The organism is Corallococcus sp. CA049B (genome assembly GCF_003611685.1).
Classification (GTDB): Bacteria; Myxococcota; Myxococcia; order Myxococcales; family Myxococcaceae; genus Corallococcus; species Corallococcus coralloides.
The window spans coordinates 1-48,206 of record NZ_RAWC01000048.1 but is presented as its reverse complement, the minus strand read 5'-3'; the positions used below and the strand labels follow the sequence as shown (position 1 = coordinate 48,206).

The 48,206-nt window shown below is 70.4% G+C and carries 37 protein-coding genes and 1 pseudogene; 11 read left to right on the top strand and 27 right to left on the bottom strand.

What is annotated here, in order from left to right:
* A pseudogene (locus D7W82_RS40510) lies at positions 1-244 on the top strand (hypothetical protein); the annotation flags it as partial.
* Here the strand turns inward: D7W82_RS40510 and D7W82_RS13810 are convergent.
* From D7W82_RS13810 to D7W82_RS13800, 3 genes are all read right to left on the bottom strand, one after another.
* Positions 245-598 (bottom strand): hypothetical protein, encoded by a 354-nt coding sequence (locus tag D7W82_RS13810; protein WP_233587521.1) that lies wholly within the window; start codon positions 596-598, stop codon positions 245-247.
* A gap of 377 nt (positions 599-975) precedes the next feature.
* A complete protein-coding gene (locus D7W82_RS13805) occupies positions 976-1,401 on the bottom strand; it encodes a hypothetical protein (RefSeq protein ID WP_120618795.1) in 426 nt (141 codons plus the stop codon).
* A 143-nt stretch (positions 1,402-1,544) separates the two neighbouring features.
* Positions 1,545-4,457 (bottom strand): serine/threonine-protein kinase, encoded by a 2,913-nt coding sequence (locus D7W82_RS13800; protein WP_158617655.1) that lies wholly within the window; start codon positions 4,455-4,457, stop codon positions 1,545-1,547.
* Positions 4,458-4,604: 147 nt separating this feature from the next.
* Between D7W82_RS13800 and D7W82_RS13795 the strand changes: the two genes are divergently transcribed.
* On the top strand, positions 4,605-5,567 hold the full coding sequence (locus D7W82_RS13795) for an ornithine cyclodeaminase family protein (RefSeq protein WP_120618799.1): 963 nt from the start codon (positions 4,605-4,607) through the stop codon (positions 5,565-5,567).
* A gap of 548 nt (positions 5,568-6,115) precedes the next feature.
* Here the strand turns inward: D7W82_RS13795 and D7W82_RS13790 are convergent.
* From D7W82_RS13790 to D7W82_RS13770, 5 genes are all read right to left on the bottom strand, one after another.
* Positions 6,116-7,270 carry a glycosyltransferase gene (locus tag D7W82_RS13790; protein ID WP_120618793.1) on the bottom strand — a complete coding sequence of 385 codons (1,155 nt, stop codon included), beginning with the start codon at positions 7,268-7,270 and terminating at the stop codon, positions 6,116-6,118.
* Entirely contained in the window at positions 7,260-8,543 is a 1,284-nt protein-coding gene (locus D7W82_RS13785; protein WP_120618798.1) for an O-antigen ligase, read from the bottom strand. The genes D7W82_RS13790 and D7W82_RS13785 overlap by 11 nt, the downstream gene beginning before the upstream one ends.
* 214 nt (positions 8,544-8,757) lie before the next feature.
* The gene (locus D7W82_RS13780) at positions 8,758-10,419 is read right to left on the bottom strand and encodes a DUF6178 family protein (RefSeq protein ID WP_120618792.1); all 1,662 of its coding nucleotides are present in this window, start codon (positions 10,417-10,419) and stop codon (positions 8,758-8,760) included.
* 39 nt (positions 10,420-10,458) lie between these two features.
* Positions 10,459-11,079 carry a ribosome biogenesis GTP-binding protein YihA/YsxC gene (yihA, locus tag D7W82_RS13775; protein ID WP_120618791.1) on the bottom strand — a complete coding sequence of 207 codons (621 nt, stop codon included), beginning with the start codon at positions 11,077-11,079 and terminating at the stop codon, positions 10,459-10,461.
* An 11-nt stretch (positions 11,080-11,090) separates the two neighbouring features.
* Positions 11,091-11,600, bottom strand: a complete 510-nt coding sequence (locus D7W82_RS13770) for a multiheme c-type cytochrome (protein ID WP_120618790.1) — start codon at positions 11,598-11,600, stop codon at positions 11,091-11,093.
* Between the two features lie 135 nt (positions 11,601-11,735).
* Here D7W82_RS13770 and D7W82_RS13765 point away from each other — a divergent pair, with 135 nt between their 5' ends.
* The 6 genes from D7W82_RS13765 (at position 11,736) to D7W82_RS13740 (ending at position 21,268) form a co-directional block, all read left to right on the top strand.
* Positions 11,736-12,218 (top strand): hypothetical protein, encoded by a 483-nt coding sequence (locus D7W82_RS13765; protein ID WP_120591283.1) that lies wholly within the window; start codon positions 11,736-11,738, stop codon positions 12,216-12,218.
* A 3-nt stretch (positions 12,219-12,221) separates the two neighbouring features.
* Positions 12,222-12,818 (top strand): dephospho-CoA kinase, encoded by a 597-nt coding sequence (gene coaE / locus D7W82_RS13760; protein WP_120618789.1) that lies wholly within the window; start codon positions 12,222-12,224, stop codon positions 12,816-12,818.
* Positions 12,819-12,841: 23 nt separating this feature from the next.
* Complete coding sequence (locus tag D7W82_RS13755; RefSeq protein ID WP_171424037.1) at positions 12,842-14,011, top strand: SDR family oxidoreductase; 1,170 nt, start codon at positions 12,842-12,844, stop codon at positions 14,009-14,011.
* 545 nt (positions 14,012-14,556) lie between these two features.
* The gene (locus tag D7W82_RS13750; protein ID WP_147439326.1) at positions 14,557-20,262 is read left to right on the top strand and encodes a myxosortase-dependent M36 family metallopeptidase; all 5,706 of its coding nucleotides are present in this window, start codon (positions 14,557-14,559) and stop codon (positions 20,260-20,262) included.
* Between the two features lie 125 nt (positions 20,263-20,387).
* Entirely contained in the window at positions 20,388-20,783 is a 396-nt protein-coding gene (locus tag D7W82_RS13745) for a MaoC/PaaZ C-terminal domain-containing protein (RefSeq protein ID WP_014397831.1), read from the top strand.
* A 2-nt stretch (positions 20,784-20,785) separates the two neighbouring features.
* On the top strand, positions 20,786-21,268 hold the full coding sequence (locus tag D7W82_RS13740) for a MaoC family dehydratase N-terminal domain-containing protein (protein ID WP_120618786.1): 483 nt from the start codon (positions 20,786-20,788) through the stop codon (positions 21,266-21,268).
* Between the two features lie 18 nt (positions 21,269-21,286).
* Here the strand turns inward: D7W82_RS13740 and D7W82_RS13735 are convergent, their stop codons facing one another.
* The 7 genes from D7W82_RS13735 to D7W82_RS13705 all read right to left on the bottom strand — a co-directional run bounded on the left by D7W82_RS13735 (position 21,287) and on the right by D7W82_RS13705 (position 29,025).
* Complete coding sequence (locus D7W82_RS13735) at positions 21,287-22,063, bottom strand: tetratricopeptide repeat protein (RefSeq protein WP_120618785.1); 777 nt, start codon at positions 22,061-22,063, stop codon at positions 21,287-21,289.
* 3 nt (positions 22,064-22,066) lie between these two features.
* Positions 22,067-23,914, bottom strand: a complete 1,848-nt coding sequence (gene dnaK / locus D7W82_RS13730) for a molecular chaperone DnaK (protein WP_120618784.1) — start codon at positions 23,912-23,914, stop codon at positions 22,067-22,069.
* An 18-nt stretch (positions 23,915-23,932) separates the two neighbouring features.
* A complete protein-coding gene (locus D7W82_RS13725; protein ID WP_120618783.1) occupies positions 23,933-25,249 on the bottom strand; it encodes a tetratricopeptide repeat protein in 1,317 nt (438 codons plus the stop codon).
* 92 nt (positions 25,250-25,341) lie between these two features.
* Entirely contained in the window at positions 25,342-26,565 is a 1,224-nt protein-coding gene (locus tag D7W82_RS13720) for an aspartate aminotransferase family protein (RefSeq protein ID WP_120618782.1), read from the bottom strand.
* Positions 26,566-26,623: 58 nt separating this feature from the next.
* On the bottom strand, positions 26,624-28,021 hold the full coding sequence (hslU, locus tag D7W82_RS13715; protein ID WP_120618781.1) for an ATP-dependent protease ATPase subunit HslU: 1,398 nt from the start codon (positions 28,019-28,021) through the stop codon (positions 26,624-26,626).
* A 12-nt stretch (positions 28,022-28,033) separates the two neighbouring features.
* The gene (gene hslV, locus D7W82_RS13710; RefSeq protein ID WP_120565992.1) at positions 28,034-28,561 is read right to left on the bottom strand and encodes an ATP-dependent protease subunit HslV; all 528 of its coding nucleotides are present in this window, start codon (positions 28,559-28,561) and stop codon (positions 28,034-28,036) included.
* 74 nt (positions 28,562-28,635) lie between these two features.
* Positions 28,636-29,025, bottom strand: coding sequence for a DUF1801 domain-containing protein (locus D7W82_RS13705; protein WP_233587518.1), 390 nt, complete (start codon positions 29,023-29,025; stop codon positions 28,636-28,638).
* Positions 29,026-29,185: 160 nt separating this feature from the next.
* Here D7W82_RS13705 and D7W82_RS13700 point away from each other — a divergent pair, with 160 nt between their 5' ends.
* The gene (locus D7W82_RS13700) at positions 29,186-30,448 is read left to right on the top strand and encodes a hypothetical protein (protein ID WP_147439325.1); all 1,263 of its coding nucleotides are present in this window, start codon (positions 29,186-29,188) and stop codon (positions 30,446-30,448) included.
* A gap of 84 nt (positions 30,449-30,532) precedes the next feature.
* On the opposite strand, the gene D7W82_RS13695 is transcribed toward D7W82_RS13700, so the two are convergent.
* The 3 genes from D7W82_RS13695 to trmFO all read right to left on the bottom strand — a co-directional run bounded on the left by D7W82_RS13695 (position 30,533) and on the right by trmFO (position 35,890).
* Positions 30,533-32,806: a kinesin gene (locus D7W82_RS13695; protein WP_120618779.1), complete on the bottom strand. Its 2,274-nt coding sequence runs from the start codon at positions 32,804-32,806 to the stop codon at positions 30,533-30,535.
* A 103-nt stretch (positions 32,807-32,909) separates the two neighbouring features.
* Positions 32,910-34,529: a PD40 domain-containing protein gene (locus D7W82_RS13690; protein ID WP_120618778.1), complete on the bottom strand. Its 1,620-nt coding sequence runs from the start codon at positions 34,527-34,529 to the stop codon at positions 32,910-32,912.
* The gene (gene trmFO, locus D7W82_RS13685) at positions 34,526-35,890 is read right to left on the bottom strand and encodes a methylenetetrahydrofolate--tRNA-(uracil(54)-C(5))-methyltransferase (FADH(2)-oxidizing) TrmFO (protein ID WP_120618777.1); all 1,365 of its coding nucleotides are present in this window, start codon (positions 35,888-35,890) and stop codon (positions 34,526-34,528) included. The genes D7W82_RS13690 and trmFO overlap by 4 nt, the downstream gene beginning before the upstream one ends.
* Positions 35,891-36,118: 228 nt before the next feature.
* On the opposite strand from trmFO, the gene D7W82_RS13680 reads away from it, so the two are divergent.
* Positions 36,119-36,511, top strand: coding sequence for a TraR/DksA C4-type zinc finger protein (locus D7W82_RS13680; RefSeq protein ID WP_120618776.1), 393 nt, complete (start codon positions 36,119-36,121; stop codon positions 36,509-36,511).
* Between the two features lie 62 nt (positions 36,512-36,573).
* On the opposite strand, the gene D7W82_RS13675 is transcribed toward D7W82_RS13680, so the two are convergent.
* The 8 genes from D7W82_RS13675 to pgeF form a co-directional block, all read right to left on the bottom strand.
* Positions 36,574-37,152, bottom strand: a complete 579-nt coding sequence (locus D7W82_RS13675; RefSeq protein WP_120618775.1) for a biopolymer transporter ExbD — start codon at positions 37,150-37,152, stop codon at positions 36,574-36,576.
* A gap of 2 nt (positions 37,153-37,154) precedes the next feature.
* A complete protein-coding gene (locus D7W82_RS13670; RefSeq protein WP_120618774.1) occupies positions 37,155-37,679 on the bottom strand; it encodes a biopolymer transporter ExbD in 525 nt (174 codons plus the stop codon).
* A 26-nt stretch (positions 37,680-37,705) separates the two neighbouring features.
* Complete coding sequence (locus tag D7W82_RS13665) at positions 37,706-38,461, bottom strand: MotA/TolQ/ExbB proton channel family protein (RefSeq protein WP_120618773.1); 756 nt, start codon at positions 38,459-38,461, stop codon at positions 37,706-37,708.
* 163 nt (positions 38,462-38,624) lie between these two features.
* Entirely contained in the window at positions 38,625-41,219 is a 2,595-nt protein-coding gene (gene topA, locus D7W82_RS13660) for a type I DNA topoisomerase (protein ID WP_120618772.1), read from the bottom strand.
* Between the two features lie 23 nt (positions 41,220-41,242).
* A complete protein-coding gene (locus D7W82_RS13655; protein ID WP_120618771.1) occupies positions 41,243-42,373 on the bottom strand; it encodes a DNA-processing protein DprA in 1,131 nt (376 codons plus the stop codon).
* Between the two features lie 141 nt (positions 42,374-42,514).
* On the bottom strand, positions 42,515-43,729 hold the full coding sequence (locus D7W82_RS13650; RefSeq protein WP_120618770.1) for a LysM peptidoglycan-binding domain-containing protein: 1,215 nt from the start codon (positions 43,727-43,729) through the stop codon (positions 42,515-42,517).
* 26 nt (positions 43,730-43,755) lie between these two features.
* Positions 43,756-44,631 carry a tol-pal system YbgF family protein gene (locus tag D7W82_RS13645; RefSeq protein ID WP_120618769.1) on the bottom strand — a complete coding sequence of 292 codons (876 nt, stop codon included), beginning with the start codon at positions 44,629-44,631 and terminating at the stop codon, positions 43,756-43,758.
* A gap of 82 nt (positions 44,632-44,713) precedes the next feature.
* Positions 44,714-45,472, bottom strand: coding sequence for a peptidoglycan editing factor PgeF (pgeF, locus tag D7W82_RS13640; RefSeq protein WP_120618768.1), 759 nt, complete (start codon positions 45,470-45,472; stop codon positions 44,714-44,716).
* 216 nt (positions 45,473-45,688) lie between these two features.
* Here pgeF and D7W82_RS13635 point away from each other — a divergent pair, with 216 nt between their 5' ends.
* Positions 45,689-47,614, top strand: a complete 1,926-nt coding sequence (locus D7W82_RS13635) for a diguanylate cyclase (RefSeq protein WP_120618767.1) — start codon at positions 45,689-45,691, stop codon at positions 47,612-47,614.
* A 47-nt stretch (positions 47,615-47,661) separates the two neighbouring features.
* Here the strand turns inward: D7W82_RS13635 and D7W82_RS13630 are convergent.
* On the bottom strand, positions 47,662-48,206 hold a 545-nt coding region (locus D7W82_RS13630), incomplete at its 5' end, for an SGNH/GDSL hydrolase family protein (RefSeq protein ID WP_147439324.1).

Sequence of the window (48,206 nt, the reverse complement as noted above, 5' to 3'; positions counted from 1 at the left end):
GCCCCTGGAGCCCGCGCCCCCACAACATTCGGAGGCGCCGACCCAGGCGCTGAGGCCGCGGCGCCCCGTGTCCCAGCCGCCGGAGCCCGCCCCCGTGAAGGAGCAGGCCCGGCTCCCGGAACCCGTGAAGCGGTTCCGGCCTTCCGAGGAGCCGCCACCGTCCTCACAGGCGCCGTGGCTCAAGTGGGTGGCCGTGTCCGTGGCGGGGAGCCTGCTCGCCGCGGCGGCCTGGTGGTGGAGCTGATCAGCAGCCGCAGGTCCCGCTGAAGGCGTACTGGTATTGATATTCCGTGTGCGTGTAGGTGCCGGACGCGTCGAAGCACACGCGATAGCTGGACTGCAGGTTGGACAGGCCCGGCTTGCCGCGCTGGTAGGGATAGCTGCCATCGTCACACGGCGGAGGGAGGGTCTCGGGCCCGCCCCCACCCGCGAGGGAACGGGTATCACCCGCCATCAGATCGCCCTCGCAATACCAGTAGTAGCCACAGGTGCGGTTGTCCGTACAAATCTGCCCGCCCGTGTTGCTCCACTCGGACCAGGTCCCGCACGAGCCGAGCGCGGCCTCCGCCGTGGCGAGCGACGCCTCCTCGGCCGTCATGGGCCCCCCACACGCAGTCAACGCCAGACCCGTGCAGACGCCTACGACGCGCAGCAATGAAAATCCAGACATGATGGGGACTCCTTGTCCGAGGGGGCACCGTCATGGCGCCCGGCCATCCGACAGGAATTCACTTTAGACAATCCCGGCCTGCCAGACCAGCACAGGCCTTTCAACGACCCTCCGACAAGACCCATCCGTTCAAAAAGCGGCAAACCTATCGACCTTCAATCCATTGCTTCATCACCACATGCTTGCACCGCGTCGATTTGCCGCCCTGCACAATGCCTTTCCTGACGCTGTCCGCCAGCGTCAGCAGAGGGCACGCAGAAGACATCCAGCGCGGTGATGAGGGAGGGGAGCCTCAGTGGAGCTGATCAGCAACTGATGCAGCTGCTCGCGTAGTTCCGGTATTGATATTCCGTGTGCGTGTAGTTGCCGGCCTCGTCGTAGCAAGCCCGGTACTGGAACTGATAACGCATCTTGCCCGAGTTGACGTACGGGACGGCCACCTGGCCCGCGGGGCACACCGGCGGCCTCTGCTGGGGTCCATCATCAAGGGACGGAGCGTCGTCCGCCTTCAACCTCGGCTCACAAACCCAGTTGGTCCCACAGTCTGGATTCGACAAACACCTGACCACGCCGGTGTCACTCCATCCAACCCAATCGCCACACGTGATCAGCGCGGCCTCCGATGTGGCCAGCGGCGTCTCCTCGGCGGCGGCCTCCTCGGGCGTCATCGCTCCACCGCACGCCGTCAATGCCAGACCCGTGCACAGCAGCAACGCGATTCCAGGCTTCATGGATGACTCCTTGTCCGAGGGGACGCCGGCATGGCGCCCAGCCTTCCGACAAGGCCGCATGTTAGGCAATCCAGATTGGACAGACCACTCCAGGCCTCCACTGCAATTCCATCAATAGCGGCCAAATCCAATAATTGTGAGACTCAGCGGCTGGCAATCCATTGCTTCACCTGCGCCAGCTCGCGCCGCGTCATGGAGCCGCCCTGGGTGAAGCCCTCCTCGGCCTGCTTCGCGAGCGTCATCGCCCGAGCGTGCTCCGCCGGCTGGCTCCAGAGCGCCTGCGCGAGCGCGAAGTGTGTCATTGCCGCGTCCACCGGGTTCCAGCCCAGCGGCGCCAGCACCCGCTCGGACGTCTCCAGCAGCTCCCGCGCGCTGTCGCCCTGCCCCAGCAGGAAGTACGCGAGCCCCAGCGCCGTGCGGCTGTGGAGGGTCCGCGCATGGTCCGCGCCCAGCGAGCGCGACTTGGACTCCAGCGCCGCGCGCAACAGCGGCACCGCTTCCTTCGGACGGCCCTGCGCCACCATCAGCCGCCCCACGTCCTCCTCCAGCGTGTCCACCGCGAACTCCTCCGGCGGCAGCACCTTGCGCTGGAGCGCCAGGCCCTCCTGGAAGTGCGCGAGCGCGTCCGCGTCCCGCTCCAGCCGCTCCTCCGCGCCCGCCAGCGCCTTCAGCGAGTCGATGGCCTGGCGGCTCTCCGCGCCGAAGCCCTGACGCATGCCCTCCAGCGCCTGCCGGTGCAGCGCGAGCGCCCGGTCCGGCGCGCCCAGCGACTCCTGCACCAGCGCGATGTCGTGGAGCAGCAGCAAGGTCTGGGAATTGAGCGGCCCCAGCGTCTGCTGCCGCAGCGTGTACGCGCGCTGCAACCACTCCAGCGCCTTGGGCAGGTTTCCCGCCTCCTGCTCCGCGAAGCCCAGGTTGGTGAGCGTTCCCGCGAGCAGCGGGTGCACCGGCCCCAGCCGCTCCTCGTAGATGGCGAGCGCCTTCTGATACAGCGCGCTGGCCTCCGCCTGTTTGCCCTGGCGCAGCTTCACCATGCCCAGGTTGTTGTAGACCTTCGCGGTGTCCACGTGCGTGGGCCCCAGGGTGCGCTCGCGCAGCGCCAGGGCCCGCGCGTAGTGCCCCGCCGCCGCGTCGAGCGCCTCCTCGTTCAGCGCGAGGATGCCCTCGTGGTTGGCGAGCCGTCCCTCCAGGTCCGGCGCGGAGCCCAGCCGTTCGATGAGCGCGTGCGCCTGGGCGCTCCACAGGTGGGCCTCGGGGAACCACTCGGGGTCCCCGCTCAGGCCGAGCACCAACTCCGTGGCCACCTGGAGCGCCACTTCGTCATGCCGCCCCGCCGTGGCGGCGGCCATGGCCTCGTGCCACGTGGCCCGCGCGTCGCGCGACTGGCTCATGCGGTGGTGGGCCCAGCCCAGGACGTGGAGCGCCTCCGCCTCCACCGGCCGGTAGCGCGTCGCGTGCGCCGCCTCCACCGCCGCCCGGGCCACGGGCACCGCCTGCGAGTAGCGGCCCGTGTCGAGCAGCGCCTGCGCATGCGCCACGTCCTGGCGCACCGCCTCCACGCGGGTGCGCGCCGCCTCGTCCTCCGGCGGGGGTACCGCGGCGGAGAGCGCCTCCACGTTCGCGCAGCCGGACACGCCGCGCAGCGAATCCACCGCCTCCGCGCTGCGCTGCACCAGCGCCACGTCCGCGTGCGCCAGCTCCGTGCTCAGCGCGTCCACCGCGCGCAGGCGCCGGTCCAGGCACGACATGCGCAATGCCAGATGCGCTTCCGGCTGCTCTCCCGTCACGCGCGTGGCCTCGCACGCCTGGCGGTGCATGCGGCTCCACTCCGACGCGTACGCATCCAGCGCGCGCTCCACGCGGTCGAACGCACCGTCCGCGTCCGTCGCGCCGCTCTTCTCGAAGGCCTCCGCCACCGCCGCCTTCTGCGCGGGGCCCCACACCCGGGCGAACAGCTTGGGCGCGCCGCTGCACGGCGTGGGACGCACCCACGCCACGCCCACGCCCAGGAGGAGCCCGGCCACCACCGCGATGGAGCGGCCCGCGAGCTTCTTCCGTCCCGCCTCCGGGTCGCGCTCCAGCGCCGCCAGCAGCGCCTCCATGGACGCGAAGCGCTGCTCCGGCGCCACCGCCAGGCCCTGCGCCAGCACGCGGTGCACCCAGCCCGGGACGGACGGATGCGCGGGCGGCTCCAGCTCCACCCGGGGCACCACCGCGCCCTGGGGTGCCCGCTGCGAGTCCAGCAGCGTGACGGCCATGCGCCGCAGCGTCCCCTCCTCGAAGGGGCGCTGGCCGGTGAGCGCCTCGTAGACGGACACGCAATAGCTGAACTGATCCGCTCTCGCGTCCGGCCCGCGCCCCGCGTACTGCTCCGGAGCCATGTACGCGGGCGTCCCCACCAGCGCGCCCGTCGCCGTGAGCCGCGTGTCGAGCGGCCCCTCCAACAGCGCCGCCAGCGGCACCGCGGGCCCTGCCTCCGTGCCCACGCCCGCGTCGGACGCGATGCCAAAGTCCGTCACCCAGACGCCGCCGTCCCGGCCCAAGAGCACGTTGTCCGGCTTGAAGTCCCGGTGCACCAGCCCCGCCGCGTGCGCCGCCGCGAGCCCCTGCCCCATGGCCCGGCACACCGCGAGGACATGGCGCTGCGGGTGCGGCCCCTCGCGCAGCCACTGCCGCAGCGTGCCGCCCTCCACGCGCGCCATGGCGATGAACACCCGGCCCTCGTGCGTGCCCACGTCGTGCACCGTGAGCACGTTCGGATGGGACAGGCGCGCCATGGCCTGGGCCTCGCGCACCAGCCGCAGCGCGCGGGCGTCCTCCTCCTCGTCCGGAAGGCGCCGCTCATGCAAGAGCTTGATGGCGACGGTGCGGCGCAGCTCCGGGTCGAAGGCCTCGAAGACCTCGCCCATGCCGCCCTTGCCCAGCCGCGCCAGCAACACATACCGGCCCACGCGCGTGGCGTGGAGCGGACGCTCCGGCCCGCTGGAGTCACCTGTGGGGTGGCCCGTGTTCGGCGCCTGGGAACCGGTGTCTTCAGTGGGCCGGGAGGTCTTCATCACTCCCAGCCTACCCCGAACCCGCCTTTCCCCATTATCCGCGCCTGCCCACCTGCTCCGGGTAGTGATTGTGAAAATGGCCAATGGCAGACATTGCACATCTGGCACGACGCACGCGGTCAGGGGCGGTTGGGTATAGCGGCGCCCATGCCCACCCTCCTCCTCAGCGCCAGGGACTTGCGCGGCCTCTACACCGTCGAGCTCGGTCTGGAAGCCGTCGAGCGTGCCTTCCTGGCCCATGGCCGCGGCGACGCGCTCATGCCTCCCAAGGTGTACCTGTCCCTGCCGAAGTACGACGGCGACTTCCGCGCCATGCCCGCGTTCCTCGACGGCGCGGCCGGCGTGAAGTGGGTCAACGCCCATCCCCAGAACCCGCGCAAGCACGGCCTGCCCACGGTGCGCGCCGTGTACGTGCTCAGCGACCCGGACACCGCGTCCCCGCTGGCCATCCTGGACGGCACGCTGCTCACCGCGTGGCGCACCGGCGCCGCTGGCGGCATCGCGTCCAAGTACCTGGCGAAGAAGCAGCCCCGCACGCTGGGGCTCGTGGGCTGCGGCGTGCAGGCGCGCGTCCTCATCGACGCGCACCGCGCCCTCTTCGGGGACCTGGAGCTGCTCCTGTCGGACGTGAATACCCAGGCCGCGGAGGCGCTCCAGAAGGAGAAGGGCGGCCGCGTGGTGAGCCTCCAGGAGGCCTCCGGCGCGGACATCGTCTGCTCCGCCACGCCCGCGCGCGCCCCGGTGGTCCGCCGGGAGTGGGTCCAGGCCGGCGCCCACCTCAACGCCATGGGCGCGGACGCCCCCGGCAAGCAGGAGCTGGATCCGCGCCTGCTCGTCGAAGGGCGCGTCTTCATCGACGACGCGGATCAGGCGCTCCACTCCGGCGAGGTCAACGTGCCGCTGCACGACGGGCTCATCCAGGCCGAGCAGCTCGCCGGCACCCTGGGAGAGGTCGTCGCGGGCCGCAAGCCCGGCCGCACCGGCACCGAGATCACCGTCTTCGACTCCACCGGCCTCGCCGTGCAGGACGTGGCCCTGGCCCGGGCGCTCTACGACGTCGCCCTGGCGAAGGGCGTGGGCCAGAAGTTCGACCTGGTCGACGAAGCCTGACGCCCGCACCCCACCCGGTGCATCCTCCGCGAGGAGAAGACCCCAGCGGGCACACGGGTGCGGAGTTGTGAGGCAAAAAAGAGAGCGCTCGCCGGCACCTTGGAGTTTTACCGGCGAGCGCCCCGGGCCGCGTGCCGACTGGCAGGGCCTCGTAAAGTCGCGGCGGATGTGGAGCGGCCCTCGGGCCTGTCCACGCCACCTTCATGTTTCCAGCCGTCCGCCCCGCGTCCCGTGTCTCGGGCCCCGCGCTCGGCGTCCGTTTCCTTCAAAACCCCTGCGTCCCGGCGGTGATTCCTCCACCCGCCTGATCCGCCATGCCCAGGGTGGGCACGCTCGCCGCCTCTGGCAACGCCCGAGGCGCCATTACCACGCCTCGCCTACCAACATCCACGAAAATCGAGCTATTCCCATCTATAACCTGCGCACACAACCAGGGCCCTGCGGAAAACCGCCTCTTCATTTCTACGAACGCGCCCGCCCCCAATTGCTGAGGACGGGCGTGGATTATCCGGATCGGTCTGACACTTCCCGGCCCCTGGGGGCGGGTTTCAGCCAGGGGGCAGTCCTGCCACCTGGCGGTACAGCGCGTCATGCCGGCGCACCATCTTCTCCAGGGACAGCTCGCGGGCGACGAAGCCGCGGGCGGCCTTGCCCATCTTCCGGGCCTCCTGGGGGTTGGCCAGCAGCCGGCGGAAGGCCTGGGCCAGCTGGGCGGGCCGCTCCGGCTCCACCACCAGGCCCCGCTCGCCGTCCGTGATGAGGTCCGGATTGCCGCCCACCCGGGTCACCACCATGGGCAGCCCCGCCGCCATGCCCTCCATCACCGCGTTGGACATGCCCTCCGCCGTGGAGCACAGGACGCCGAAGGTGGCCTGCCCATAGAGGGCCGGCACGTCCGTGCGGTGCTTGAGGAAGTGCACCCCGTCCGCCACCCCCAGCTCGTGCGCCATCTTCTCCAGCGCCGGCCGACGAGGCCCGTCTCCCACGAACCACGCGTTCAGCTTCGTCCCCTCATGACGCAGCATGGCAAGCGCGAGCAGCACGTCCTCCTGCCGCTTCACGGGGTGGTTCATGTTGGCCACGTGGATGACCGTGGGCACGCCGCCGGTGTCGGGCAGTGTGTCCTTGAGTCCCTCCGCCACGCGCGCGTCGAAGCGCTGGAGGTCCAGGCCGTTGTGGATGACGGAGATGCGCGATTCGGGCAGCCCCTCCTCGTGGATGAGCAGCTGGCGGATGGCCTCCGCGTTGGCGATGACGTGATCCGCCATGCGCGTCATCTGCGCGTGCAGCAGCCGGCGGGCCTTGCCCTGCCAGTGGGACAGGTCCAACCGCCCGACGATGACCTTCGCGCCCGCGAGCTTCGCGGCCGGCACCGCGAGGATGCTGGAGTAGAAGTCGTGCACGTGCACCAGCTGCACGCGGTTGGCCTTGAGCCACCGGGACATCCGGTGGATCTGCCTCAGCGTGTTGGGCTGCACGAGCGACCCCTTGAGGGGGAACACCTCCGGCGCGTGCCCCAGCTTCCACACCGAGCCCATCAAGGGCCCGGCGTCCTCCAACACAGACACCTGCAATTGGTAGCTGGAGGGCAGGCCTCGCAGCAGCTCCAGCACCTGCACTTCGGTGCCGCCAATGTGGAACGACCGGGTGAACTGCACCAGGCGGAGGGGCTCCTGCCCCAACCGCGCATCCTCACGCCGCATGCCCAGACCCCTCCCACGTGGCCACCGGCGCGGGACTCATCGCCGGCTGCCTCCCCACCGCCAGGGCGCGCTCCCGTGCCTGCGCGATGCGGTGCGCGCTCGCGGCCAGGCCGAAGAGCACGTAGCAGTGCGCGGACAGGATGTAGCCCGAGAACAAGTCACAGACGAGGTAGCCCGCCACCGCCGCCAGGAGGGCGCGTGCCAGCCATCCCATCTCCGGGTCCGCGGACGCGGCCGCCGCCCCGCCCACGGCCCCTCCCGAGAACACCAGGAAGCACAGGAGGCCAATCCACCCGAGCTCCCCGATGACGTCGAGGAAGATGTTGTGCGCCACGTAGGCGCGGTGCGCCTCCGGCGGCGCGTACTGGAACCAGGCGTAGCGGAAGCCGCCCGCGCCCACGCCGAGCAGCGGCTTGTCCAGGCTCATGCGGCTGGCCACCTGCCACGCGTAGACGCGGCCCATGGCGGACGCGTCCTCGTGGAACGACGCCACCGTCTCATTGCGCTGCCAGAAGCTCTTGGGCGCGAACACCGCCAGGCCCGCGACGAACACCGTGCCCAGCACGATGGCCTGCATGCGGCGCTTCTCACGGATGGCCCACATGGCCATCGCCACCGACAGGCCGATGAAACCGCCGCGCGAGTGCGACAGCACGATGGCCACCACCGCCAGCACCGCGGACACCGCGCACAGCAGGCGGAACACCCACGGGGTGCTCTTGCGCGCGAGGAACGCCACCGCGAGCGGCACCACCAGCACCATGTTCATGGCCATGTGGTTGGGGTCCGCGTACACGCCGACCCAGCGCGAACGGAAGCCCTCCACCATGTCCTCGCCGACCCTGTACCAGTTGATGACGCCAATGGACGTCACGATGGCGCCCAGCACCATGGCGCCGCACACCACCGCCAGCCGCTTGGGCGTGGTGATGACGTTGACGAGCGTCAGATAGATGGCCGTGAGCTTGAGCAGCTCCACGCCCTGGAAGCGCGTCACCTCCGGGTTCACGCTCCACGCCACCGAGCAGAACGCCAGCGTCGAGAACATCAGCAGCGCGATGCCCCGCGCGCCGTCAAAGAAGATGGGCTCCGCCTTGCCAATGCGGCGCATCACCATCAGGCCCGCGCCCAGCCCTGAAGTCAGCAGCGCGAGCCGCAGCGGCTCCAGTGCGGGGATCCACTCACCCGGCACCGCGTACATCACCGCCGCGAAGCCCGCGAGCATGTAGAACGCCAGTACGTCGCGACGCTGCCCCTCCGCGCCCGGTCCCATGTACGCCACCCCTTCGCTGTCGGTCGCTCGTCCCGTCACACGCGTGCCCCTGGCCCTCGTGGGCTTCCCATCCGTTCGCGGTCTGCCAACGGCAAACAGCTAGCGGGCGAGGGGCAAAGCAGCGCGCGTGCCAGGGGATGACAGCGAGGGAGGCCTGTATCTTCAGGCGGTTGCGGGACCACCCGGACCGCCGGGAGGGGCAAGGCTGAAAAAGCTACGGGACCGGCGCGCTCTCCATCGGTAGGACCGCGGAGGCGATGAGGTCCAGGCGCCCCTCGCGCAGCCACGCCGGGCCCAGCTCCGACAGCAGCCGCGCCAGCGTGACGTTCACCACCCGACGCAGCTCTTCACGCGCCGCCTCCGGCACCGCGGGCGAAAGCGCCGCCACCGCGCGCTCCGCCGCGCTCGCGCGCAGGCGAGGCGCGTCCGGGGTGCCTTCGAACAGGCGCTGGCCCAGCTCCACCGTGCGCCCCAGCGGCACGGGCCGCACGTCCACGCCCTCCTCCAGCACCGCCATGGACACGACCGCCGCCCACAGCCGCTCCACGCCCAGCACGTCCAGCGACACGCCGAAGCGCGCCAGCACCGTGTGCGCCGTTTCCTCGGAGCCGCCCAGGAGCGCGCCCAGCGCCGCCACCTGGCCCTCCGCCCGCGCGAGCAGCGCCTCCGAGCCGGCCACCTCCCGCAGCGAGCGGAACGGGACCGCCTCCGCGCCCGGGACGCGCAGCGCCCGCCGGGGACGCTTGCGCCGCAGGGCCTCCAGCGCGGCGGCCTCCTCCGGGAGCACCAGCGGCACTTCGTCCAGCTTCATGAAGGGCGCCTTGAAGAGGCGGTCCGCGCGGTACTTGAGCTGGAGCGTCAGCGTGAAGCCCACCTGGAAGACGCGGCGCAGCGGCGTGTCGCGCAGCGCCTCTGGCGCCTTCGCCGGGTCGGCGCCCGTCAGGTGCTCCAGGCCCAGCGACAGGTAGTCGCGCACCCATTCGCCCACGCGGCGCACGGCGTCCAGGTCGCCCGGGTCGCCCAGCTCCGCGACGAGCACCGCGTTGGCCACCTCCCGCAGCTCGTCCTCCGCGTTCATCCGCTCCACGTCGGACAGGTCCCGGAAGGCCGCCTCCAGGTAGTCCACGTGGCCGCCCGTGGCGGTGAGCGCGGGCGTCCCGGGCCCGGCGGGGCGCGGCGGCACGTCCACGCGGCTGAAGAGCGCGAGCGCGTCCTCCAGCGTCGGGAAGCCCAGGTCGGACAGGCGCGCGCGGCGGAACTGGAACGCGGTCTCCTCCAGCTCGGAGGGAATCTCCCAGCGCACGGCTTCGAAGAGGCGCACCGCTTCGAAGGGGTTCTCCGCGATGAGATCGTTGAGGAGCGCGCGCATGGCGGACATCTCCACGCCCTCCACCTTCAGCTCCACCAGGTAGCGGCCTTCCGGGGTCTCCAGCGTCATGCCCTGCGGGTTGACGTCCGGGTTCTCCTCCAGGTCGTGGACGACGGTGAACTCCTTGAGGAGCGTCTCCACCACCTCCAGGTCCACCGCGTGCACCTTGCGCAGGAAGTCCTCCGGCTCGTCGCCGCGCGCGGCGCGCAGCCAGGTGAGGACGGCGTGCGGATCCAGCTTGTCCTTCGCCCAGCCGCCCAGGTCCACGAAGGTGCGGAACTGCGCGGGCGACGCCAGCTGCACGAGCTCCGTCGTGTCCGCCAGCCCCACCTCCTGGATGGTGACGTAGAGGTCCTCCGCGGGCAGCGAGCGCACCAGCGCGGGCGTATCCTCCGCGTCATAGAGCGCAGCCACCCGCTGGCGCGGGGACAGGCGCATCAACCGCTGACGCTCCTCGCGAGGCGCGAGGGGCGAGACACCACCGTTCGTCTTGCCGTTCTGGGACACGCCGGGGGTGCTACCACAGCGCGCCCGGGCCCGGCAGCCTCAGACGCGGGTGGCCTTGCCGAAGGTGTCCAGCAGCGTGCCCCACACCTCCTCCACGCCCAGCTTCTCCGTGGAGGAGAACGGGACGACCGCCTCGCGGGGCAATTCCAGCTGCTCCGCCAGCTTGTGCAGCCGGGGCTTGCGCTGCGCCTTCGTCAGCCGGTCCACCTTGGTAGCCACGACGAGGATGCGGCGGTTGTGCTCCTGGAGGTAGTCCAGCGTCTGCAGGTCCTCCGGCGTGGGGCCGACCTCCGCGTCGATGATGCTCACCACCACCTCCAACCGGTGCCGGTTCTTGAGGTAGCTGGTGATCATCTCCTGCCACTGGGCCTTGTCCGCCTTGCTCGCCTTGGCGAAGCCGTAGCCGGGCAGGTCCGCCAGGCGCACCGTGTGGCGCACGCCGTCCCGGTCCAGGTCCACGTCGAAGAAGTTGAGCGTGCGGGTGCGCCCCGGCGTGTTGGACACGCGCACCAGCTTCCGCCGGTTCGTCAGGGCGTTGATCATGGACGACTTGCCGACGTTGGAGCGGCCGACGAAGGCCACCTCCGCGGCGTGGTCCGTGGGCAGCCCCTTGAGCTCCACGGCGGTGGTGACGAAGCGGGAATCGAGGATCTTGATCAAGCGGAGGTCACTTACTTCTTCGCCGTGGCCGGAGCCGGCGTGGAGGGGGCCGCGTCCGCGCGGGTCTGCTTGCGGGCGCGTTCGGCGGACCAGTGGTCAATGGCCTTCAGCGCTTCCTTGAAGTCGAACGGGCGCAGGGACGGCGAGGACGCGTCATGACAGGTGCGGCACTGCTTCTCCGACGGGTCCACCAACCCCACCAGCCGCGCCAACTCCGGGTCCTTCATCACATAGGACGGCGAGTAGTACTGCCCGCCGCCATGGCACGTCTCACAGGTGACGGCCGCCAGCTGCTGCTCCGCCTGGTCCGGCGCGTGGCAGGACAGACACCGCGCGTCCTTCTTCTGGCTGTCCGCCAGCGTCTCCGTCGCCCGGGCGTGCTTGGACTTCATCCACGCGTCGTACGCCTCCGGGTGGCAGCCCTTGCAGCTGTCGGGGCCCGTGAAGTCCGCGGCGCCGGCGAGGCCGCCGGAGGCGGCGAGCAAGAGGGCGGAAAAGACCCGGAAGGCACGAGAAGACATGCCTTGAGCACGTAGCAGAGGCCCCTGGAGGGGGCAAGGCGTCTCGTTCGTGATTGAATACCGGGTGGACAGGTGCGTGGCTTGAGGTAACGGACCTTGAGGCGTGCCTGCCTGATCCGCTAGGGAGGAGTCGAGATGCGGACCCCCGTGATTGCCGTCCTGTTCGCCGTTGCCGTCCTTGCCGTCTCCCTGCCTGCTTCCGCCAAGCCGTGGCAGGGCATCGAGCCCGGGTCCTCCAAGAAGGAGGACGTGGTGAAGAAGTTCGGGGAGCCGTCCCGGACCATGAGCCAGGAGGACAAGGAGATCCTGGCCTACTTCGCCAAGGAGGCCATCAAGGGCACCACCCAGGCCCAGTTCAAGGTGGACCCGGCCACCCAGCTGGTGGAGCGCATCGACGTGTTCCCCGGGCCCGTCATCGAGAAGGACACCATCGAGAACAGCTACGGCCCCGCGTGCCCGGCCGGCGCCATGCCCGCCACGCCCTGCTACCTGCGCAAGCTGACGGACGACTTCCGCACCTACTTCCTCTACGTGAAGCTGGGCGTGGCCATCTTCTTCAACGAGGACGGCAAGACGGTGCAGTCCTTCGTCTTCACCACGCCCAAGGCCGCGAAGTAGCCCGTGCACGTCTTCGGCCTGACGGGCGGCATCGCCTCCGGCAAGAGCACCGTGAGCCGGATGCTGCGGGAAATGGGCGCGCGCGTGCTGGACGCGGACGTGCTCGCCCGCGAGGTGGTGGAGCCCGGCACGCCCGGCCTGAAGCGCATCGACGAGCGCTTCCCCGGCGTGGTGGGCCCCGACGGCCGCCTGGACCGGGTGAAGCTGGGCGCGCACATCTTCGCGAACGCCCAGGAGCGGGCCGCCCTCAACGCCATCGTGCACCCGGAGGTGCGCGCCCTCTTCCTCCAGAAGCTCCAGGCGCTGGAGGCGGAAGGGGTCACCCACGCCGTCTACGACGTGCCCCTGCTCATCGAAACGGGGCTGCACCAGGCGATGGAGGGCGTGGCCGTGGTGTGGGTGCCCCGGGAGGTGCAGAAGGCGCGGCTGATGACGCGCGACGGGCTCCTGGCGGACCAGGCGGAGGCGCGGCTCGCGGCGCAGATGCCGCTGGACGACAAGCGCGCCCACGCGACGTGGGTCATCGACAACAGCGGCGCGCCGGAGGCCACCCGTCCCCAGGTGGAGGCGGTGTGGCGGGCGATGCTCGCACACGGCTGACGGGCGGTTATGCTGCGCCGCGCATGAGCGAGACGTCGAAGACGCGGCAGGCCCCTGGCACCTATTTCATCACCGGCTACCCGGGCTTCATCGGCAAGCGGCTGGTGGAGCACATCGCGCGGGAGGACCCGAAGGGGCACATCTATGCGCTCGTGCAGCCCAAGGCCTTCAAGGAAGCACAGGCGCTCGCGGCGAAGGTGAAGGGCGCGCGCGTGGAGCTGCTCACCGGTGACGCGGTGGACATGCACCTGGGCCTGTCCGGCGAGGAGTACCAGCGCCTGTGCGAACGGGTGACGGACATCTTCCACCTGGCCGCCGTATCGCAGCTGGGCGTGCCCAAGGAGACCGCGTGGCGGGTGAACGTGGACGGCACGCGCAACCTGCTGGAGCTGGCGCGCGACTGCGAGAACCTCTCCCGCTTCAGCTACTTCTCCACCTGCTACGTGTCCGGCGACCGCGTGGGCGTCATCGCCGAGGACGAGCTGGACCGGGGCCAGTCCTTCCGCAACGCCTATGAGGAGACGAAGTTCCAGGCGGAGCGGCTGGTGCAGCGCGCCTCCGCCACCCTCCCCGTCACCATCTTCCGTCCGTCCAGCGTGGTGGGCGACTCGCGCACGGGCGAGATTGATCGCTTCGAGGGCCCCTACTACCTGGGCATCCTGCTCGTCACCTCTCCGCTGGTGGTGCCGCTGCCCCTGCCGGGCAACGGCGTGGCGCCGCTCAACGTCGTCCCGGTGGACTTCGTGGTGGAAGCGGTGTGGCGGCTGTCGCGTGACGCGAGGGCGAAGGGGCGCACCTTCCACCTGGTGGACCCCAACCCCATGAGCGCGCGGCGCGTGTACGAGCTCATCGCGGAGAAGTCCCACAAGCGGCTGCCGCGCTTCAACCTGTCCGCGCGCGCCGCGGACGTGATGCTGCGGCTGCCCGTGCTGGAGAAGCTGGCCCGGCCCCAGCGCGCCGCCATCAGCTACGTGAACCACCTGGCCATCTACAACTGCCACAACACGCTGGAGCTGCTCGACGGCACCGGCGTGCGCTGCCCGCCGCTGTCGTCGTATCTGGATCAGCTCGTCGCCTACGTGCGGGAACAGTACAAGCAGCGCAAGGAGGGCGCGGAGATCGACGACCCGCTGGACCACGGTCCGCTGCCCTCCGCGGATGAAGGCGCGCCGGCACCGCGCTCGCGCCGCTGAGCAGGGTTTGATCCCACAGGCAAGGTGCGGCGCGGCACATGTTTCATGCTCGCGTCCGCCCGGCTGCTACGGCTTATTCCAGACTGCCAATTGTTACTGGGTTGCTAACGCAAAGTTACCGGGGCCCCCCTCTTTTCAACGAAACAGTGTCCCGGTTAGCATGCGCTCCCACTGAATCTGGCGCGGTGAAAACAGCCGCGGCCGGGAGAGTGGGTTGGAGAGCAGCGCTTGCCGGTGACCGTTGACAGTCGATTCGGATGGTCCGCCCCGGGTTCGGGTGTGGTGCCCCGGCTTTCCGGCCTGTCACAGCGCTTCGCCCCCGCCCTGTCCGCCTCGCGCGTCCCTCCTTTTCACGCTGAGAACCCCTCGCACGTCGCCAATGCGACCTGTGGCGTTGGGCAGCGTTTCCTATCGGGCTGTTGTCCACCCACGGTCCACCATCCGTAAGGAGCGGCCCGCCACCCCCGGCGGACCCCTCCTCGTGCAGTCGTCGTCTCTCGCAGTCCCCTCGTCCGGCAGTACATCACCCCCAAGAAGGAAGGCGCATGCGTCTCAGGGAAAAGCTGTTGACCAGCCTGCTGCTGGTGCCCATCGCGGGTACCAGTGCGTGGGCCAAGGAGCGGTCGAACTACGACGCGTTCCTGGAGCAGCGGGACTCCCGCTCTCTCGCCGTGGATGCGAACACGGCGGTGTCCCGCGGGCTTCGCATCGAGCAGGCCGAGCAGCGGCTCGGCGTGCCGACGTTCGCCTGGGCGACGCAGGACGGCGCGCAGTCCAAGTCCGTCATCCGCAACGGCATGACGGCGGAGGGCGCGGCGCGCGCGCACCTGCAGGCCGTGGCGGACAGCTACCGGCTGACGCGTGACGACGTCTCGGGCGCCAACCTGCGCTCGATGCACAACACCGGCAAGGGCGCGATCATCGCGACCTTCAACCAGTCGGTGGGTGGCATCCCCGTCTTCCGCAACGAGATCAAGGTCGTCATGGGCCAGGACCTGCGCCTGGTGGCCGTGAGCGGCTACCTGGCCCCGTCCGAGCTGGCGCTCACCGCGCGCAACAAGGCGCGCGCCGGCTTCAACCTGGGCGCCGCGGACGCGGTGTCCGGCGCGTTCAAGGACCTGACGGGCTCCGGCACGCAGGCCACCTCGTTCGTCAACACGGGCACGAAGGGTGACTTCACCTTCTTCGAGCTGTCCCCCGCCACGAAGTCCGCGCTGCCGCAGGACCTGGCCACCCCGGCCCGCGCCCGGCAGGTGTACTTCATGCTGGCCGGCAACCTGGAGCCGGCCTGGTACGTGGAAGTGAACGCCGGCCCCAAGGCCGCGCGCTCCAGCCAGTACTTCGGCTACGTGGTCTCCGCGGCCACCGGCAAGGTCCTCTTCCGCAACGACCTGACCGCGGACGCGGGCACGGCGTTCACGTACAAGGTCTGGGCGGACCAGGCAGCTCCGTTCATCCCGGAGGACGGTCCCCAGGGCAACGTCGCGACCCCGCACCCCACGGGCGAGAAGGACGGCTACCAGGCCCCGCTGAACCACCCGGCCAAGGACATCACCCTGGCCAACAGCCCCTACAGCAAGAACGACCCCTGGCTGCCGGCCAACGCCACGCAGACCACGGGTAACAACGTGGACGCGTACGCGGACCTGAACGCGCCGGACGGCTTCCAGCCCGGCACGAACGACCTCCGCGCGGAGACGACGAGCGAGAACACCTTCTCGTACGTCTACGACACGTCCAAGAGGCCGGGTTTCAGCCCCGAGCAGATCAAGGCCTCGGTGGTGAACCTGTTCTACGTGAACAACTTCCTGCACGACTGGTTCTACGACGCGGGCTTCGACGAGGCCTCGGCCAACGCCCAGTCGTTCAACTTCGGCCGTGGCGGCGTGGAGGGCGACCCCCTCCAGGCCCAGGCGCAGGACTACGGCGGCCGCAACAACGCGAACATGAGCACGCCGGCGGACGGTGCGTCGCCGCGCATGCAGATGTACGTGTTCGACGGCACGCCCGAGCTTTCCGTGACGGCGCCCGCGACCCTGGCCGGTGTCTACGAGGCCGGCTCCGCCAGCTACGGCAAGCAGGCGTACGACGTGACGGGGGAGATCCAGATCCCGGAGACCAACAAGGACGGCTGCGCCGCGTTCGCCCCGGGCTACTTCACCGGGAAGGTCGCGCTCATCGACCGCGGGACGTGCAACTTCGTCGTCAAGTCGCTCAACGCGCAGAACGCGGGCGCCATCGCCACGGTCGTCGCGAACAACGCCGCCGGCAGCACCATCAACATGGGCGGCAACGGCGTTGATGACGCCAAGATCACCACGCCGTCCCTGATGATCACCCTGGCCGCGGCCAACGCGTGGAAGGCGGCGACCGAGCCGGTGTCCGTGCACTTCCTGCGCGCGCCGGACCAGGACCGCGACGGTACGCTCGACAACGGCATCATCGCGCACGAGTGGGGTCACTACATCAGCAACCGCCTCGTCGGTAACGCCGCGGGCCTGAGCAACAACCAGGGCCGCTCCATGGGCGAGGGCTGGGGCGACTTCCACGCCATGCTGATGCAGGTGCGCAAGGAGGACAAGAACATCCCGGGCAACGGCACCTGGCAGGGCGTCTACAGCACCGCCGGCTACGTCTCGAGCGGTGGCAAGAACCAGGGCTACTACTACGGCATCCGTCGCCTGCCCTACTCGACGGACATGAGCAAGAACGGCTACACGTTCCGGCACATCGCCAACTTCACCACCCTGCCCAACGAGCTGGCGACGGCGTCCACCGCCAACAACAGCGAGGTCCACAACAGCGGTGAGGTGTGGGCCACGATGCTGTGGGAGTGCTACGTGAGCCTCCTGAAGGCGCACCCGTTCGAGGAGGCGCAGGACCGCATGAAGCGGTACCTCGTTGCCTCCTACAAGGCGACGCCGAACGCGCCGACCTTCACGGAAGCGCGTGACGCGGTGCTGGCCGTCGCGCTCGCGAGCGATCCGGCGGACTACCAGGGCTTCGTGGCGGCCTTCGCCAAGCGCGGCCTGGGCTTCGGCGCCAAGTCGCCGGACCGCGATGCGTTCGACCACATCGGCGTGACGGAGAGCTTCGCGCAGGGTGGCAACCTGGAGGTCACCAGCATCACGCTGACCGACGGCGCGGGCGGCTGCGACCAGGACGGCATCCTGGACATCGGCGAGCAGGGTGAGCTGAAGATCACCGTGCGCAACGTGGGCGGCAACGGGCTGAGCGCCTTCACCGGCACCGTCAGCAGCACCAGCACGACGGCGACGCTGGAGTTCCCGAACGGCGCCGCGATCAACGTCCCTGCCCTGTCGCGCGGTGCTTCCGCCACGGTCACCGTGCCCGTCAACGTCACCGCGGTCTCCGGCTCGCCCGCGCGCGCCGGCATCCGGGTCGCCTTCGATTCCAACGAGATCCCGGCGGCGGCGAAGACGGTGACGTTCGACCCGCGCGTCAACTACGACAACGTCTCCACGACCAGCAACACGGAGACGTTCGAGTCCGGCCTGACCGGGTGGACGGTGTCGCAGAACCTGTCGTCCTCTGGCGACTGGACGCTGTCCGGCTCGCCGGTCAACCGCTACGCGCACGGCGTGGATCCGGGCACGATCGCGGAGACCACCATCACCAGCCCCTGGCTGACGGTGGATGACGCGGCCGACTTCGTGATGAGCTACAACTACCGTCACTCCTTCGAGTTCGACTCCAACGCCTCCTACGACGGCGCGGTGCTCGAGTTCACGGTGGACGGCATCGACTGGATCGACCCCTGGGATCTGTACCCGGTGGTGGACGCGGATCCGGGCTACGTGGACTACATCGCCGCGGGCGGCGGCAACCCCATCGAGGACCGCGCCGCGATGGCGCAGGTGAGCGATGGCTTCCCCGGGTTCACGGCCGCGAGCATCAACTTCGGGACCTTCTTCCCCGACCTGGGCCTCAAGAACGTCCGCTTCCGCTTCCGCATCGGCGGTGACGTGGCGGTGGGCGGGTACGGCCTGGACCTGGACAACGTGACGTTCGAGGGCGCCACGGCGGTGTTCGCGGGCCAGCCGGATCAGCCGGCGTCCACGGGCGTGTGCAACGTGCCCCCGGTGGCCAACGCCGGTCCGTCGCGCGTGGGCACGGCGGCGGTCGCGGAGGGCACGCTCGTCAACGGCGTCCTCAACCGCGCCACCATCACCCTGAACGGCACGGGCAGCTTCGACCCGGATGCCGCCGCGGGTGACACGCTCACCTACAACTGGATCCAGGTCGGCGGCGCCACGCCGGTCACCCTGATCAGCGCGGACACCGCGACGCCGAGCTTCGTGGCGGACGTGGACTACTCCGACATCCTCAGCTTCCAGCTCGTCGTCACCGACGCGGCTGGCAAGGTGAGCGCCCCGAAGACGGTGGACATCCAGGTCCTCAACGTGAACCAGCCCCCGGTGGCCGCGGCCACCGCGCCGGCGACGGTGGACGAGCGTGACCCCACGCCCGTGACCCTGGACGCCTCCGGCTCCACGGACGCGGACGTGATTCACGCGAACACGCTGACGTACTCCTGGGTCCAGACGAGCCCCGCTTCGCCCAAGCCGACGCTGACCAACGCCACCCGCGCGAGGGCCACGTTCCTGGCTCCGGAAGTGACGGCGGACACGCAGCTGAACTTCACGGTCACCGTGACGGACAGCAGCGGCGCGAAGTCCACCAAGGCCGTCGCCGTGACGGTGAGGAACGTGGACCGCGCTCCTACGGCCAACGCCGGCGCGGACTTCGCGGTCGACACCCGCACGCAGGCGGCCCTCAGCGGCAGCGGCACGGACGAGGATGGCGACGCCGTGACGCTGAGCTGGGAGCAGACCTCCGGCCCGCAGGTGGTGCTGACGGGCGCGAACACGGCCACGCCGACGTTCGTGTCCCCGGACGTGCCCTTCAACACCGACCTCGTCTTCACGCTGACCGCCACGGCCAACGGCCAGTCCGCCACCGACACCGTCACCGTGACGGTGAAGGGCGTGGACCGCGCGCCTACGGCCAACGCCGGCGCGGACATCGCGGCGGATGAGCGCACGGCGGTGACGCTGGAAGGCACTGGCGCGGACGAGGATGGCGACACCCTCGGCTACCAGTGGGAGCAGATCGGCGGCACCGAGGTGCAGCTGACGGGTGCCACGACGGCCACGCTGGCCTTCACGGCGCCGGAAGTCACGGCCACCACCGCGCTCGTCTTCAAGTTCACGGTGACGGCGAACGGCAAGTCCGCCACGGACACGGTCAACGTCACGGTGAACAACGTGGACCGCGCTCCGGTGGCCAACGCCGGCGCGGACTTCGAGGCGAGCGCGCGCGCCACGGCGACGCTCCAGGGCTTCGGCTCGGATCCGGACGGCGACGCGGTGTCGTACGAGTGGGAGCAGACGGGTGGCGAGGCGGTGACGCTGACCCACGCCAACTCGGCCTCCGCGACCTTCACGGCGCCGGACGTGTCGGCCCCCACCGAGCTGACCTTCAAGCTCACGGTGACGGCGAACGGCCAGTCGGCGTCCGACCTGGTCAACGTGACGGTGCGCAAGTCCAACCGTCACCCGGTGGGCCAGGCTCCGGCCACCATCGACGCGGACGAGGGCAGCAACGTGGAGCTGGACGCTTCCGGCATCACGGATCCGGACGGTGACGCGCTCACCTACGTCTGGGCCCAGGTCGGTGGTCCGTCGGTGACCCTGGACAACACGAACACGGCGAAGGTGAAGTTCACCGCGCCGCAGGTCCAGGCCGACACGGCCCTGGCCTTCAGCCTCACCGTGACGGACTCGGACGGCGCCACCTCTGGCCCGTTCGTCTACACGGTCAACGTGAAGCAGGTGAACCAGGCGCCGGTCGCCAAGGTCCGGGTCATCTCGGGCGTGCGCGGCGGTGAGCTGGTGAAGATTGACGCCTCCACGTCCACGGATCCGGACAACGAGACGCTGACCTACACCTGGGCGCAGACGGGCGGCCCCTCCGTGACGCTGACCGGCGCCAACTCCGCCGAGGCCAGCTTCACCCCGCCGGCCAAGAAGACGCTGGAGACCTACACCTTCACCGTGACGGTGAAGGACGCGGCCGGTGCCACCAGCACCGCCGAGATCAAGGTCTCCGTGCCGAAGTCCGACGACGACGGCGGCGGCTGCTCCTCCACGGGCGGCTCCGCTGGCGGCATGGCGCCGCTGATGGCGCTGTTCGCGGCGATGGCGCTCGCGCGCCGTCGCAAGGCGTAAGCCGGCGCTTCGTCCTGAAGCCCTGAAGTGACTTGGGGGCGGTCCTCACGCGAGTGGGGGCCGCCCCTTCTTCATTTTCCGCCAGGCGTCCGCGGCCACAGGGATGCGGTAGGCTTCCGCGCCTCATGGCACGCACGTTCCAGGTGGGAGACACCTTCACGCACGTCCGCCAGTGCGACCGGCTGCGGCCGGTGTATTACGCGGGCGCTTCCGGGGACTACAACCCCATCCACATCGACCCGGAGGTGGGGCGGCAGGCCGGCTTCAACGGCGTCATCCTCCAGGGGCTCTGCACGCTGGGCTGGGCGGTGGAGGCGGTGGCCGTCTTCGTGGGAGACCCGGGCCGGGTGCGCCGGGTGAAGGTGCGCTTCTCCCGGCCGGTGCTGCCGGAGGACACCGTCACCTTCCAGGGCCGCGTCACCGCCATCGCGGACGGCCGGCTCACCACGGAAGTCACCGCCACCAACCAGCGCGGCGAGCCCGTCCTCCGGGGCGCCGTCGTGGAAACCTCGCTCGGATAGCCATGGCCCTGGACCCCAAGTTCGTCGGCCGTGCGTACGGCCCCTTCACCTATGAGATTGGCCGGGAGAAGCTGCGCGAGTTCTCCCTCATCCTCGGCGGCTCCGTGCCCTCCGCGGGCACCTTCGGCGAGCCCCCGGCGCACGTCAGCCCCCTGCTCTACTCGCAGGAGGCGGCCCAGGCGGGCCCGTACGGCGACGTCATCGCCTTCCCCAGCTTCGCGGTGGTGTTCGCCATCCGACCCTTCAGCGCCGCCATCGCGGATCCCGAGCTGGGCGTGGACCGCGTGCGGCTGGTGCACGGGGAGCAGGAGCTGGAGTTCCTGGGCGTGATGCGCCCCGGGGACGTGCTCACCACCACGGGCTCCATCACGGAGCTGTACCGCAAGGCCGGGCTGGACTTCCTCGTCGTCACCACGGAGACGCGCAACGCGAAGGGCGAGCCCGTGGTGCGCGGCGTGTGGACGGCCGTCATCCGCCCCGCGTGACGGCCAGGCCGCGGGCGGCTACTCGCCGGGGGCGATGATGCCCTCGTCGAGCAGCTGCGCGAGGATGCGCGCCGTGTCCAGGCGCGACATGCCGGACAGCGCGAAGAGGTCGTCGAAGCTCACCGCGCCGTCAATCTGCGCCAGCACGAAGCCCGCGCGGTGGTCCAGGTTGAGCCAGATGATGTCATCCGGCTGCAACCGCACGCGCGGCACGCGGTGCAAATCTCCCAGCCGCGCCTCCAGCATGGACACCAGGATGCGCTCGCTGCGGTCGCGCAGCGCCTCCACGCGCGGGTTCTCCGGCGCCAGGGACTGGGCCCGGCGCAACAGCTCCACCGCGCCGGAGTGGTCATCCAGCGCCAGCAGGTCCTCCGCGCCGCGCAGCAGGCTCTCCACCTCCGAGCCCTCCGGCAGCCCGCCCGCGGGAGTGAAGGTGTCCGGCAGCCCGAACTCCTGCGTGCGGTGCGCCTCCGCGATGAGGTCCAGCGCGTCGCCGCGCACGCCCGTGCCCTCGGGCAGGCTCACGGACTCACGCAAGGAGACCTCCACCGGGCCGGGCTCCGTGGGGCCTGCCCAGGCGCCCCAGTCCACGTCCTGCTCCGGGCCCGCCAGGTTCCAGCCGGTGTCCCCGCCGTGCTCCGCCGGGCCGTCCCGCCCCAGCAGCCGGCGCGCGCGCGCGTTGGCCGGGTCCAGCTCCAGGGCCCGGGCGAACAGCTTCTCCGCGCCGGCCATGTCGCCACTCAGTCGCAGCAGCAACCCGGCTTCGACCAGCGCCTTGGCCCGGATCGCGTTCATGGGCTACCTCCCCGGCGTGCCGCGCGGGCCCGCCGAGCGCAGCAGCGGCAGGCTCTGGGCCAGGGCGTCGCAGGCCCGGGTGAGCGTGCCCACGTCTTCCGCGCCGCGCGCCTGACGCGCGGAATCCAGGGCGGCCTCCGCGCGGGCGACGACGTCCGGCGGCAGGCCTCCGGCCCCGGGCATGAGCCGCACGCGGGAGAGCGCGTCCACCAGGTCGCGGGCCAGGATGTCCAGCTCCACGCGCTTGGCCTTCAGCTCCTCCGTGTTGCGCGCCGCCACCAGCCAGTCGCGCTGCTCGTCCATGATGCGGCGCAGCTCGTCCTCCGTCAGGCCGCTGGACGCGGTGACGGTGATGGACTGGCGCAGGCCCGTGTCGCGGTCGCGCGCGGACACGGACACGATGCCCTCCGCGTTGATGTCGAACGTCACTTCAATCTCCACCTGCCCGCGCGGCGCCTCGCGCAGGCCGGTGAGGAGGAACTCGCCCAGGAGTTCGTTGTGGTGCGCGAGTTCGTGCTCGCCCTGGAGCACCATGATCTTCACCGTGCGCTGGAAGTCCTTGGAGGTGGCGAACACCTCCGTGGCGGACGTGGGCACGGTGGTGTTGCGCGGAATCAGCCGCCGCACGTAGCCGCCCGCGATGGCCACGCCCATGCTCTGCGGCGTGACGTCCAGGAGCAGCAATTCGCTCTGCTGGCCCACCAGCGCGTGCGCCTGGATGGCGGCGCCCAGGGCGACCACCTCCTCCGCGTGCACGCCCTTGCACGGCTCGCGGCGGAAGTACTGGCGCACCTGCTCCACGATGCGGGGCATGCGCGACATGCCCCCCACGAGGATGACCTCCTTCAGGTCCGAGGGGCGCACCTTCGCCTCGCCCAGCACTTCGGACGTGATGCCCACCAGGCGCTCGCCCAGGTCCGCCGTGAGCTCCTCCAGCTTCTCGCGGGTGAGCGTGGACTGCAGGTGCAGCGCGGCGCCTCCGCCCGGCGGCGTGCAGATGAAGGGCAGGTGCACCTGCGTCTCCTTCACCGACGACAGCTCCACCTTCGCCTTCTCCGCGGCGTCCTTCAGCCGCTGCAGCGCCATGCGGTCCTTGCGCAGGTCGATGCCGTGCTCCTTGGCGAAGCCGAACACCATCCACTCGATGATGCGGTGGTCCCAGTCCTCGCCGCCGAGGAAGGTGTCACCGCCCGTGGCCACCACGTCGAAGATGCCGTTGTTGATTTCGAGCACCGACACGTCGAAGGTGCCGCCGCCCACGTCCAGCACGGCGACCTTGCCGTTCACCGTGCGGCCGAAGCCGTAGGCCAGCGCCGCCGCGGTGGGCTCGTTGATGATGCGCAGGACGTCCAGCCCCGCGATGCGGCCCGCGTCCTTGGTGGCCTGGCGCTGCCCGTCGTTGAAGTAGGCCGGCACGGTGATGACGGCCTGGGTGACGGGCCGTCCGAAGTGCGCCTCCGCGTCCGCCTTCAGCTCCGCCAGAATCATGGCGCTGACCTCCGGCACGGCGAGGTCGCGGCCCGACAGCCGGATGCGCACGTCGTCGTGCGCGCCGCACACCACCTGGTACGTGAGCGCGCGCAGCGCGTCCTGCACCGGGTGCGAGGAGAACTTGCGGCCGATGAGGCGCTTGGCCGCGGACACCGTCTCCTGCGGGTTGGTGATGGCCTGGCGCTTGGCGATGCTCCCCACCAGCCGCTTGCCGTTCTTCGACACCGCCACCACCGACGGCGTGAGGGGCTGGCCGGTGCGGTTCTTGATGATGACGGGCTGACCGTCCTGCACCGTGGCGACGAGGCTGTTCGTCGTCCCCAGGTCGATGCCAATCAGCGGTTCGGGCTCAGCAGCCATGGGGACGCCTGCACCTCATCACGTGAACGTCCAGCGCAGCTTCTTGAGGCCGGCGCGCGCGTCGGCGTTGTCGGGATCCAGACGCGCGACCTCCTCGAAGTGGTGCTTGGCCTGCTTCTTCTGCCCCGCCACCAGGAGCACCTGGGCCAGGAGGAGCTGGTAGTCCGCGCGCCCCGGCTTCAGCTCCACCGCGCGCTGCGCGAGCTTCAGCACCTCCTGCGCGTCCTGCGCCAGCTCCCGCCCCACGCGCGCCGCCTGGAAGGCCGCCTCCGGGTTGTCCCCGTTGAGCGACACGGCCAGCTTGTACGCGGCCTGCGCGCCGGAGAAGTCGCCGCGCATCTCCAGCTCCTGTCCGCGCTCCACCTCCGCCTGCGCGCGCGTCAGGTCGTGCTTGCGGCGCGCCTCCACCAGCAGCTGCGCGACCTCGCGGTTCTTCGGGTCCAGGCCCAGCACGTGGTTGAACTCCTGGTACGCCCGCTCGAAGTCCCCGCGCGCGGTGGCCGCCCTGCCCCGGGCGATGAGCTCCGTGAGCTTGTGGCTGCGCGCCATGTACGGGTGGCGCGCGAAGCGGGCCTGGCGCTCGGCGCGGCGGGCCTCGGACTCCGCGTCCTCCGGAGGCGCCGCGGCGGAAGGCGGCACGGTGGCGAACGACCCCGACGGCGGCCGAGCGCCCGAAGCAGCCGGGGGCGACACCGCCGCGAAGCCGCCGCCAGACACCGTCCGAGGGGGCACGGCGGCCGGAGGAGGCGTCGCCGGAGCGCGGGCGGGCGGCGTCGCGGGGGCGCGCGGCGGCTCCTGGCGGCTGAGCGCGTTGTGGGCGTCCGTGAGGCGCTTGAAGATGCGCTCCAGCCGGGCGCGGAAGCTGCCCAGGTTCTTGCCGAAGTAGCGGTCCGGGTGGAAGCGGCGGGACGCGTTGTAATACGCCTGCTTCACCTCCTGGGGGCTGGCGCCCCGGGCCACGCCCAGCACCGCGTGGTGATCCAGCTTCTCCAGCGAGCGCTCCATCTCGATGATGTCGCGCTTCTGGTCGGGCTCCAGGTCCACCTCCTCCGACAGGGCGGCGTCCACCACCGGGGCGACGGGCGGAGCGCGCTGCACCACCCGGGCGGGCACGATGGCCCCCTTGGCGCGCAGCGCCAGCAGCACGGCGATGGTGCGCGCCTCCCCCAGCGAGGAGCGGGACAGCACGGCGTCGATGCGCTCGACGCGGCCCACCAGCGCCAGCACGGAGCCCTCCTCCGGGCTGAGCTGGAGACGGGCCGGGTCCAGGTGGGGAACCGTGGCGATGTGGTCGGTCCTGCCCCCCAGGCCGACGATGGGGTTGGGCGCGCTCAAGGTGTCAGTTCCGCGGGCTGGCGAATCCCCAAGTGTAGGTGTCCGGGAAGCAGGGCGTCAAACCTCCCGGAACCGCCAAACCGCTCCCCCTTCTACAGCGTGGAGAGGACACGCTGGAGGATGCCCAGCGCTTCGTCCAGCTCGGTCCGGGTGATGATGAGGGGCGGGGCGAACCGGAGCGTCACCTCTCCGGCGGAGTTCACCAGCAGGCCGGCGTCGCGCAGCTTCGCGATGACGGGGGCGACCTCGCGGTCCAGCTCCACGCCCAACAGCAGCCCCTGCCCGCGCACGGCCTGGATGCGGCCCTCCGGCAGCGCGGCCTGGAGCGCTCTCGCGCCGGCGAGGAAGTGCTCCCCCTTGGCCTGTACCTCCGCCAGGAAGCCGGGCTGGCGCATCAGCCGCAGCACCACGTTGCCCGCGGCGGCGGACACCAGGTTGCCGCCGAAGGTGGAGCCGTGGGTACCGGCGGAGAGGCTGCCCGCCAGCTCCTCGCGGCAGAGCATGGCCCCCATGGGCAGCCCGTTGCCCAGCGCCTTGGCGATGCTGATGGCGTCCGGCCGGATGCCGTGGTGCATGAAGCCGAAGGGCTGGCCGGTGCGGCCCATGCCCGTCTGGACCTCGTCCACGAGCAGCAGCAGTCCCTGCTCGTCACAGAGGGCGCGCAGGCCCTGGAAGTAGCCCGGGGGCGCCATGCGCACGCCGCCCTCGCCCTGGATGGGCTCCACCAGGATGGCGGCGGTGGACGGCCCCACGGCGCGGCGCACCGCCTCCAGGTCGCCGAACGGCAGGTGCCGGAAGCCCTGGGGCAGCGGCTCGAAGCCGGCGTGGTACTTCGGCTGGCCGGTGGCGGTGACGGTGGCCAGCGTGCGGCCGTGGAAGCTCTTCTCGAAGGTGAGGATCTCGAAGCGCTCGGGCTGGCCCCGGTCCTTCATCACCTTGCGGGTCAGCTTGATGAGGGCCTCGTTGGCCTCAGCGCCGGAGTTGCAGAAGAACGCGCGCGGCAGGCCCGCCCAGTCGGTGAGCTGCGCGGCCAGGTCTATCTGCGGCTGCGAGTAGAAGACGTTGGAGACGTGCCACAGCGTGTCCAGCTGCGCCTTGGCCGCCGCGACCACCTCCGGGTGGCAGTGGCCCAGCGCGCAGACGGCGATGCCGCCGATGCAATCCAGGTACACCTTGCCGTCCGCGTCCCACACCCGCGTGCCCTGCCCGCGCACCAGGGCAATGGGTTGCTGCTTGTAGTTCTGCAGCAGGTGCTGCTTCGCCTTCTGGATGAGGCTCTCGTTACCAGGGGCGGATGCGGGGGACGGCGTTTGCAAGGTGGTGTACCTCTCTCTGCCTGATGACGCGGTGGGACGACGCGCGGACCCTAGCGCGCTAGAGGATGTAGCGCGACAAGTCCTCGTCCTGGACGATGGCGCCCAGGCGCTCGCGCACATAGCCAGCGTCCACCTGGAAGTCGCGCGGGCCCATCTCGCTGGCCGTGAACGACACCTCGTCCAGCAGGCGCTCCAGCACGGTGTGCAGCCGCCGGGCGCCGATGTTCTGCGTGCGCTCGTTGGCCTGCTGGGCGATGCGGGCGATTTCCGCCACCGCGTCGTCCGTGAAGGAGAGGCGCACGCCTTCGGTGCCTAGCAGCGCGGTGTACTGGCGCATGAGCGAGTTCTTGGGCTCGCGGAGGATGCGCACCAGGTCCTCGCCGGACAGCGGCTCCAATTCCACGCGGATGGGGAAGCGGCCCTGGAGCTCCGGGATGAGGTCCGCCGGCTTGGAGACGTGGAAGGCGCCCGCGGCGATGAAGAGCATGTGGTCCGTCTTCACCTGACCGTACTTCGTGTTGACGGCCGAGCCCTCCACGATGGGCAGGATGTCGCGCTGCACGCCCTCGCGCGAGACGTCCGGGCCCCCGCCGCCCTTGCCGCCCTCGCGGCTGGCGATCTTGTCGATTTCGTCGATGAAGACGATGCCGCTGGACTCGGCGCGCGCCACGGCCTCGCGCTGGACGCGGTCCGGATCCACCAGCTTCTGCGCCTCTTCCGCGCGCAGCACCTGGAGCGCCTCCGGCACGCGCAGCTTGCGCTTCCGGGTGTTCTTCATTCCCGGCATGTTCTTGAACAGGTCCTGGAGGTTGACGCCGATCTCCTCCATGCCCTGGCCGCTGAAGTTGCGCATGAACGTGGGGGAGCTCTCGCTGGTCTCCACCTCCACGGTCTGATCATCCAGCGTGCCGGCGCGCAGCTGGGCGCGCAGCTTCTCCCGCTCGCTCTCCCCCAGCGGCGAGGGCGCGGGGGTGGGCGGAGGCGAGAAGCCGAACGGCGGAGAGGACGTGGTGCGCGTCTGGCCGCCGTTCTTGATGAGCTCCATCAGCCGGTCCTCGGCCAGCTCCTCCGCGCGCGGCTTGACCTTCTCCGTCTCCTCCTCGCGGACCAGGGCGATGGCGGCTTCCACGAGGTCGCGGATCATCGACTCGACGTCGCGGCCCACGTAGCCCACCTCGGTGAACTTGCTGGCCTCCACCTTGACGAAGGGGGCCTGGGACAGCTTCGCCAGGCGGCGGGCGATCTCCGTCTTCCCCACGCCGGTGGGGCCGATCATGATGATGTTCTTCGGGTAGATCTCATCCCGCAGGTCGTCCGGCACCTGCTGGCGGCGCCACCGGTTGCGCAGCGCGATGGCGACGGCGCGCTTGGCGTCGTTCTGCCCGACGATGTAACGGTCCAGCTCGCTGACGACCTCGCGAGGCGTGAAGGCGGACAACTTGCGCGATTCGGCCACGGGGCGGTCCTCTCAGAGCTCTTCGTAGGAGACGTTGGCGTTGGTGTAGACGCAGATGTCCGCGGCGATGGCCATGGCCTGCGTGCAGATGTCGCGGGCGGACAGGTTCGAGTGCGCCTGGAGGGCGCGCGCGGCGGCCAGGGCGAAGTGGCCCCCGCTGCCCACGGCGGCGATGCCGTGGTCCGGTTCGATGACGTCACCCGCGCCGGACAGGATGAAGGTCTTCTCCTTGTCCGCGACGATGAGCAGCGCCTCCAGGCGGCGGAGGAAGCGGTCGGTGCGCCAGTCCTTGCCCAGCTCCACGCAGGCGCGGGCCAGGTTCTTCTGGTGCTCCTTGAGCTTGGCCTCGAAGCGCTCGAAGAGGGTGAAGGCGTCCGCGGTGCTGCCCGCGAAGCCGGCGAGCACCTGCCCCTCGCCCAGCTTGCGCACCTTGCGCGCCGTGTTCTTCATGATGGTCTTGTCGAGGCTGACCTGGCCGTCGCCCGCGATGACGACCTTCCCGTCGCGGCGGACGCAGAGGATGGTGGTTCCGTGGAACATGACTGGGGGTTTAACAAGACCACCCGGCCGCGACCCACAAAAACCGCGCGGCTGTCCGCTCCCTCACCCTGCGCTCAGGTCGCGGTCGCCTTCATCCAGCGGCCCACCAGCTTCACCAGGGCTGCCTTCTTGGCTTTCACCGTCTTCGCGTCCGGCAGCGTCACCACGCCCCGGTCCTTCGCCAGCCACTCCACCAGCCCGGAGTCGTCCTCGAAGGCGAAGCCCTTCGCGTCCTTCACCTTCGCGCCCCGGTGGAGGATGACCTGGAAGATGCCCTTGGGGGCCAGGCGGAACGTCACGCGGTCATCACCCGCGTGGACGAAGCTGGGGGCCTTCCATTTGATCCGCTCGGTGATGGTGTCGTCGGAGGCGAGGATGGCCGCGCGCACGGCTTGGATCTCCGCCTTCAGCGGGTGCTCGAGCTGCGCCATGAACTGCTCGACTTCGTCGCCCCGGTTCGCCACGGCCTGTCCCCTCTTCGTGGAGTGACTTCCAACCTGTCATGGGTGTGGCCGCTGGGGCCGACACGATGCGTGGCGTCCGTTGACGCGCTTCGGCGCTCAATCCTAGCGTCGTTGGATGCTCCTCCTGGAAATCATTCAGCTGCTGCCGATGCGATGGATCATGAAGAAGGTCCTCGAGTACGGCTACGAGGAGCTGACGAACATGCTCCAGGGCATCCATCTGGCGGGGCGGATGGTCACGGAGGAGGTGCTCGACGCGGCGCTCGCCGAGCTGGCGAAGCGCAAGAAGCCCAAGCCGCTGAAGCACGGCGTCCCGGAGGGGTTCGTGCCCCGCAGCGCGGTGACCCGGGACATCATCGAGGCGCGCGCGCAGAACATCAGCCTCCAGGAGCTGCACGGCCGGCGCCACCTGATGTTGCTCAACGCCTTCCGGGCATCGCTCACCGCGCTCGACGCAAGGACGCTGATCCAGCTCGAGCGCGCGACGAAGGCGGACAACCGCTCCGTGCCCCTGGCCCGCCGGGGGTTCGAACCGACGAAGGAGGAGAAGCTCGCCCTCATCCAGCGCGAGCTGATCCTGCACAACGCCGCGATGTCGCCCGCGCCCAAGGACTACCTGGACACCCTCCGGGCCAAGGTGAAGACCTACCAGTCGCAGGTGCAGGAGCGGGAGACCTTCGGCGCCAAGGTGAGCAGCCTGTTCCAGTCCAGGGAGGCGCAGGAGCGCAGCGCCATCCTGCACGCGGATTCGACCCTGCTCGCCGAGGACTTCAAGAACCGGCTGCAGATCCTCGGGGGCGACCTGGAGCGGCTCTTCGTCGTCCACTACCTCCTGACCAGCGTCAAGACGGGGGACAACCTGGACAAGCTGTCGAAGCGCGACCTGGCCCGGATGAAGAAGTTCCTCGACAACGAGATCCACGACGCGGAGGCCGGTGAGCACGACACCGACCATCTCGAGGAGCTGGCCGGCTTCATCGACGACGAGCTGTTGTTCCGGGACATGGAGCTCGACATCGTCCGGGACGACATCACCATCCTCGACATCATGCGCAACGACCTCCGTGAAGCCATCCAGAACACGGAGCAGGGGCTCGCGAACCTCCAGCCGGGCATGCTCACCTCGTGGAGCGACTACTTCTTCCCCGCCAGCAAGGACCAGAGGGAGAAGTCCGTCGAGGAGGGAAAGCAGCTGCTGGCCAAGGCCAGGACCGGGCTCGCGAGGGTCGAGCGGATGCTCGAGCTGACGAACTCGGCGCGCTACCGGGCGCGCACCGCGCGGGCCCTGCGCATGTTCAACTTCATGCGCACCCGGAAGATTGAAGACATGGTGCGCGAGGAGCGGGAGCGCGCCCTCGCGCAGATCCGGACCGTGCGGATCGAGGACATCCTCGGCGGCGCGGGCGAAGCGGACGGGCAGTAGCGCGCGGGCGCACCTGACATGCACGGGGAAGCATGGAGGCCTCCCCGTGCCTCGCGAGGTCCGCGTCGCGCCGCGAGCCCCGCCCTACTTCGCGGGCGCCGGAGCGGGCGCGGCGGCCGGCGCGGTCCCCGAGGGAGCGGGCGCGCCGGGCAGTTCGGAGGGCACCAGCTTGGGCAACAGCACGCGGCAGGCGTCGTCGGACAGCCAGTGGTACGTGCACAGCCACTCCGTGACGGGCACTCGCACCTGCCAGCCCAGCACGAAGAGGACGAGCAGCGTGAGCCCCAGGCGGGCCCCCAGCGACATGCTCTCGGCCTCGTCGTCGCCCTGCGTGTGGCGCAGCGCCCCGCGCACCAGGTCCACGTGGTCCACGCGCGCGTTGGCAGGCAGCTTGGGCTTGCGGGTGATGAGCGTCGCCACGCCGCGCGTGAGCATCAGCCGGTCGTTGAGCGCCCAGCCGGAGCCCTCCAACAGCAGCGCGAGGTTGCGCCGGCGCAGCTTCAGCCACCCGAGCAGTCCCGCGGGCGCCATCACCACGATGGCCAGGATGGTCGCCGCGGTGATGACGTCCACCAGCGTGAGTGACTTCACCTGCGTGAGGATGAACGCCAGCGAGGAGCCCAGCGCCGCGAACGCGATGCCGCCCGCCGCGAGCACCCCGGCGATGCCGCCCCCCGCCGGAGCCGCAGCGGGCGCCGCGGCGGCCGCCGGAGCCGGGGGCGGAGGCGCGGTCACCGTCTGCTTGTAGCCGGACTCCAGCGACGCATCGAAGTCCTTCTCCCCGGACGCGGCCAGCCCCTCCACCTTGCTGGTGATGAACGCGCCAATGCGCATGAACGGCATGGTCATCGACTCCCAGAGCGACACGGGCTGCCGGATGACCTGCGTGACGATGGCGTCGCTCTCCTTGCCGTCCACGTCGTAGAACACGCCGCGCTTGCCCACGATGAGCTCCGTGCTGCGGCCGGAGGTGACGGGCACCGCCACCTCGTAGCCGTCCGTCGCGTCGCGAGGCAGCACCTTCACGTAGAGGATGCAGGTGGTCCCCTGCCCCGTCAGCGCCGCGTGCGCCGCGCGGTCCGTCACCAGCACGGACAGCGTGTACTTGCGCCCCGCGAGGATGAGCGTGCCCCGCTCCATCAGCGCCCGCCGCTTGGGCAGGTACAGGTTGGGCATGCTGATGAAGTTGTTGGCGAACTGCAGCAGCCAGCGCTGGTACAGCACCAGCCGCTCCAGCTCCGCGATGACGTCCAGCGTGGGCTTGAGCGACAGGTCCTCGCGGCTCACCGCCTCCAGCGCGTCCAGCTCCTCGTCCGATACGGCAGCCAGCGTGTCCGCCACCGCGTGCAGCGGGCTCGAGTCGCGCTTCGCCTGCCAGGCGAGGATGCCTTCCGCCTTCGCGGACAGCTCGCGCCAGGCCGTGTCCGTCAGCTTCACGCCGTCACCCAGCAGCGGCGCCGCCACCTCCTGGTGGAAGGCCTCCAGCTTCTCGTAGCCCGCGCCGCGGTACAGCCGCGCCCACACCAGCACGCCGGACGGATCCGGCGGCGCGATGGGCAGCTCGTTCGCGGCCTTCCCCATGGCGCCCAAATCGCCCAGCGCGCCCTCCACCCGGTCCGCGCGCAGGCGCAGGCTGGCGGCGGCCTCCGGCTGCGCGGCCACCAGCCGGCACTGCACGAAGTAGCCGTCCAGAAGCGGCGCCACGTCGTGCACGCGCTTCGCCTGCTCCAGGCTCGCCGTGCCCCAGGTGAACACGGAGTCCCTGCCGCCCAGGTGCGCGAGCAGGGCCGTGCGCTCCTCCCGGAAGCGCTTCACCAGGCCCACGTCCACGCCCGCCAGTCCCGCGCGGTTCGTCACCTGCGGGAAGGCCGCGATGATGGACTGGGCCAGGGGCCGCAGCCGCTCCGGCAGCGACGCCGGCGCGATGAGGCCGTCGCCGTTCTTGCCCGCGTCGCGCAGCGCCTTGTCGCTGGTGCGCAGCTGCTCCAGCGACAACTTCGTGGTGTCCGGCGCGTTGAGCGTGCGCAGCACCAGCTCCGCCGCGCCCTTGAGGTTGGACGCCGTATCGGACAGCGCGGAGAGCTCCAGCACGTCGCTGCCGGCGTCCGCGCCCTTGCGGTCCTGGAGCCGCGCCGCCGTCCAGTCCACCGCCGCGCGCAGCTCCTCCACCCGGATGCGGCCGTTGCCGTCCGCGTCCATCAGCGTGAGGAAGCGCGGATCACACGCGATGCCCTCCAAGGGGCACGCGAGCGCCATCCACTGCGTCGCGGGAATCCTCACCGCTTCGGTGAGGGTGTTGAAATCGGGGATGTCGACCTGGAGCGAGCCGCCGTAGCGGCGATAGACGAGCTGTGCCATTCGGCGCGCGAAGACAGCACACCCCGTCCGGGTGTGCACGCCTCAACATCACGCCGCGCCCGGGAAGGAAGGCCCGGGCGGCCTCCCTTCCCTGGGTCACCCGCTACTGCGCGGTGGCGACGGCGCTGTACACGCCGGGGTTCTGCCCCTGGCCGATGATGTAGACGGCCCGCGCGTCATCCTTGCCCGCGAAGTACACGGGCACCTGCACGCCCTGGTCGAGCGTCTTCCGCGCCCCGGACTTCACGTCGTAGATGGCCACGTCGTAGGTGTCCGAGTCCATGCGCGCGTACGTCGCGAGCACGCGCGCTCCGTCCTCGGAGATCTTGTAGCTGAAGATGCCCTGCAGCCACGTCTTCGCCTCGGCCGGCTTCTCGTTCAGCGCCACGGCCTTGAAGTCGCACGCGCGGCCGTTGCGGATGCAGTTGGTGCGGAACACCACCGCGCTGTTGTTCGGCGCGAAGCCGTAGCCGAACACGCCCGGCTGCACCTTCTCCGCCTTCTCCTGGCCCAGCGCGTACAGCATCAGGTCCACGGAGAACACCGGCTTCACGAAGCGCGACAGGAACGCCACGTAGCGGCTGTCCGAGCCCCACACGAAGTTGGGCACCCGGTCCCCCACGCGCTTGGGCGCGCCGTCCGGCAGCGCCGCCACGCCCAGGGCGCCCGCGCGCGACGGCTGATCATACTTCTCCAGGTAGGCCACCGCCTTGGAGTCCGGCGCGAACGCCAGCTCCTCCACCGCCTCGCCCACCTTGCGCCCCGCGCCTCCGGACGCCGGGCCCACGTACAGGTCGCCCAGCTGCTCCGGCTTGCCGTTCTCCGTGCGCGCCAGCCACTGGCCATCCGGAGAGAAGCTGAAGTTCTTCGAGCCCGTGGCCAGCTTCGTGCCCTTCAGCGCGGGCAGGTCCGCCAGGTACAGGTCATACATCCCGCGCACGGCCTCGCTGCGCACCTGGTAGGCCACGTGCTTGCCGTCGGAGGACACCTGGTAGTCGCCCACCTGATCCGCCAGCTTGCGCGGCGCCTCCGTGGCGCCCACCGTCACCGCCGCCAGTCCGCCCGCGGCCGACAGCCGGCGCTTGAAGAGCAGCGTCTTGCCGTCCGGGGTGAACTGCGCGGTGCTCACCTCGCCCGCCACGTCCTGGAACGGCCCCTGCGGCAGCTTGCCCAGCTTCAGCGTGCCCGCGTCCACGAACGCCACGTGCACGCCGTCCGGGGACGGCAACAGGTAGCTCACCGCCGTGCCCAGCTTCACCGGCTCCGCGCCCGCGTCCGTGAGCGGCAGCACGTTCAACTCGCCGGACTGCGAGGCCGGGTTGTAGCCCGTCACGTACAACAGGTGCTTCGAGTCCTGGGAGAACAGCAGGCTGCCCGGCACGTTCGTCACGCCGTCGCCCAGCGCGCGCGACTTCCCGCCCGCCGTCGGCACGACGTGCAGTGAGCCCACCAGCATCTGCGGCGGAATGCCGTCCAGCCGGGGCTTCTGCCCGTTGAGCAGGAACGTGGCGAACTGCCCGTCCGGTGACAGGCGCAGGTCCGCCGCGCGCCCCGCCGCGAGCAGCTGCCCCTGCCCGCCCACCACGGCGGTGCCCTTCGCCGCGCTGCGGACCGTGTCCCCCTGCGCGGCGCTGCGCTGGGAGGGCGCGGCGTTCTCCTCGCCCTTCTTGCATCCCGACACCGCCAGCAGGGCCACCAGGCCCACCATCCCGGTTCGCATCATGCGCTCGTCTGTCCTTCCGTCTGGGCGACAACGCCCGCGTGTGGCAGCCAGGCCGCCAGGTCCTGCTTCGCCCGCGCCGAGTAGGCCGCGCGCTTGTCCGCCTTCTTCATCCGCCCGGACAGCGGCGGGAACAGGCCGTAGATGACGTTGGTGGGCTGGTGCGGGTGGTCCGGCGGGTGCGCTTCCCCGGTCAGGTGCCGGTACAGCGACCCCAGCGCCGTCGTGGCCGGGGGCGGCACGAACGCACCGCCCGTCAGCCGCGCGTGCACCGCCAGCGCCACCAGGTAGCCGCACGCCGCGCTCTCCACGTAGCCCTCCACGCCCGTCACCTGTCCCGCGAAGAACACCCGCCGCTCCGTCTTCAACGACAGGTCCTCCGCCAGCAGGCGGGGCGAGTCGATGAACGTGTTGCGGTGGATCTGCCCCATCCGCAGGAACTCCGCATTCTGGAGGCCCGGGATGCACGTGCTGAAGATGCGCTTCTGTTCACCCCAGGTCAGACGCGTCTGGAAGCCCACCATGTTCCACGCCGTGCCCGCCCGGTCCTCCATGCGCAGCTGCACCACCGCGTACGGATCCTGCCCCGTGCGCGGGTCCTTCAGCCCCACGGGCTTCATGGGCCCGTAGGCCAGCGTGTCGTCGCCGCGCTCGGCCATCACCTCGATGGGCAGACACCCTTCGAAGTACTTCGGTTCCTCGAAGCTGTGCGGCACCACCTTCTGGCCCGCCTTCACCTCGTTCACGAAGCGGTAGTACTCGTCCTTCGTCATGGGGAGGTTGAGGTAGTCATCCCCGCCGCCCTTGCCGTAGCGGCTCTGGCGGAACGCGATGTCCATGTCGATGGAGTCACCGGACAGGATGGGCGCGATGGAGTCGTAGAAGTAGAGCTTCGTGCCCACGTGGCGCTCCAGGTCCGCCGTGAGCGCCTCCGACGTCAGCGGCCCCGTGGCCACCACCACCACGCCGTCCTCCGGCAGCCGCTCCACCTCACCGCCGACCATCTCCACGCCCGCGCCGGACACCAGCCGGGTGGTGATTTCGCGCGAGAAGCCCTCGCGCTCCACCGCCAGCGCGTCGCCCGCGGGCACGCGGTGCAGGTCCGCGCTGGACAGCACCAGCGACCCCAGCGCGCGCAGCTCCGCGTGCAGGAGGCCAATGGCGCTCTCCGGGTTGTCCGAGCGCAGCGAGTTGCTGCACACCAGCTCCGCGAGCGTGTCCGACTTGTGCGCCGGGGAGCGCTTGTGCGGCTTCATCTCCCGCAGCACCACCGGCACGCCACGCCGCGCCAGCTGGTACGCGCACTCCGTCCCCGCCAGGCCGCCGCCAATCACCGTCACCCGCTGCTGCTTCACGTCCGACATGCATGCCTCCGGGCCCCCGCACCGGGGCCCCAAAGGGCCCTGTTAGCAGAGACACCCCGCCCTTTCACGTCCGCCCGCCTGCCCTGCGTCCCACCATTCGTGCGGAACGGGAGGTGAGGTTTCCCCACCTGGGATCCAACCCTAGGTTTCTCGCGGTCTTCGCTCGGGACGGGAAGCGTCCGAGCGAGCGCCCTACAACCGCGAATCTGGGATGGGAGTGACGCAGCCATGAGCCGAGCCGACGACTTGTTGAAGATCCGGGGCCTGTTGCAGGAGCGTCGCAGGACGACCGAGACCGCCCAGGCGGGCGCCCGCCGTGAGCTGGCCGCCCTGAAGGATCAGGAGCGCGACCCCGAGTACGAGGAGCAGGCGCAAGCGGAGCTGGCGGACTACACGCTCTCCACGCTGATTGAAGCGCAGCGCCGGGAGATCATGCTCATCGACGCCGCGTTGGCGCGCATGGAAAACGACGTGTTCGGTGAGTGCGTGGACTGCGGCAACGAAATCTCGCTGGACCGGCTGGAGGCCATGCCCTTCGCCATCCGCTGTGAAGAGGACGCCGCCATCCACGAGCAGGAGACGCGGGAGGCCGCGCGCCACGTGGGCAGCCTGTCCCTCTAGCGAAGCCGTCCAGGCGCTCCCCCGTGCGTCCATCCCGCGCGGGGGAGTCGTGCATCCGGCGGCTACTCCGCGTCGCGCTGGAGCACGATGAAGCGGTAGTTCTGCAGCTCGTTCACGCCCGCCGTGTAGAGCACCGTGAGCAGCAGATCATACGGGACCATCTTGTCCGCGATGACCGACAGCTCATGCGTGAAGGGCGCCGCCGGGTTGCGCTCTTCGATGTACTTGAGCTTCGCCACTTCCTTCTTCAGCTGCGCGTCCAGCCCGAGCACCAGGCGCTCCCCCTGGAGCTGAGCCTTCGGGATGTGGCCGTTCTCCAGCCGCACCACCTCTTTGTCCCCCACCAGGATGTTCTTGGGGGTGATGGTGATGGCCACCGTGTCCTTGGGCGAGGCGCGCGCGGAGGACACCGGCGGCCGCACGTCTTCGGACGCGGTGATGGCCGCGGAGGACGACGCGAAGGACTTCAGGAGGAACACCAGGATGATGGTCATCATGTCCATCATCGCGGTGATGTTGAGCTCCTTCACTTCACTGGCGGCCTCGCGCTCCTTGCGCTTCTTGCGCGCGAGCGCCCGGCGGTAGCGCATGCGCGCGAGCTGGTCGGCTTCCTCGGCGGACAGGGTCGCGGGTTCGGACATGGCTAGAGGACGCCCAGGGTGACGTCGGGGAAGAGCAGCTTGCGCTCGGCGACGGTGCCCGTCGTCTCACGCAGGGCGTCCATCGTCTGGATCAGCGCCTCGTAGGGGATGTCCGGATCCGCCGCGACGATGACCTTCGTCTCCTGCGGGAAGGCGGCCTTGAGCTTCACCATCTGCGCGTTCAGCGCGGCGAAGTCCTGCGTGCCGTCCGGGCGCAGGGGCAGCGTGGGCGCCCCGCCCTCCGTGACGGGGATCTCCGCGCTGTCGCCCCGGACGATGAGGCCCTTCTGGGAGATGAGCACGGACAGGTTCAGCTTGGGCGCGTCCGCGTCCCCACCCGCCCCCGCGGCGGCGCCGTAGCTGGGCGCGTTCACGTTGAGCGCGCCAAAGGCGGTGAGCCCCGTGATGGAGAGCAGCATGAAGATGATGAGGTTCATGAGGATGTCGAGGTACGGGACGATGTTCAGCTCGCCCGCCTCCTCCTCTTCCCTCGGCTTCAGCTTCCGGCGCGAATAGTGGAACGCCATGGCGTGTCCGTGCCCTTGCGGCGGCTTTAAGACGCGGCGCGGACGTCGGAGTCCGAGGGGACGACTTCCAGCGAGCCCCGGCGCGACAGGAGGTTCTCCAGCTTCAGCGCGTTGAGCTCCACCAGCTCCACCATGTTCTTGGCGTAGTTGCTGAAGAACAGGTGCGCCACGATGCAGAGCACCGCGATGGAGAGGCCGAAGCCCGTGTTGTACATGGCCTCCGAGATGCCGTTGGAGAGCAGCGCCTGCTTCTGCTCCGCCGGCACGTTGCCCAGCGCGCGGAAGGTGCCGATGAGGCCCACGATGGTGCCCACCAGGCCCACCAGTGTCGCGATGTTCGCGAGCGACCACAGCCACTGCACCCGGCGCGAGACGTGCGGCGTGTACTCCGCCATCGCCTCCTCCACCGCCTTGGCCACCTCCAGCTCACCCCGGTTCGCGTTGATCAGCCCCGCGCGGATGACGCGGGCCAGGGGCGAGCGCGGCGCCATGCCGCAGAACTTCACCGCGCGGTCCAGGTTGCCGCTGCGGACCATCTTGTGGACCTGCTCGATGAACGCCGCCGCGTTGAGGCGGTAGCGGAAGAGCAGCGTCACCGCGCGCTCACCAATCACCGCCAGCGAGGCGGCCAGCCAGAACAGGTTCACGAACATGAACGGGCCGCCGGCCTTGAACGCGCCGACGATGAAGTCCCCCAGGCCTCCAGAAGAAGCATGGCCCGCTGCCGCGGGGGCGGCCTCGGCCACCACCACACGCAGCAACTCACTGACAGAGGGAATCATCGCGACCGCGTCCTTTCGCTGCCCCCCGCGCGCACCCCTGCCGCGAAACGGGCAGGAGGCATGCTGGCGGGCCGGGAGCAATCCCGACTTCTAGGACTTCGTGCGCGAAGGTGTCAAGCCAGGGGGCAGAGCCTACCCCCCTGGAATGATTGGGCTTTTGCGCTCAGGCTTCCACGCTGGGCGTGGGAGCAGGCGCGGCTTCCGCGGAAGCCCCCGGAATGGCTGGCTCCACCACCTCGCGGCGGTAGTCGCATTCCTTGTTCGGGCAGGCGATGTAGGCGCCGTCCCGCTTGGAGAACTTCTGCAGCAGGTAGGGCGACGCGCACTGCGGGCAGGCTTCCGCCAGCGGCCGGTCCCACGCGGCGAACTTGCACTCCGGATACCGGTTGCAGCCGAAGAAGATCTTCCCGCGGCCGCTGCGGCGCTCGGTGAGGTAGCCCACCTTGCACTCCGGGCAGTTGACGCCAATGGAGATGGGCTTGGACGTCTTGCAGTCCGGGTAGCCCGAGCACGCCATGAAGCGCCCGAACCGGCCGCGCTTGATCACCATGGGCTTGCCGCACTTCTCGCACTTCTCGTCCGTGGTCTCCTCCTCCACGATGACGATCTTCCCTTCCGCGTCCCGCTTGAAGTCCTTGGTGTTCTTGCAGTCGGGGTAGTTCGAGCAGGCGAGGAAGTGGCCCATCTTCCCGAACTTGATGACGAACGGGTTGCCGCACTTCTCGCAGGCGATGTCGGTCTTGATCTCCTCGCGCTTGACGTCGCGCATCTCCGCTTCGGCCTTCTCCAGGGTCTCCTTGAAGGGGCCGTAGAAGTCGCGCAGCACCGTCTTCCAGGACGCGCCGCCGTCGGAGATCTGGTCCAGCTTCTCCTCCATGCTGGCCGTGAACGACACGTCCAGCTCATGGGGGAAGTGCTTCACCAGGAGCTCGTTGGTCATCTGCCCCAGGTCGGTGGGGCGGAAGCGGCTCTCCAGCTTCTCCACGTACTTCTTGTCCTGGATGTTGGAGAGGATGGCCGCGTACGTGGACGGACGCCCGATGCCGCGCTCCTCCAGCTCCTTCACCAGCGTGGCCTCGCTGAAGCGCGGAGGGGGCTGGGTGAAGTGCTGCTCGTTGAGCAGCTTGTCCAGCGTGAGGACCTCGCCCTCGTTGAGCGGGGGCAATTCGCCCACCGCGTCCTCGGCGGCCTCTTCACCCGCGGCCTTGGCCTTCTCCGCCGCGGCCTCCTCCTCCGGCGTGAGGCCGGCGCCGTAGACGCCCAGGTAGCCGGGGAACTTCAGCGTGCTGCCGGACGCGCGGAAGGTGGCGCGGCCCGCGGTGATGTCCGCGGCCGTCTGATCATAGACGGCGGGCTTCATCTGGCACGCGACGAAGCGGTTCCAGATGAGCTCGTAGAGCCGGAACATGTCCAGCTCGTCCATGGCGTCGAAGAAGGGACGCACGCGCTCGGGCGGGTACTCCAGGGACGTGGGCCGGATGGCCTCGTGCGCGTCCTGGGCGCTCTTGCGGCTCTTGTAGACCATGGGCTCCGGCGGCAGGTAGTCCGCGCCGTACTTCTGCCCGATGAACTCGCGCACCTGCGTCACGGCGTCGTCGGACAGACGCGTGGAGTCCGTACGCATGTACGTGATGAGCGCCGTCTGGCCCTCTTCACCCAGCGGCACGCCTTCGTACAGCTTCTGCGCCAGCGTCATCGTCTTCTTGGCGGTGAAGTGCAGCCGGTTCGCCGCCTCCTGCTGGAGCTTGGAGGTGATGAAGGGCGCGGGCGCGTTGCGGCGGCGCTCCTTGCGGTCCACCTTCGTCACGGTGAAGGGGGCATCCTTCAGCTCCGCGACGAGCCCGTCCGTGGTGGCGCGGTCCTTGAGTTCCACCTTCTTGCCGTCCACGCGGGACAGCTTCGCCTTGAAGGGCGGCGGCCCCTGCGGGCCCTGCACCAGCGCGTCCAGCGTCCAGTACTCTTCCGGCTGGAAGGCCTTGATCTCCGCCTCGCGCTCGACGATCAGGCGCACCGCGACGGACTGCACGCGGCCGGCGGACAGGCCGCGGCGGATCTTCTTCCAGAGCAGCGGCGAGATTTGATAGCCGACGAGCCGGTCGAGGATGCGGCGGGTCTGCTGCGAGTCGTAGTTGTCCTGGTTGAGCTCACGCGGCTGCGCGATGGCCTCCTGCACGGCGCGCTTGGTGATCTCGTTGAACGTCACCCGGAGCGAGTCCGGGTGGCCCAGCTCCTCCTTGATGTGCCAGGCGATGGCCTCGCCCTCGCGGTCGGGGTCCGTCGCCAGGAAGACGCGGTCCACCGTCTTGGCCATCTTCTTCAGCTCGTTGAGGACCTTCTCCTTGCCCTTGATGACCGTGTACTCGGGCTTGAAGTCGTCCTCCACGTCGACGCCGATCTTGCTCTTGGGCAGGTCCTTCACGTGCCCCACGGAGGCCTTCACCGTGTAGCCGGAGCCCAGGTACTTCTTGATGGTCTTCGCCTTGGCGGGCGACTCCACCACCACCAGGTAGTGCGGGCCCTTGCCACGGCGCTCGGGCACTTCCTCTTCGGCGTCCGCGTCCGCGGCCACGGTGGGGAGCTCGTCGGCTTCCGCGCCACGGCGGCGGGCCGCCGTCTTCTTCTTGGCGGTGACCTTCTTCGCAGCCGTCTTCTTCTTGGCGGCCTTCTTGGCCGCCGGCTTCTTCGCAGCCGCCTTCTTGGGCGTCTCCTCCGCCGCCGCCTCCGTCTGCGCCGCCTGTGTCTTCTTCCGCGTGGCCATGGCTCTCCTACCTCGAACTGCCTCTAGACCTTCTCGTACCGTTTACCCGGGTGCTGGACCACCAGCCCCGACAATTCCAACTCCACCAGGGCGCTCGTGAGCGCCGCGGGAGACAGCGGGCTTGCGGCGAGCACCTCGTCGAACGAACGGGGAGCCCGGTCCAACAGCCCATAGGCCCCGCGCGCTTCCGCCGACAACGCCTCCCACCACCCGCTGTCCCGCCCCGCGGGCACCGCACGGACCGGATGAACGCCCACGACCGCGCAAATCGCTTCCGCGGACGTGCAGGCCCGGGCCCGCCCGTCCGCCAGCAGGGCGTTGCAGCCCGCCGCGGCCGGCTGCCAGACGTCCCCTGGCAGGGCGAACACCGGCCGGCCCTGCGCCTGCGCCGCATCCGCCGTGTACAGGGCCCCGGAGCCCTCACCCGCCCGCATCACCAGCACCGCGTCCGACGCGCCAGCGATGAGCCGGTTGCGCCGGGGGAAGGTCGTCGTGCTCGCCCGGACCCCGGGCGGCAGCTCGCTGAAGTACACCCCTCCCCGCTCCAGGAAGTGGGGCAGCAGCCGGGCCTGGGCGGGGTCCAACGCGTCCAGCGCGGAGCCCAGGAAGGCCCACGTCTCCGCGCCCACATCCAGCGCGCCCCAGTGGCAGGCCCGGTCCACGCCCTCCGCCGCGCCCGACACCCCCCCCACCCCGGCCTCCGCCACCTTCCGGGCGAACGTGCGCGCGAACGGCAGGAAGCCCTGGTCCGGATGGCGGCTGCCCACCATCGCCAGCCTGCGCCGGGGAGGTCCCGGGTTTCCCAGGTGGAACAGCAGCGGGGGCGCGTCCTCCAGCCCCACCAGCCGGGCGGGGTACGCCGGCGAGCCCGCGAAGGCCACCTGGAGGCCCGTCCCGGCACAGGCCTCCTCCGTCCGGGACGCCAGGGCGTCCAGCGATGCGACGGCGGCCAGCCGCTGGCGGACGGTCGCGGGCACCGGGACATCCGCCACCCAGTCCCGCACGGGCACGGACGCGAGCCGGGACAGCGCCCCTCCGGCGAACGCGCGCACCGCGTCCAACGTCCGGGGCCCCAGGCCCGCAATGGCCCAGAGCGCCAGGGTGGCGCGCTGCTCGTCCCAGTGTAGGTGCGTATCCGTGTTCGTGTCCGCCATGCCGTCCCCCGCCTGTTTCCCACCTATATAGAGGTGGTCCCGGGAGGGGCGTGACACATAACACCGGTTCTTCGAGGGTCAAGCGACCCGCCCTTCCCGGGCGGGCCGGAATGCAGCATTCCTGCCGATCGCCGCCTTCGTTCAGCGGCTGGCGGTGGGCGTTCCGTCCTTGCGCATGGTGGCGCGGTCGCCCGCGGAGACCTCCACCATGGAGCGGGTCATCAGGCAGTTGGAGGTGCGCTCACGCACTTCGGTGACCATGCACTGGGCCACGGCCTCCCAGGGGTAGGTCTTCTGGCCCTTGCCCGCGTCGCCCATCTTGTAGTCGCTGCGGCCGAGCACATCCAGGCTGGGGTCGCCCCGGCGCTCGATGGTGAAGGTGTTGCCCACCTGCACGCCGTCCGCGGTGCCGCGGTCCACGACGACGAAGTTGTGCTCGCCCAGGAGCGTCTGGCCCGGCGTCATCGGCGTGAGCACGAAGCCGGGGATCTCCTTGCTGTTGGGCTTGGGGGCGATGCGCTCCGACAGCTTCTCGCTGGAGGGGCCCACCAGGTCGCCGCGGGAGATGGGGTCCCACGTCTCCATGATGCGCGCGGTGACCACGTCGTTGTTGATGGCGACGACCTGCACCGTGCCCAGCAGCTCCGTGAGGTAGCCCGTGCGCGCGTTCGTCACCGGGTGCTTCACCTCTTCCACGGTGTGGAAGATGACGTAGCGGTCGCCAATCTTGGCGGCGCCGCGCTTCTTGAAGCGCAGGTAGACCTTCTCCGGAGCGGAGAGCATCAGCGCCTCGGAGGTCGAGCCCTCGATGCGGCCCGCTTCGTCCAGTTCGCGCGTCGTCACGAAGCCCTTGGTCGTCACCGGGCTGGACTTGGACGGGTCGAAGCCGATCTTCCCGACCACCGACACCAGGCTGCCGCCGCTCACGTCCGTGGGCGCCGCCACGTCGTCGGAGGGCAGGTCCCCGCCTTCCACGCGCGCGGGCACCTCTTCGCCCCCCGCGAAGAACTTCACGTTGTTGCCCGGGTAGATCCAGTGCGGGTTGGCGATCTGCGGGTTGTAGGACCAGACCTTGGGCCAGTACCAGGGGCTGCCCAGGTAGCGCTGGGACAGGTCCCACAGCGTGTCGCCCGTCTCCACGGTGTGCACCTGACCGGGCGCGCTCTCACGGCCCTGCGGGGCGCCGGGGGGCAGCGTGACGGAGGTGGGGCGCTGCTCCACGTCGTCGGAGATGTCCTGCCCTTCCGTCTCGGAGGCCGGCTGGGGTTCCTCCTCCTGGGCGTCCTGGGCGAAAGCCGTCCATGCCGGCGCGACGGTGAGGGGCACGAGCAGGGAGGCGAGGATCCGGGAGCGCATCGGACGACGTCCTTTCACAAAAAAGCTTACGGCGAGAGCGCGGCGAGCCGCTGCTCCGCCTGCGTGGCGGCGGCCGTCCCCGGGAACTGGGTGACGACGCGGGTATAGAGGGCTCGGGCATCCACGGCCTGGTTCAGCCGCACCCGGCACTCCGCGAGCCTGAGCATGCCGTCCTGGACGGCATCCCCAGCGGGGTAGTTCTTGATGAGCTTCTCGAACGTCTTGGCCGCGCCGGCCGCGTCCTTGAGCCCCATCTGGCCCAGGCCGCTGAAGTACAGGGCGTTGTCGGCGCGGGGGTGGCGCGGGTTCTCCGCCGCGAAGCGCGTGAGCGTCTCCACGCCGCCTTCCACGTTGCCGGTGCGCAGCATGGCCACCGCGCGCTCGTATTCGGCGTCGAGGATGTCCGGGTCCTTCTCCGGCGGCTCCATGCGAGCGGCCGTCGAGGCGCTGATGGAGCCCACCGACCCGGTCCCGGACGAGCCCTCCACCGGGGAGATGAACATCTCCATCTGGTCCGCGTCCGGCTCCACCACCGCCACCGCCGTGTTGATGCGCGGCGCGGGTTCCTTCTTCGGCTTGAGCCGGACCACCGTCAGCTCCGCCGGCGCCAGCCCCAGCGCCTCGCCGCCTTCGGGCGAGGCGGCCTCCGGCTTCGCGCTCGCGGTGGCCTTCGGGGACGCCGCGGCGGGGGCCGGGGCGGCGGCGCGGGCGCGTGAGACGGCGTCGCGGTTCTCCAGCCGCTCCAGGCGCTCCAGCAGCGACGCCTGGGACGCGCGCAGCGTGCGCACCTCCGCCTCCAGCCGGCCCACTTCCGTCTGCGAAGCAGCGGTGGTGGCGCAGGCGGTCGGCGCGGACAGCGCGACGGCGGCAAACAGGCGGAAGAGGAAGGGACGCACCGGCACGAGCCTGGACGGAGGGAATTCCAGGTCGAGGATAGGAAGGCCGGTCGGAGACCGTCAAGAAAACGACCCCGGCGGGCCTCCGCTAGAAGCGGTGCAGCACGTAGTTGAGGTGCCGCCCGGTGCGCCCCGCGTCCCGGCGGTGGGAGAAGAACCGGTCCGGATCACACGCCGTACAGGCCTGTAGCACGTCCAGGTGCTCCGGCTTCAGGCCCGCCTTCAGCAGGGACGCCTTCACTGCGCGTGGCAGGTCCAGGTGCGGCTTGTCCCCCGCGCGGACGACGTCCGGGCCGAAGCGCGCGCGGAAGCGGTCGCCCAGCTCCGGGGACACCTCGTAGCAGCACGCCTGGATGCAGGGGCCCACCGCCGCCAGCAGGTCCTCCGGCCGGCTGCCCCGCGCCACCAGCGCCTCCACCGTGCGGGCGCTGATCTCCAGGTCCGTGCCCTTCCACCCGGAGTGCACCGCCGCCACGCGCCGGGCGCGCGGATCCACCAGAAGCACCGGCACGCAGTCCGCGGTGCCCACCGCCACCCAGCTGCCCTCCCCTTCCGTCCACAGCGCGTCCGCTTCGCCCAGCGTCGGGCGCAGCACGTCGTCGGCTTCGCCGCGCACCTCCAGCACCCTGTCGCCGTGCACCTGCGACACCCGGCAGAGCGCGCCCAGCCGCGCGCCCGCGGCCCGGGCCAGCCGGCGGTGGTTCTCCTCCACCCGGGGGCGCTCGTCGTTCACGGAGAAGCCCAGGTTCAGCGACGCGTAGGGCCCTTCGGACACCCCTCCCGCGCGCGTGGCGAAGCCATGGGGCACCGGCAGCAGCACGGAGGTGAGGAACACGGGCAGGGTCATGGGCGGATTTCCTATCACCGGGCCCGGTTTTCGGGAGTGCGTCCACCGTGTCACGGGTACATCCCGTGAAACCAGGAAACCGCCGGGGACCCACACCCCCATTTCAATATTTCGACACTGGTACGTTTGACAGGGCGTGTCATGCCCCTGACAATTTTCAACACTCCGTCACTCGCGGACAGAACGCGAATGCACGAAGCACACTGCGCCCCGCACATGGCCCTCGGTTCCGAGACGATTGGCAGGAAGCTCTTGTGGAGCATCGCGCTGCCCGGGTTGGTGGTGGCGCTCCTGGGCGTGGGGCACTTCTCACGCGAGGCCCGTCAGGCCGTGCGCGAAGGCACGCACCTGGAGGCGCTCGCGCTGGCGGAGGCCGTCGCCTCCACCTTCACGCTGCCGCAGGCGCCGGGCGCGGCTCCCCATGGGGCGGTGGCGGAGGTGCTGTCGTCGGACACGCGGCTGTTCCGCTCCGTGGAGGACCTGCGCGTCCTGACGCCGGAGGGGCGCATCCGCTGGAGCCGGCGGCCGGCCGAGCAGGGCCACCCGCACCCGGAGGCCGCGCGGCTGTCCGCGACGGGGCCGGAGACGGCGCGCTCCAGCGACCACGGCACGGAGGTGGTGCGGCCCCTGGGCGGCCCGGAGTGCTCCGGCTGTCACACCGGAGAGGCCGCGCAGCGCATGGGCGTCCTGCAGGTGCGCATGGGCGAGCCCGCGCTGACCCGCCAGCTCCAGACGGTGTTCCAGGACGCGCTGGGCGCGATGGTGCTCTTCGTGGGCATCCTGGGGCTCGTCACCTGGCTGTCCCTGCGCTTCGTGCTCACCGCGCCGCTCAAGCGGCTGAGCGAGGCCATGGGCCGCGCGGCGGACGGCGACCTGCTGGTGCGCGCGGAGGCCCGGGGCACGGACGAGATTTCGCGGCTGGGCGCGGCCTTCAACCAGATGCTCGCGCGGCTCACCTCCATGAAGGTGGAGGAGATCGACACGCACCGCGACCTTCAGCTGGTGAAGGAGAAGCTGGCGCTGAAGGACGAGTTGGAGGAGCGCCTGACGGAGCTGTCGCTGCTGTTCGACGTGGCCCGCTCGCTCAACACCACGCTGGAGCTGGACGAGCTCCTGTCGCGCATCACCCGCATGGTGGTGGAGCGGCTGCACATCCCCGACTTCTCCATCATGCTCCTCAACGAGGAGGGCCTGCTGGAGGTGAAGCACGCGTGGCCGCGGGGCCGGGGCCTGGAGGGCCACACCTTCTCCATGGGCGAGGGCGCGTGCGGCCGGGCCGCCCAGGCGCGCAAGGCGGTGTACCTGCCGGACCTGACGGACAGCACCAGCGTCTTCGCGCGGCGCGGGCTGCGCGGCGGCTCGGAGCAGGGGGCGCTGCTGGCGGTGCCCATGGTGCACGCGGACACGCTCCTGGGCGTCATCAACTTCCAGCGCCCGGAGACGGCGAGCATCTCCGCGGAGGAGATCGAGCTCTTCACCGCGGTGGCGGATCAGGCCGCGACGGCGGTGACGAACGCGCGCCTGCACGCGGAGACGGTGAAGCTCACGCTGACGGACGCGCTCACGGGCGTGCCCAACCGCCGCCACCTCTTCCAGCGGCTGGACCTGGAGCTGGCGCGGGCCCAGCGCTTCGGCGTGCCCATGGCGCTGCTGATGGTGGACGTGGACCACTTCAAGCGGCTCAACGACCTGGCCGGACACCGCGCCGGGGACGAGACGCTGCGCCGGGTCTCCGACGTGCTCCGCACCCGCGCGCGCAAGGTGGACACGCTGGGGCGCTACGGCGGCGAGGAGTTCGTGCTGCTGCTGCCGCAGGTGTCCAAGGCCACGGCGGTGGAGGTGGCGGAGACGCTGCGCCGCGCGGTGGCGGACTCCGTCACGCTCAGCCGTCCGGGGCTGCCCGGGGGCCACGTCACGGTGTCCATCGGCGTCTCGCACTTCCCCACGGACGCGACGGCGCAGGACACGCTGGTGGACTGCGCGGACTCGGCGCTCTATTGCAGCAAGCGGACGGGCCGCAACCGCGTGACGGCGTTCGAGCCCGGCATGGAGGTGCACCCCGGCCGCGAGCGCAGCATCAGCGCGCCGCCCGCGGACGCGCCCTCCACGCCGCCCGCGCCCTCCGGCATCGCGAAGGCCTGAGCGCGGGGCGGCGAAGGCGCCCTGCCCCGCGCCTCCAAGGCCGGGGCCTACCGCCGCACGAGCGTGCGGACCACGGGGAGCATCAGGTCCGCCCACTCCTCGTAGCCCTCCGCGGACGGGTGGAAGCCATCCGAGCAGAAGAAGTCCGGGCGCCGGGGGATCATCTCCCGGCTGGCGGTGAAGAGGTCCACCAGGTGCAGTCCGTGTGAGCGGGCCACGGAGGCGATGGCGTCGTTGAACGGCTCGATGCGCCCCTCGTACAGCGCGCTGGGCACCATCTTCGCCACCGGCGCGAGCGCCAGGTCCGCCAGGTTCACCACCACCATGGACGCGCCCGTCTGCTTCAGCCGCCGGGCGATGCGGTCCAGGTCGTCCTGGAACTCCGCCACCTCGGTGCCGCGCCAGAGGTCGTTGGTGCCCACGCCCAGGGTGATGAGCGTGGGCTGCAACGCGATGACGCGCTTGAGGGCGGTGTTGACGATGTCGCGCACGCGCGCACCGCTCTGCCCCAGGTTGGTATGGCCCACGGGGAGGCCGTCCTTCCGGAGGCGGGAGGCGAGCCGGTCGGGATAGCCCCCGCCCTGCGACGCCC

Excerpts from the sequence above, each read along its gene's own strand:
- D7W82_RS13810 (WP_233587521.1), bottom strand. The coding sequence starts at position 598 with ATGACGGCCGAGGAGGCGTCGCTCGCCACGGCGGAGGCCGCGCTCGGC.
- D7W82_RS13805 (WP_120618795.1), bottom strand. The coding sequence starts at position 1,401 with ATGAAGCCTGGAATCGCGTTGCTGCTGTGCACGGGTCTGGCATTGACG.
- D7W82_RS13800 (WP_158617655.1), bottom strand. The coding sequence starts at position 4,457 with ATGAAGACCTCCCGGCCCACTGAAGACACCGGTTCCCAGGCGCCGAAC.
- D7W82_RS13795 (WP_120618799.1), top strand. The coding sequence starts at position 4,605 with ATGCCCACCCTCCTCCTCAGCGCCAGGGACTTGCGCGGCCTCTACACC.
- D7W82_RS13790 (WP_120618793.1), bottom strand. The coding sequence starts at position 7,270 with ATGCGGCGTGAGGATGCGCGGTTGGGGCAGGAGCCCCTCCGCCTGGTG.
- D7W82_RS13785 (WP_120618798.1), bottom strand. The coding sequence starts at position 8,543 with ATGGGACCGGGCGCGGAGGGGCAGCGTCGCGACGTACTGGCGTTCTAC.
- D7W82_RS13770 (WP_120618790.1), bottom strand. The coding sequence starts at position 11,600 with ATGTCTTCTCGTGCCTTCCGGGTCTTTTCCGCCCTCTTGCTCGCCGCC.
- D7W82_RS13765 (WP_120591283.1), top strand. The coding sequence starts at position 11,736 with ATGCGGACCCCCGTGATTGCCGTCCTGTTCGCCGTTGCCGTCCTTGCC.
- D7W82_RS13755 (WP_171424037.1), top strand. The coding sequence starts at position 12,842 with ATGAGCGAGACGTCGAAGACGCGGCAGGCCCCTGGCACCTATTTCATC.
- D7W82_RS13750 (WP_147439326.1), top strand. The coding sequence starts at position 14,557 with ATGCGTCTCAGGGAAAAGCTGTTGACCAGCCTGCTGCTGGTGCCCATC.
- D7W82_RS13745 (WP_014397831.1), top strand. The coding sequence starts at position 20,388 with ATGGCACGCACGTTCCAGGTGGGAGACACCTTCACGCACGTCCGCCAG.
- D7W82_RS13740 (WP_120618786.1), top strand. The coding sequence starts at position 20,786 with ATGGCCCTGGACCCCAAGTTCGTCGGCCGTGCGTACGGCCCCTTCACC.
- D7W82_RS13735 (WP_120618785.1), bottom strand. The coding sequence starts at position 22,063 with ATGAACGCGATCCGGGCCAAGGCGCTGGTCGAAGCCGGGTTGCTGCTG.
- dnaK (WP_120618784.1), bottom strand. The coding sequence starts at position 23,914 with ATGGCTGCTGAGCCCGAACCGCTGATTGGCATCGACCTGGGGACGACG.
- hslV (WP_120565992.1), bottom strand. The coding sequence starts at position 28,561 with ATGTTCCACGGAACCACCATCCTCTGCGTCCGCCGCGACGGGAAGGTC.
- D7W82_RS13700 (WP_147439325.1), top strand. The coding sequence starts at position 29,186 with ATGAAGAAGGTCCTCGAGTACGGCTACGAGGAGCTGACGAACATGCTC.
- D7W82_RS13695 (WP_120618779.1), bottom strand. The coding sequence starts at position 32,806 with ATGGCACAGCTCGTCTATCGCCGCTACGGCGGCTCGCTCCAGGTCGAC.
- D7W82_RS13690 (WP_120618778.1), bottom strand. The coding sequence starts at position 34,529 with ATGATGCGAACCGGGATGGTGGGCCTGGTGGCCCTGCTGGCGGTGTCG.
- trmFO (WP_120618777.1), bottom strand. The coding sequence starts at position 35,890 with ATGTCGGACGTGAAGCAGCAGCGGGTGACGGTGATTGGCGGCGGCCTG.
- D7W82_RS13680 (WP_120618776.1), top strand. The coding sequence starts at position 36,119 with ATGAGCCGAGCCGACGACTTGTTGAAGATCCGGGGCCTGTTGCAGGAG.
- D7W82_RS13675 (WP_120618775.1), bottom strand. The coding sequence starts at position 37,152 with ATGTCCGAACCCGCGACCCTGTCCGCCGAGGAAGCCGACCAGCTCGCG.
- D7W82_RS13670 (WP_120618774.1), bottom strand. The coding sequence starts at position 37,679 with ATGGCGTTCCACTATTCGCGCCGGAAGCTGAAGCCGAGGGAAGAGGAG.
- D7W82_RS13665 (WP_120618773.1), bottom strand. The coding sequence starts at position 38,461 with ATGATTCCCTCTGTCAGTGAGTTGCTGCGTGTGGTGGTGGCCGAGGCC.
- topA (WP_120618772.1), bottom strand. The coding sequence starts at position 41,219 with ATGGCCACGCGGAAGAAGACACAGGCGGCGCAGACGGAGGCGGCGGCG.
- D7W82_RS13655 (WP_120618771.1), bottom strand. The coding sequence starts at position 42,373 with ATGGCGGACACGAACACGGATACGCACCTACACTGGGACGAGCAGCGC.
- D7W82_RS13650 (WP_120618770.1), bottom strand. The coding sequence starts at position 43,729 with ATGCGCTCCCGGATCCTCGCCTCCCTGCTCGTGCCCCTCACCGTCGCG.
- pgeF (WP_120618768.1), bottom strand. The coding sequence starts at position 45,472 with ATGACCCTGCCCGTGTTCCTCACCTCCGTGCTGCTGCCGGTGCCCCAT.
- D7W82_RS13635 (WP_120618767.1), top strand. The coding sequence starts at position 45,689 with ATGGCCCTCGGTTCCGAGACGATTGGCAGGAAGCTCTTGTGGAGCATC.